Source organism: Actinoplanes awajinensis subsp. mycoplanecinus (genome assembly GCF_001509495.1).
In the GTDB taxonomy this organism is placed as follows: Bacteria; Actinomycetota; Actinomycetes; order Mycobacteriales; family Micromonosporaceae; genus Actinoplanes; species Actinoplanes palleronii.
Window position 1 is genome coordinate 1 of sequence record NZ_LLZH01000283.1, and the last position, 57,671, is coordinate 57,671.

48 protein-coding genes (1 of these 48 running past the window's edge) are annotated in these 57,671 nt (G+C 72.5%); 26 read left to right on the forward strand and 22 right to left on the reverse strand.

Annotated elements, in window-relative coordinates; all coding sequences use genetic code 11:
* The first annotated feature begins 326 nt into the window (after window positions 1-326).
* Window positions 327-1,751, forward strand: a complete 1,425-nt coding sequence (locus ADL15_RS29995; RefSeq protein ID WP_067698195.1) for a YibE/F family protein — start codon at window positions 327-329, stop codon at window positions 1,749-1,751.
* A gap of 4 nt (window positions 1,752-1,755) precedes the next feature.
* On the opposite strand, the gene ADL15_RS30000 is transcribed toward ADL15_RS29995, so the two are convergent.
* Window positions 1,756-2,391, reverse strand: a complete 636-nt coding sequence (locus tag ADL15_RS30000; protein ID WP_067698197.1) for a DUF4360 domain-containing protein — start codon at window positions 2,389-2,391, stop codon at window positions 1,756-1,758.
* A 228-nt stretch (window positions 2,392-2,619) separates the two neighbouring features.
* Window positions 2,620-4,821 (reverse strand): SF1B family DNA helicase RecD2, encoded by a 2,202-nt coding sequence (recD2, locus tag ADL15_RS30005; RefSeq protein ID WP_067698199.1) that lies wholly within the window; start codon window positions 4,819-4,821, stop codon window positions 2,620-2,622.
* A 50-nt stretch (window positions 4,822-4,871) separates the two neighbouring features.
* Between recD2 and ADL15_RS30010 the strand changes: the two genes are divergently transcribed.
* The 3 genes from ADL15_RS30010 to ADL15_RS30020 all read left to right on the forward strand — a co-directional run bounded on the left by ADL15_RS30010 (window position 4,872) and on the right by ADL15_RS30020 (window position 7,255).
* Window positions 4,872-5,849, forward strand: a complete 978-nt coding sequence (locus ADL15_RS30010; RefSeq protein ID WP_067698201.1) for an acetylxylan esterase — start codon at window positions 4,872-4,874, stop codon at window positions 5,847-5,849.
* A 278-nt stretch (window positions 5,850-6,127) separates the two neighbouring features.
* On the forward strand, window positions 6,128-6,460 hold the full coding sequence (locus ADL15_RS30015; protein WP_198171076.1) for a PadR family transcriptional regulator: 333 nt from the start codon (window positions 6,128-6,130) through the stop codon (window positions 6,458-6,460).
* A gap of 141 nt (window positions 6,461-6,601) precedes the next feature.
* Window positions 6,602-7,255, forward strand: coding sequence for a hypothetical protein (locus ADL15_RS30020; protein ID WP_067698203.1), 654 nt, complete (start codon window positions 6,602-6,604; stop codon window positions 7,253-7,255).
* 297 nt (window positions 7,256-7,552) lie between these two features.
* On the opposite strand, the gene ADL15_RS30025 is transcribed toward ADL15_RS30020, so the two are convergent.
* The 4 genes from ADL15_RS30025 to ADL15_RS30040 form a co-directional block, all read right to left on the reverse strand.
* Window positions 7,553-7,933, reverse strand: a complete 381-nt coding sequence (locus ADL15_RS30025; RefSeq protein ID WP_067698205.1) for a nuclear transport factor 2 family protein — start codon at window positions 7,931-7,933, stop codon at window positions 7,553-7,555.
* 154 nt (window positions 7,934-8,087) lie between these two features.
* A complete protein-coding gene (locus ADL15_RS30030) occupies window positions 8,088-8,360 on the reverse strand; it encodes a YggT family protein (RefSeq protein WP_067698206.1) in 273 nt (90 codons plus the stop codon).
* Window positions 8,361-8,867: 507 nt separating this feature from the next.
* Window positions 8,868-9,692: an aldo/keto reductase gene (locus ADL15_RS30035; protein WP_067698207.1), complete on the reverse strand. Its 825-nt coding sequence runs from the start codon at window positions 9,690-9,692 to the stop codon at window positions 8,868-8,870.
* Window positions 9,693-10,395: 703 nt separating this feature from the next.
* Window positions 10,396-11,856: an aldehyde dehydrogenase family protein gene (locus ADL15_RS30040; RefSeq protein WP_067698208.1), complete on the reverse strand. Its 1,461-nt coding sequence runs from the start codon at window positions 11,854-11,856 to the stop codon at window positions 10,396-10,398.
* 153 nt (window positions 11,857-12,009) lie between these two features.
* Between ADL15_RS30040 and ADL15_RS30045 the strand changes: the two genes are divergently transcribed.
* Complete coding sequence (locus ADL15_RS30045; protein WP_067698209.1) at window positions 12,010-12,990, forward strand: DUF2804 domain-containing protein; 981 nt, start codon at window positions 12,010-12,012, stop codon at window positions 12,988-12,990.
* Here the strand turns inward: ADL15_RS30045 and ADL15_RS30050 are convergent, their stop codons facing one another.
* Window positions 12,991-13,596 carry an RraA family protein gene (locus tag ADL15_RS30050; RefSeq protein WP_067698210.1) on the reverse strand — a complete coding sequence of 202 codons (606 nt, stop codon included), beginning with the start codon at window positions 13,594-13,596 and terminating at the stop codon, window positions 12,991-12,993. It lies immediately after the preceding gene.
* A 10-nt stretch (window positions 13,597-13,606) separates the two neighbouring features.
* The gene (locus tag ADL15_RS30055; RefSeq protein WP_067698211.1) at window positions 13,607-14,197 is read right to left on the reverse strand and encodes an HAD family hydrolase; all 591 of its coding nucleotides are present in this window, start codon (window positions 14,195-14,197) and stop codon (window positions 13,607-13,609) included.
* Window positions 14,198-14,267: 70 nt separating this feature from the next.
* Here ADL15_RS30055 and ADL15_RS30060 point away from each other — a divergent pair, with 70 nt between their 5' ends.
* A complete protein-coding gene (locus tag ADL15_RS30060) occupies window positions 14,268-14,849 on the forward strand; it encodes a maleylpyruvate isomerase family mycothiol-dependent enzyme (protein WP_067698213.1) in 582 nt (193 codons plus the stop codon).
* Between the two features lie 80 nt (window positions 14,850-14,929).
* On the opposite strand, the gene ADL15_RS30065 is transcribed toward ADL15_RS30060, so the two are convergent.
* Entirely contained in the window at window positions 14,930-18,283 is a 3,354-nt protein-coding gene (locus ADL15_RS30065; RefSeq protein WP_067698215.1) for a bifunctional proline dehydrogenase/L-glutamate gamma-semialdehyde dehydrogenase, read from the reverse strand.
* 102 nt (window positions 18,284-18,385) lie between these two features.
* Here ADL15_RS30065 and ADL15_RS30070 point away from each other — a divergent pair, with 102 nt between their 5' ends.
* Together ADL15_RS30070 and ADL15_RS51860 are read left to right on the forward strand one after the other, a co-directional pair.
* Window positions 18,386-19,300 (forward strand): LysR family transcriptional regulator, encoded by a 915-nt coding sequence (locus ADL15_RS30070; protein WP_067698217.1) that lies wholly within the window; start codon window positions 18,386-18,388, stop codon window positions 19,298-19,300.
* A 172-nt stretch (window positions 19,301-19,472) separates the two neighbouring features.
* Window positions 19,473-19,601 carry a DUF397 domain-containing protein gene (locus tag ADL15_RS51860; protein ID WP_232344492.1) on the forward strand — a complete coding sequence of 43 codons (129 nt, stop codon included), beginning with the start codon at window positions 19,473-19,475 and terminating at the stop codon, window positions 19,599-19,601.
* On the opposite strand, the gene ADL15_RS30075 is transcribed toward ADL15_RS51860, so the two are convergent.
* The 3 genes from ADL15_RS30075 to ADL15_RS30085 all read right to left on the reverse strand — a co-directional run bounded on the left by ADL15_RS30075 (window position 19,579) and on the right by ADL15_RS30085 (window position 24,003).
* Entirely contained in the window at window positions 19,579-20,223 is a 645-nt protein-coding gene (locus ADL15_RS30075; protein WP_067698219.1) for a DUF6082 family protein, read from the reverse strand. The genes ADL15_RS51860 and ADL15_RS30075 overlap by 23 nt on opposite strands.
* 412 nt (window positions 20,224-20,635) lie before the next feature.
* Window positions 20,636-22,075 (reverse strand): alpha/beta hydrolase family protein, encoded by a 1,440-nt coding sequence (locus tag ADL15_RS30080; RefSeq protein WP_067698221.1) that lies wholly within the window; start codon window positions 22,073-22,075, stop codon window positions 20,636-20,638.
* Between the two features lie 83 nt (window positions 22,076-22,158).
* Complete coding sequence (locus ADL15_RS30085) at window positions 22,159-24,003, reverse strand: phosphatase PAP2 family protein (RefSeq protein ID WP_067698223.1); 1,845 nt, start codon at window positions 24,001-24,003, stop codon at window positions 22,159-22,161.
* A gap of 160 nt (window positions 24,004-24,163) precedes the next feature.
* Between ADL15_RS30085 and ADL15_RS30090 the strand changes: the two genes are divergently transcribed.
* Window positions 24,164-25,462: a jacalin-like lectin gene (locus ADL15_RS30090; RefSeq protein ID WP_232344501.1), complete on the forward strand. Its 1,299-nt coding sequence runs from the start codon at window positions 24,164-24,166 to the stop codon at window positions 25,460-25,462.
* Window positions 25,463-25,538: 76 nt separating this feature from the next.
* Window positions 25,539-26,609, forward strand: coding sequence for a putative PEP-binding protein (locus ADL15_RS30095; RefSeq protein ID WP_067698226.1), 1,071 nt, complete (start codon window positions 25,539-25,541; stop codon window positions 26,607-26,609).
* A 15-nt stretch (window positions 26,610-26,624) separates the two neighbouring features.
* On the opposite strand, the gene ADL15_RS30100 is transcribed toward ADL15_RS30095, so the two are convergent.
* Window positions 26,625-27,329: a GAF and ANTAR domain-containing protein gene (locus ADL15_RS30100; RefSeq protein WP_067698227.1), complete on the reverse strand. Its 705-nt coding sequence runs from the start codon at window positions 27,327-27,329 to the stop codon at window positions 26,625-26,627.
* Between the two features lie 98 nt (window positions 27,330-27,427).
* Window positions 27,428-27,817 carry a hypothetical protein gene (locus ADL15_RS30105; RefSeq protein ID WP_067698229.1) on the reverse strand — a complete coding sequence of 130 codons (390 nt, stop codon included), beginning with the start codon at window positions 27,815-27,817 and terminating at the stop codon, window positions 27,428-27,430.
* 137 nt (window positions 27,818-27,954) lie between these two features.
* Between ADL15_RS30105 and ADL15_RS30110 the strand changes: the two genes are divergently transcribed.
* The 4 genes from ADL15_RS30110 (at window position 27,955) to ADL15_RS30125 (ending at window position 30,976) form a co-directional block, all read left to right on the forward strand.
* Window positions 27,955-28,665: a dienelactone hydrolase family protein gene (locus ADL15_RS30110; protein WP_067698310.1), complete on the forward strand. Its 711-nt coding sequence runs from the start codon at window positions 27,955-27,957 to the stop codon at window positions 28,663-28,665.
* Between the two features lie 99 nt (window positions 28,666-28,764).
* Window positions 28,765-29,487, forward strand: coding sequence for an ABC transporter ATP-binding protein (locus tag ADL15_RS30115; protein ID WP_067698231.1), 723 nt, complete (start codon window positions 28,765-28,767; stop codon window positions 29,485-29,487).
* A gap of 85 nt (window positions 29,488-29,572) precedes the next feature.
* On the forward strand, window positions 29,573-30,301 hold the full coding sequence (locus tag ADL15_RS30120; protein WP_067698233.1) for an ABC transporter permease: 729 nt from the start codon (window positions 29,573-29,575) through the stop codon (window positions 30,299-30,301).
* Window positions 30,302-30,349: 48 nt separating this feature from the next.
* Window positions 30,350-30,976 (forward strand): TetR/AcrR family transcriptional regulator, encoded by a 627-nt coding sequence (locus tag ADL15_RS30125; protein ID WP_067698235.1) that lies wholly within the window; start codon window positions 30,350-30,352, stop codon window positions 30,974-30,976.
* On the opposite strand, the gene ADL15_RS30130 is transcribed toward ADL15_RS30125, so the two are convergent.
* Window positions 30,943-32,121, reverse strand: a complete 1,179-nt coding sequence (locus ADL15_RS30130) for a methyl-accepting chemotaxis protein (protein WP_232344505.1) — start codon at window positions 32,119-32,121, stop codon at window positions 30,943-30,945. The two genes, ADL15_RS30125 and ADL15_RS30130, sit on opposite strands and share 34 nt — an antisense overlap.
* A 205-nt stretch (window positions 32,122-32,326) precedes the next feature.
* On the opposite strand from ADL15_RS30130, the gene ADL15_RS30135 reads away from it, so the two are divergent.
* The gene (locus ADL15_RS30135) at window positions 32,327-32,539 is read left to right on the forward strand and encodes a hypothetical protein (RefSeq protein WP_067698239.1); all 213 of its coding nucleotides are present in this window, start codon (window positions 32,327-32,329) and stop codon (window positions 32,537-32,539) included.
* Here ADL15_RS30135 and ADL15_RS30140 read toward each other — a convergent pair.
* The 4 genes from ADL15_RS30140 to ADL15_RS56565 are packed head-to-tail and all read right to left on the reverse strand — an operon-like array spanning window position 32,509 to window position 36,480.
* Entirely contained in the window at window positions 32,509-34,542 is a 2,034-nt protein-coding gene (locus ADL15_RS30140) for an ATP-binding protein (RefSeq protein WP_067698241.1), read from the reverse strand. The genes ADL15_RS30135 and ADL15_RS30140 overlap by 31 nt on opposite strands.
* Before the next feature lie 49 nt (window positions 34,543-34,591).
* On the reverse strand, window positions 34,592-35,098 hold the full coding sequence (locus tag ADL15_RS30145) for a molybdenum cofactor biosysynthesis protein (RefSeq protein ID WP_067698243.1): 507 nt from the start codon (window positions 35,096-35,098) through the stop codon (window positions 34,592-34,594).
* Window positions 35,099-35,124: 26 nt separating this feature from the next.
* Window positions 35,125-35,838, reverse strand: a complete 714-nt coding sequence (locus ADL15_RS30150) for an NADPH-dependent F420 reductase (RefSeq protein ID WP_067698245.1) — start codon at window positions 35,836-35,838, stop codon at window positions 35,125-35,127.
* Window positions 35,839-35,859: 21 nt separating this feature from the next.
* A complete protein-coding gene (locus ADL15_RS56565; protein WP_067698312.1) occupies window positions 35,860-36,480 on the reverse strand; it encodes a TetR/AcrR family transcriptional regulator in 621 nt (206 codons plus the stop codon).
* A gap of 96 nt (window positions 36,481-36,576) precedes the next feature.
* On the opposite strand from ADL15_RS56565, the gene ADL15_RS30160 reads away from it, so the two are divergent.
* From ADL15_RS30160 to ADL15_RS53335, 9 genes are all read left to right on the forward strand, one after another.
* Window positions 36,577-37,578 carry an NADP-dependent oxidoreductase gene (locus tag ADL15_RS30160; RefSeq protein ID WP_067698314.1) on the forward strand — a complete coding sequence of 334 codons (1,002 nt, stop codon included), beginning with the start codon at window positions 36,577-36,579 and terminating at the stop codon, window positions 37,576-37,578.
* Between the two features lie 11 nt (window positions 37,579-37,589).
* The gene (locus tag ADL15_RS56570) at window positions 37,590-39,545 is read left to right on the forward strand and encodes an AfsR/SARP family transcriptional regulator (protein ID WP_067698247.1); all 1,956 of its coding nucleotides are present in this window, start codon (window positions 37,590-37,592) and stop codon (window positions 39,543-39,545) included.
* 84 nt (window positions 39,546-39,629) lie between these two features.
* The gene (locus ADL15_RS30170) at window positions 39,630-41,531 is read left to right on the forward strand and encodes a hypothetical protein (protein ID WP_067698248.1); all 1,902 of its coding nucleotides are present in this window, start codon (window positions 39,630-39,632) and stop codon (window positions 41,529-41,531) included.
* Window positions 41,532-41,642: 111 nt separating this feature from the next.
* Window positions 41,643-48,809, forward strand: coding sequence for a DUF4011 domain-containing protein (locus ADL15_RS30175; protein ID WP_067698250.1), 7,167 nt, complete (start codon window positions 41,643-41,645; stop codon window positions 48,807-48,809).
* 152 nt (window positions 48,810-48,961) lie between these two features.
* Window positions 48,962-49,756 (forward strand): MBL fold metallo-hydrolase, encoded by a 795-nt coding sequence (locus tag ADL15_RS30180; protein ID WP_067698252.1) that lies wholly within the window; start codon window positions 48,962-48,964, stop codon window positions 49,754-49,756.
* A gap of 83 nt (window positions 49,757-49,839) precedes the next feature.
* A complete protein-coding gene (locus ADL15_RS30185) occupies window positions 49,840-51,108 on the forward strand; it encodes a hypothetical protein (protein WP_157441689.1) in 1,269 nt (422 codons plus the stop codon).
* Window positions 51,109-51,171: 63 nt separating this feature from the next.
* On the forward strand, window positions 51,172-52,215 hold the full coding sequence (gene pstS / locus ADL15_RS30190; RefSeq protein WP_232344507.1) for a phosphate ABC transporter substrate-binding protein PstS: 1,044 nt from the start codon (window positions 51,172-51,174) through the stop codon (window positions 52,213-52,215).
* 90 nt (window positions 52,216-52,305) lie between these two features.
* Complete coding sequence (araD, locus tag ADL15_RS30195) at window positions 52,306-53,019, forward strand: L-ribulose-5-phosphate 4-epimerase AraD (protein WP_083971924.1); 714 nt, start codon at window positions 52,306-52,308, stop codon at window positions 53,017-53,019.
* Between the two features lie 119 nt (window positions 53,020-53,138).
* Complete coding sequence (locus ADL15_RS53335; RefSeq protein ID WP_157441690.1) at window positions 53,139-53,606, forward strand: hypothetical protein; 468 nt, start codon at window positions 53,139-53,141, stop codon at window positions 53,604-53,606.
* A 12-nt stretch (window positions 53,607-53,618) separates the two neighbouring features.
* Here ADL15_RS53335 and ADL15_RS30205 read toward each other — a convergent pair whose 3' ends face one another.
* From ADL15_RS30205 to ADL15_RS30215, 3 genes are all read right to left on the reverse strand, one after another.
* On the reverse strand, window positions 53,619-54,161 hold the full coding sequence (locus tag ADL15_RS30205) for a hypothetical protein (RefSeq protein ID WP_067698262.1): 543 nt from the start codon (window positions 54,159-54,161) through the stop codon (window positions 53,619-53,621).
* Window positions 54,162-54,242: 81 nt separating this feature from the next.
* Window positions 54,243-54,752, reverse strand: a complete 510-nt coding sequence (locus ADL15_RS30210; RefSeq protein ID WP_067698264.1) for a DUF3592 domain-containing protein — start codon at window positions 54,750-54,752, stop codon at window positions 54,243-54,245.
* Window positions 54,753-55,281: 529 nt separating this feature from the next.
* Window positions 55,282-56,280, reverse strand: a complete 999-nt coding sequence (locus ADL15_RS30215; RefSeq protein ID WP_157441691.1) for a LacI family DNA-binding transcriptional regulator — start codon at window positions 56,278-56,280, stop codon at window positions 55,282-55,284.
* A gap of 322 nt (window positions 56,281-56,602) precedes the next feature.
* Between ADL15_RS30215 and ADL15_RS30220 the strand changes: the two genes are divergently transcribed.
* Window positions 56,603-57,586, forward strand: coding sequence for an ABC transporter substrate-binding protein (locus tag ADL15_RS30220; RefSeq protein ID WP_067698266.1), 984 nt, complete (start codon window positions 56,603-56,605; stop codon window positions 57,584-57,586).
* Between the two features lie 65 nt (window positions 57,587-57,651).
* Window positions 57,652-57,671, forward strand: partial view of a sugar ABC transporter ATP-binding protein gene (locus ADL15_RS30225; RefSeq protein WP_067698268.1) — the 5' end (the start) only. 1,528 nt of this gene lie beyond the right edge of the window; 20 of the gene's 1,548 nt are visible here — the first part of the coding sequence; the start codon lies at window positions 57,652-57,654; its stop codon lies off the right edge, out of view.

A 57,671-nucleotide genomic window follows, 5' to 3' on the forward strand; every position in this document is an offset into this window, starting at 1 on the left:
GCTACCGGTAGGTTCGGCGGGTCCGCACTGCCGTACTCGAGGAGCCCCCAACCATTGCCGGGCATCACCCCCACAGCCACCACGCCCCCGGCCCTGACCTGCTGCCCCAAGCCCCCCGCCCCGTCCCGCCCCGCCAAGATCGTTCCGCGAGAAAAATAGCCCGCCCTCCCAGGGGGCTCCCCCTGAGACAGTGTGGTGGAGGGGGAGGTGTGGGGAGGGGTGGGGTGTGGATGAGTTGGTTCTGTGGATGACGCCGAGGTGGTGGCCGGCGTCGCTACCGGTAGGTTCGGCGGGTCCGCAGTGCCGTACTCGAGGAGCCAGCACCCATGGCCGGTCATCACCACCACAGCCACGACGCCCCCGGCCGTGACCTGCTGCCCAAGGCCCGTCGCCTCACCCTGACCCTCCTGGTCCCGGCGGTGCTGCTGACCCTGATCGGCATGCTGCTGCTCTGGCCCCGGGACACCCCGCAGGCCGAGACGCCCGCGGACGGCGGCCCGGTGCAGGTGCAGGGCGACGTACGGTCGGTGACCCCGGCGGAGTGCCCCCCGGTTCCCCAGGGCGAGACGCAGCCGACCGGGTGTGGCACCGCCGTGGTGGAGCTGGCGGGCGGTGAGGTGGTCAGCACCGAGCTGCCGTACGGGCCGGGCGCGCCGACGATCAAGGCCGGCGACCGGGTGATCATGATGGGGCTGGAGGACGAGGCCGGCGCGCTGCGCTACTCGATCGCAGATCATCAGCGGTCCCGGGAGCTGTGGCTGATGGCCGCGGCGTTTGCGCTCGCGGTGATCGCTTTCGGCCGGTGGCGGGGGCTGACCGCGCTGGCCGGGCTGGCGGTGACGTTCGGGGTGTTGCTGTTCTTCATCGTCCCGGCGATCCTGGACGGCCGGTCGCCGATGCTGGTCGCCGTGGTCGGCTCGGCCGCGATCATGCTGACCGTGCTGTACCTGACGCACGGGTTGACCATCACCACGACGATCGCGGTGGCCGGCACCCTGGCCAGCCTGATCATCACCACCGTGCTGGCCGAGGTCGCGGTCGGTGCGGTGCACCTGACCGGGGTCGCCGACGACACCTCGAACTTCTTGTCGATCACCCAGGGCGAGGTCAACATGCAGGGGCTGCTGCTGGCCAGCATCGTGATCGGCTCGCTCGGTGTGCTGGACGACGTCACGGTCACCCAGTCGGCCACGGTCACCGAGCTGGCTCTGGCCAATCCGGCGTACGGTTTCCGCAGCCTCTACGGCGCCGCCACCCGGATCGGCCGCGCGCACATCGCGTCGGTGATCAACACGATCGTGCTGGCCTACGCGGGCGCCTCGCTGCCGCTGCTGCTGCTCTTCTCGACCGGCGGCACCCCGGTCGGCGAGCTCCTCACCGGTCAGCTGGTCGCCCAGGAGCTGGTCCGCAGCGCGGTCGGCACGATCGGCCTGATCGCCGCGGTGCCGATCACGACAGCCCTGGCCGCCCTGTTCGCCTCCCGGATGCACGCCGGAGCAGCCGGAGCGCACGGCGGCGCGCCAGAAAAGAGCAGCAGCGCGCTGGGAAGGCACAGCGGCGCGCCAGAAAAGGACGGCAGCGAGCTGGGAAAGCACAGCGGCGCGCCAGAAAAGAGCAGCAGCGCGCTGGGAAAGCACGGCATCGAGCCAGGAAAGACGGAAAAGGACAGGCCGGCCGTCGGAGCGACAGAGGCGGAGACGGCCGGCCGGCGTCCACCCACCGAGAGCCCATGGGCGGCGTTCGAGAAGTAGCTCGTCAGCACTTCTTCCAGGCGACCCGGTACAGCGTGTTGATCGCGGCGTCGGTGGAGTCCATCGAGATGAAGCTGGTGTACTTGTGCGCGTCGGACGTGCCCCGGTTGACCCGCAGATCGGTGTTGATGTTCAGGTAGCGCCGCTCACCGCACGGCAGGAAGCTCAGTGAGGCGATTCCCACCTGGTCGGTCTTCTGCCAGTTGTCGTCGAGCGGGCCCTTGAAGTTGTGTTCGATCCGGGTCGTCTGGGAATGGCCCTGGAAGTAGTAGTTGGCGGCTTCCTGCGCCCAGGCGCCCTTGGCCAGGCTGGCGTATCCGCGGTAATCCGCGCTGGCGATCGCGAACGTGAATCCGGACGGCACCTTGATGTCCAGGGCGATCTGGCAATTCTTTCGGAAATCGAGCGGCGTGGACTTCGGGCCGACCTGCGCGGTGTAATCCGAGTAGGTGACCGTGAAAGCGGTGTTGTCCGGCGAGACCACGATCTTCGCGGACTTGTCCGGGCAGCCCGAGCCGTTCGCGTTCACCACGTCGATGATCATCATGTTGTCCGGCGTGGGCATCGGCGAGGCCTGTGCCGGCGTGGCCACGGCGAGTGAGGCGAGCATGGTCGCGGCGGCGGTCAGTTGGCGGAACATGGTGGAACCCCCGTTGGTTCGATCGGAACTGCGTTGGGGAAAGACTATTTGTGGCGCCGCCCTTTTCGATTCATTTCGGCCTCACCGTGTTTAGCAGTTTCTGTTGTCCGGGTGTCCGGCCGCGAACGCCATTCGGCCGGGATCCCGCAATTACCGCACGGCCTGCCGATAATGGTGCTACTCCACTCCCGTGGTGATGAATTAGCGACCCAAAGGTATGAAAAAAGGTCAGCCGAGCCGTGACGTCAGCGCGGTGTGCCGCCGCCCGGCGCTGACCGTCCGGATCGCGGCCGCCAGGGCCTTGCGCGACCCGACCAGCACGACGAGGCGTTTCGCCCGGGTGATCGCGGTGTAGAGCAGGTTCCGCTGCAGCATCATCCAGGCGCTGGTGGTCAGCGGGATCACCACGGCCGGGTACTCCGAGCCCTGCGACCGGTGGATGGTGATCGCGTACGCGTGGGCCAGCTCGTCCAGCTCGTCGAAGTCGTAGTCGATCAGCTCGTCCTCGTCCGTCCGTACGGTGAGGGTCTGCTCCTCGGGGGACAGCGCGGTGACGATGCCGACCGTGCCGTTGAAGACCCCGGCCGCGCCCTTGTCGTAGTTGTTCCGGATCTGGGTGACCTTGTCGCCGACCCGGAACACCCGGCCGCCGAGCCGGCGCTCCGGCAGCCCCTCGCGGCCCGGGGTGAGCTCCTGCTGCAGCAGGGTGTTGAGCGCGCCCGCGCCGGCCGGCCCGCGGTGCATCGGGGTGAGGATCTGCACGTCGCGGCGCGCGTCCAGGCCGAACTTGCGGGGGATCCGCGTGCACGCGACGTCGACGGTGAGCGCCGCGGTGGCCTCGGTGTCGTCGCAGGGGAACAGGAAGAAGTCGCGCATCCCGTCGAGCTGCACCGGCCGGCCCTGGTTCACCCGGTGCGCGTTGGTGACCACGCCGCTCTCCGCGGCCTGGCGGAAGATCTGGGTGAGCCGGACCCGCGGGATGACGTCCGCGCCGAGCAGGTCGCGCAGCACCTCGCCGGCGCCGACCGAGGGCAGCTGGTCGACGTCGCCGACCAGCAGCAGGTGCGCGCCCGGCGGGATCGCCTTGACCAGTTTGTTGGCCAGGATCAGGTCCAGCATCGAGGACTCGTCGACGACCAGCAGGTCGGCGTCGAGGGGGTTGTCGCGGTCGAAGGTCGCGTCGCCGCCGGGTTGCAGCTTGAGCAGGCGGTGCACGGTCGCGGCCGGGTGGCCGGTCAGCTCGGCGAGGCGCTTGGCGGCCCGGCCGGTGGGCGCGACGAGCTGGATCTTGGCCTGTTTGGCGACGGCGAGTTCGACGATCGATCGTACGGTGAAGCTCTTGCCGCAGCCGGGCCCGCCGGTGAGCACCGCGACCTTCGAGGTCAGCGCGAGTTTCACCGCCTCCTCCTGCTCGGGGGCGAGCGTGGAGCCGGTGCGTTTGTGCAGCCAGGAGAGCGCGCGTGGCCAGTCGACGTCGCCGAAATGCGGCATGCGGTCGGACTTTTCGCGCAACAAACGGATCAGTGATGAGGCGAGGGATACCTCCGCCCGGTGGAACGGTACGAGGTACACGTTGTCCTCCTCGCGGACCACGCCCTCCTCCTCGACGAGTTCCGCCAGGCAGGACGGGATCAGGCCGATCGGGACGTCGAGGATCTTCGCGGCGTCACCGACGAGATCCGCAAAAGGCAGGAAGCAGTGACCGTTATCGGTCGCCTGGGACAACGTGTACTGCAAGCCGGCCTTCACCCGTTCGGGGCTGTCGTGCGGGATGCCGACCGCCTGCGCGATGGTGTCCGCGGTCTTGAACCCGATGCCCCACACGTCCGACGCCAGCTTGTACGGGCTGTTCTTGACCACCGAGATCGACGTGTCGCCGTACTTCTTGAAGATCCGCACGGCGATCGAGGTGGAGACGCCGACGCCCTGGAGGAAGAGCATCACCTCCTTGATCGCCTTCTGCTCGGCCCACGCTGAGGTGATCTTGGCAGTCCGTTTCGGACCGAGACCGGTCACCTCGATCAGCCGGTTCGGCGACTCCTCGATGATCTCCAGGGTGTCCAGGCCGAAGTGGTCCACGATCCGCTCGGCGAAGACCGGCCCGATGCCCTTGACCAGGCCGGATCCCAGATAACGGCGGATGCCCTGGATGGTCGCCGGCAGCACCGTGGTGTACGAGATCACCTCGAACTGGCGGCCGTACTGCGGGTGCGAACTCCACCAGCCGGACAGCCGCAGACTCTCACCGGGCTGCGCGCCGAGCAGCGCCCCGACGACGGTGAGCAGGTCGGAGCCGCTCTTCGAGGTCGCCACCCGGGCCACCGTGTAGCCGGTGTCCTCGTTCACGTAGGTCAGCCGCTCCAGCACGGCCTCGAGCACGTGCGGAGCCGGTCGGGACGTCTGCTGCGTGCTGCCGGACACGTCGCCCATCGTGCCAACACCTTTCGTTCCGCGTACAGCACCCCCTAGCGTGTGCTTACATGGCGCATTTTGATCTCCCGCTGCCCGAGTTGCGCACGTATCGCTCCGGGACCGCGGAACCTGACGGATTCGGTGACTTCTGGACGCGCACGCTCGGCGAGGCGCGGGCCGCGGCGAAACCGGTCGAGCTCACCGAGGTGGCCACCCCGTTGCGCGGCGTCACCACGTATGACGTGACGTTCACCGGCTACGCCGGCCAGCCGATCAAGGCGTGGCTCAACGTCCCGGCCGGCGCGTCCGGCCCGCTGCCGATCGCTGTCGAGTTCATCGGGTACGGAGGTGGCCGCGGCCGTCCGCTCGAGTGGCTGCTCTGGAACGCCGCCGGCTACGCGCACCTGGTGATGGACACTCGCGGTCAGGGCGGGAACTGGCGCGGCGGGGACACCCCCGACCCGGACGCGGACGGCGCCGGCCCGTCCTCGCCGGGTTTCCTCACCCGTGGCGTCCGCTCCCCGGAGACGCACTACTACCGGCGGCTGTTCACCGACGCGGCCCGGGCCGTCGAGACCGTCGCCGAGCTGCCCGGCGTGGACACGTCGAAGGTGGTCACCACCGGGAAGAGTCAGGGCGGCGCGCTGTCGATCGCGGCCGCCGGCCTCGTACCGGACCGGGTCGCCGCGGTGATCGCCGGGGTGCCGTTCCTCTGCGACATCCGCCGCGCGGTGACCGTCACGGACAGCTTCCCGTTCCAGGAGATCGTCACGTTCCTGCGGGCCAACGCGGACCGGGCCGAGCAGACGTTCGCCACCCTCGACCACTTCGACGTGGTCAACCTGGCCCGGCGGATCACCGCGCCGGCCCTGCTCTCCACCGCGCTGATGGACACGGTGTGCCCGCCGTCCGGGGTGTTCGCCGCGTTCAACGAGATCACCAGCTCGAAGGAGATCGACGTCTACGACTGGGACGGGCACGAGGGCGGCCGTGCGTTCTTCGACACGAAGACCCTGGAGTTCGCCGCCGCGCACCTGCTGAGCTGACCGCGCCCCCGCGCCCCCGCGCCCCCGCGGCCCGTGAGGTCCCGCCCCGCGACGCCGCTGCCCGCGAGACGCAGCCGCGGCTGGCGGACTCGGGCTGGCGCCCAGGGGTGTCTCCGCGACGCGGAGACACCCCTGGGGCCCAGCCGGGAACCGGGAGACGCGTCACGGTCCGGCGTGGGCGCCGCGTCGCGCGAGACCATCCCGGGACGCGGCTTGTAGCCTGCGGACGGGACTCGGTATGCGTACCGAAAAATTTCTCCGGAGGAAAGGCGGTCGGCATGGTCAGGCCGATCCGGGCCACCACCGCGGTGACCAGGGTGCTGGCCGCGTTCCTCGAGGACCCGGCGGCGGACCGGTACGGGCTCGACCTGATGCGGGACAGCGGATATCCGAGCGGCACGGTCTACCCGATCCTGATGCGCCTGGAGAAGGCCGGTTGGATCGTGGCGAACTGGGAGCATCTCGACCCGGTGGCGGCCGGGCGGCCGGCCCGCAAGTACTACCGGCTGACCGCGGACGGCGCGGTGGCCGCCCGGGCCGAGCTGGCCGAGCTGCGGCGGCAGCTGAGCCGGGGCCTCGGCCTCACCCTGCCCGAGCCCGGCGCCACCTGAATCCTTCCGGGCCGGGCGCTGCCTGAATCGTCCGGAGTATGAGCGTTGCCGGAATCCTCCGGGGCCGGGTTTCTCAAGACGAGGCTTTCGGGACCGACGGGACTCTTCGCCAACCGTCGTCGTTCCCGGAGGAACCCCTTGATGCAGCCGACCCCCCGTCGTGCCCTGCGGTCGTCCGCGGTCGTGATCTCGGTGTGCGCTCTGGCCGGGTGCGCCACGCTCACCTCGACCACCACCACGACGTCACCCACGTCGACCGCCATCCCCGGTCCGGCCAGCACGTTCGTCCAGACCCCGGTGGCGGCCACGGTGGCCGCGCCCGGCCTGTCGCTCACCGGCACGAACCTCCCGGTGATCGTCGCCTCCCTGATCAAATACGGCCAGTGGCTGATCACCAATCCGGATCCGGCGCTGGTCACGAACATCGCCGAGCCCGGCTGTGCCGCGGCGAACCAGTTGATCGCCGAGACCCAGTCGCTGATCGACCAGGGCGCCTACGTGACGACCACCGCCCCGACCGTCACCGCGGTGCGCTGGCCGTCACCGGCGCCGTCGGCGAGCGCGGCGTCCTTCGGTGACCAGGCCAGTCTGGACCTTCAGGTGAGCCGGCCGGCCGAGGCGGTCACCATGCGGTCGAGCGGGAAGCAGACCCAGGTGCTGTCCTACCTGCCGGAGCTGAGGTCGACGACGGTCCGCATCTCGCTGTTCCGCGCCGCCGACAAGAAGTGGCGCTTCTGCGAGGTGTCCACCCCGCTGGACGGCAGCCGTGCGGATTCCATCGCCGTCCTGCTCTGACACAAACCTCCCGGTCCGCGCGACCGCCGCCTCTGACCCGTGCCACGCACCGCGCGACCTCCGCTGTCAGCCCGGATCGCCGGGCTGGTCCTGGTCCCGGCTGGTACTCAGGGGTGCCTCCCGGCCCGGGAGGCACCCCTGAGCACCAGCCGGGAACCGCGAGACGCGCCGCGGCCCGGACCCGGCAACAGACGACGCGCGGCGACAGAAACGCGGCGGCCGACGACGCGGATGGCGTGGCGGCAAACGACGCGGATGATGCGGCGCTGGGTGACGCGGCGGCGGGCTGCGGCGTGGTTACTTCGGGGGTGGGAAGTAGTCGCGGAGGTGGGCGATCCGGCCGTCGCGGAGCCGGAAGATCTGGACCAGGGCGAACGGGGTGCCGCCGGCCACCACGTCGATCTCGGCGATGAAGACGTCCGGGTCGGTGGTGTCGTGCAGGACGAAGCCGGAGCGGGCCGGGTCGACCGGGCCGGGGTCGTCCTGCTGGAACGCGCTGATACCGGCCCGGATCGCCTCGCGGCCGGCCAGCCGGGTCGGCAGCGGGCCGTCCGGCGGGAGCAGCGGGGCCTCGTAGACGCCGTCCTCGGTGAACAGGCCGGCGACCGCGTCCGGGTCGCGGGTGAGCGCGCCGGCGTAGAGATAACGTTCGAAGATTTCCCGATGTGCGTCGGTCACCCGGCGACTGTAGACACGTAACGGCCGCGCGCCCCAGGGGCACGCGGCCGATGTCGTCAACCGGTCAGATCACGCGACGCGAGGCCACCGGACGACCGGATCGAGCGGCGGGAAGAGGCGGGACCGAGCATGGGGACAGCCTGAAGGCGCCGGATCAGATCAGGCTGCGCAGGATGGTGATGGCGATGAAGACGATGATGAAGGCCAGGTCGATCGAGACGCCGCCGGCGCGCAGCGGCGGGACCAGCCGGCGGACCGGGGCCAGGATCGGCTCGGTGACGACGAAGACGCCGTGCGAGACCCGGGAGCGGATCGAGCCGGGCATCGCCGGGCCGGCCAGGGCCACGCTCCAGTCGAGCACCGCGCGGGCGATCAGCAGGAACTGCACGAGCAGCAGGGCCAGGCTGACGATGCCTAACAGACCCATCACTTACCTCCATGAACTGGGGGACGTGCCCCTACTGTGACGCGCGTGGTTGTGAGGTTGCTGAGCGATGGCTGTGGGCTTGCCTGCGATGGGTGACGGATCACTTGCTGTTAGTCGTCTGCGCGGCGCCGCCCTTGAGACGAATCGGTGAGCTGTTCGATCTCATGAGAGCCGCCCGGTGGGCTGTCACGGTCGCGGTCGGCCTGCTGCACGAGTTCCTGGCCGGTGACGTCCCGATCGCCGCGGCCGTGCAGGTCAAGCCGGCACTCGCGGCGCACCCCCGCCTTCGCCGGGCACCGGGAGTTGCCGCGCGCCGCCGGGGTGCGTCTCACCGACCCGGCGGCGCCGTTCAGCGGGGAGCCGGTGCTGGCCCCCGTGGAGGCCGGCCGACACTAAGAAGGCCGCTGACCAAGAGGCCGCTGATCAAGAGGCCGCTGACCAAGAGGCCGCTGACAAAGCTGACAAAGCCGACAAAGCGGCAGCTGACAAAGCGGCCGCTGGAGAGCACTAGTTGAAATTGTCCGGGTGCGGCCCGGTCCGCCCGTCGTTCTCCAGTGCGTCGATGATCGCGGCCTGCTCGGCGGTCAGCGCGAAGTCGAACAGGTCCAGGTTCTCCCGGATCCGCGACGGCGTCACCGACTTCGGGATGATCACCCGGCCCTGCTGGACGTGCCAGCGCAGCACCACCTGCGCCGGGGTCCGCCCGTGCGCCTCGGCGATCGCGGTCACCGCCGGGTCCTCCAGGACACCGGCCTGGGCGAGCGGGCTCCACGCCTCGGTCACCACGCCCTGCTCGCTGTTCGCCTGCTGGGCGTCGCGCTGCTGGAGCGCCGGGTGCACCTCGATCTGGTTCACCGCCGGCACCGTGCCGCCCAGCTCCACGACCGCGCGCAGGTGCGCCGGCAGGAAGTTGGACACGCCGATCGCCCGGACCCGGCCCTCCGCGTAGATCTTCTCGAAGGCCTTCCAGGTGTCCAGGTAGAGCTCGTTCTTCGGCGTCGGCCAGTGGATCAGGTACAGGTCGAGGTGGTCGAGCCCGAGCCGGTCCAGGCTGGTGTCGAACGCGCGCAGCGTGCTGTCGTAGCCCTGGTCGCTGTTCCACAGCTTGGTGGTGACGAACAGCTCGTCGCGCGGGATCCCGGAGGCCTTCAGTGCGGCGCCGACCCCGGCCTCGTTGCCGTACGCGGCGGCCGTGTCGATGCTGCGGTAACCGGCCTCCAGCGCGGCGGTCACCGCGGTCGCGGTGTCGTCCTCCGGGATCTGGAACACGCCATAACCGACCTGCGGCATGGTGATCCCGTTGTTGAGCTCGATCGTGGGTACTGCGGGCATGCGAACGCTCCTGAGGAAGTCGGCAGGTGCCCTCGGCATACCCGCCCGAGCCCGCTTCCCAACCACCGGGCCGAGGGTGGTGGGCGCGCGAGGTGGTCGATCAGCGCGGCGGGTGCGTCACTTGCGGTTCGAGGTCCGATTTTTTCGGTACGGACGCAGCTCACTCGCGGTCCCGCCGGCGGGTGGCCGGGGGTCGACGCGAGGACGGTGTGCTCCGATGCCGGGGCGCGCGCGGGGGTTACCCGGGCCGGGGCAGGAGTCGGGTGCTCCCGCGGCGGGGCGGATGTCGCCGGGCCGGACGGGGTGGCGAGGGTCAGCTGGTCGTACCGGAAAGGGGTTGATCTGATCGTGCGCCGGCGGCCTGGTGGCCGGTTCTGACCGTGCCGGGCAGCGGGCCGGGACGAAGGAGCGGGCCGGGACGAAGGAGCGGGCCGGGACGAGGACGCGGCCCGGCCGCGGGATGGAGCCGCTGGAGCGGCCACCGGGCTCATGGCACCACCGGCCTCATCGGCGTTCGCCGGGCCGGTGGTGACGGGTGGATGGCATCGGGTGGGCGGGGTCGAGCCGCGGGATGAGAATCCGTGCCGCGGTGCTCGACAGCCCCTGTTTCGGCCTTTCTCATGGCGTCATTATTGATGAGGATGCATGAAAGGCAAGCATCCCGGGCGGATGGTAACGAGCCCGAAACCAGTTGCCCGGATGCTCAGAACGGATAGGACGGCGGCTGATCGCGGACCGTCACCCAGCGGGTCTCGGTGAACGCCTCGACGTTGGCGGCCGCGCCGCCGAACCGCGCGCCGGTGCCGGACGCCGCCACCCCGCCGAACGGGCTGTTCGCCTCGTCGCTGACGGTCTGGTCGTTGATGTGCACGATGCCGGTCGGCACCCGGTCGGCCAGGGCCAGGCCCGCCAGGACGTCCCGGGTGATGATGCCCAGGGACAGCCCGTACTCCCCGGCGGTGGCCAGCCGGATCGCCTCGGCCGGGTCGCGGAAGCGGATCACCGGCGCGACCGGCCCGAAGATCTCCTCGGTGAAGGCCGGCGTGGTCTCGGTGACGTCGGCCAGCACGGTGGGGGAGTAGAACAGATTCTCGTACGTCCCGCCGGCCGCGATCCGGGCGCCCGCCGTGGCCGAGCCGGTCACCAGCGAGTGGATCTTGTCACGCTGGGCGGCGTCGATGATCGGGCCGAGCACCACCTGCGCCCGGGCCGGGTCGCCGACCGGGAGCGCCGCGGCCTTCGCGGCGAGGCGCTCCACGAAGTCGTCGTAGAGCCGCTCGTGCACCAGGTGCCGCCCGGTGGTCATGCAGATCTGACCCTGGTGGAAGTACGACCCGAAGGACGCGGCGGCCACCGCCTGGTCGACGTCCGCGTCGTCGAGGACGATCATCGCGGAGTTGCCGCCCAGCTCCAGGTGGGCGCGTTTGAGATGCTCCCCGGCGAGCGCGCCGACCCGGCGGCCGGCCCGGGTCGAGCCGGTGAACGAGATCACCCGGACCAGCGGGTGGGTGACCAGGGCCTCGCCGACGTCGGCGCCGCCGGGCAGCACCTGTAGCAGCCCCTCCGGCAGGCCGGCCTCCTCGAAGATCCGGGCCAGGGTGACGCCGCCGGTGACCGCGGTGCGCGGATCCGGTTTGAGCAGCACCGCGTTGCCGAGCGCCAGGGCCGGCGCGACCGAGCGGATGGCCAGGATGATCGGCACGTTGAACGGTGCGATCACCGCGACCACGCCGGCCGGCACCCGCCGGGACATCGACAGCCGCGGTTCCTCGCTGGGGAGCAGCTCGCCGTACGGGCGGCTGGGCAGCGACGCCGCCTCGTAGCACTCCTGCTCGGCGACGTGCAGGGCGAAACCGGCCATCGCCGGGATGGCGCCCACCTCGCGCACGTTCCACCAGGCGATCTCCTCGCCGTGCTCGGCCCAGAGCGCGGCGGCGCGGCGCAGCACGGCGGCCCGGCGCGGGTGCGGGGTGGTGGCCCAGGCCCGCTGCGCCTCGGCGGCCTTCTCCGCGGCCTCGGCCACGTCGGCGGGGGTGGCCCGGCCGATCCGGCCGAGGACGTCGCCGGTGGCGGGCTCGACGACGTCGTACGCCTCCGCACGGCCGGGGCGCCACTCACCGCCGATGAGGATGTTGCCGGTCCAGGTCTTCTCGTCGAGGAACACGCTGATCGCCTCCTTCGCCTCCGGTGCCGGGCGGCGGCCGGTGCACCCACCTTATGACCGTCGCCGGGTGGCTAAAGCCGCAAAGCGGACGCGTGCTGGTCAGTTGACCATCCACCGCGCGACGCCGGGTTGACTCGGCGGTAACCTGCGCCGGTGACGCACGAGATCCAGATCACCGAGCCGGTCGACCTGTGCCTGCCGGACGGCCGTCTGAACCCGGCCGCCGTCGGCTGGAGCCGCAAGCCGCTGCACCGGTCGAACCTGCGGGGCTGGGGCCGCAACAAGCGCTGGGAGTACTGGGGCGTGGTCACCCCGGCGCACATCCTCGGTGTGGTCGCGTCCTCGCTGGACTACGCCGGCGTCAACAGCCTCTACCTGCTCGACCGGGTCAGCGGCAAGGAGATCGCGGTGGACGCGACGGTCCCGCTCGCCCGCGGCGCGGTCCTTCCGGACCGCAGCGGAACCGGGCGGGTGTCGGTGTCCGGCGGCGGCGTCACGATCGACATCGATCAAAATCCCGAGGGTACGACGGTCCGCGCGCACGGCGGCGGCCTGGAGGTCGACCTGTCCATGCCGTCCGTCGAGGGCCGGGACTCGCTGGGCGTGGTGGTCGCCTGGAGCCGCAGCCGGTTCCAGTACACGGTCAAGGACGTCGGCCGCCCGGTGCACGGCCGCCTGGTCGTCAACGGCGTCGAGCACGTCATCCCGGAGCGGGGCGCGTACGCGACGCTCGACCACGGCCGGGGCCGGTGGCCGTACTCGGCGACCTGGAACTGGGCGGCCGGCGCGGACGGCGACCGGGCCGTGCAGCTGGGCGGCAAGTGGACCGACGGCACCGGCAACACCGAGAACGGCGTCTTCGAGGAGGGCCGCCTCCACAAGATCGGTGCCGACCTGCACTGGGAGTACGACCGCGGCGACTGGCTGAAGCCCTGGCGGATCACCGGCCAGGGCGTCGACGTGACGTTCGAGCCGTTCCACGAGCGGGTGTCCCGGACCAGCCTCGGCGTGGTGGCCGGCGAGACCCACCAGTGCTTCGGCCGCTTCTCCGGCTGGGCCCGGGCCTCCGACGGCCGCAAGATCGACCTGGACGGCCTCACCGGCTGGGCCGAGGAGTCGCACAACCGCTGGTGATCAGCCCTGGTTGAGGGCCTTCTCGATCCGGGCGCGGTGGGCCGTCGCCCAGTCGTCGAGGGACTCGGTGGCCTCCTTGGCGAGTTTCGCCCGGGACGCGGCGAGCACCTCGTCGCGCCGGTCGGACGGGACGACCACGATGCCCTCCTCGTCGGCCACCACGGTGTCGCCCGGGCGCACCGTGATGCCGCCGCACCGGACCGGCTCGCCGTGCGCACCGAGTGTGTCCTTGGTGCCGGGGATCGGGATGACACCGCGGGCGAAGACCGGGAAGCCGAGCTCGCGCACCTCGCCGAGGTCGCGGATCAGCCCGTCCAGGACGAACGCGGCCACGCCGTTGCGGTGGGCGACCGCGCAGACGTTGCCACCGGCCAGCGCGTAGTCCAGGTCACCGGACTCGACGACGATCACCGAGCCGGGCGCGGCCCGGTAGATCGCGGCGTGCAGCATCAGGTTGTCGCCGGGCGGGCAGCGGACCGTGAACGCCGGACCGGCGACCCGGGGCACCGGCGTCCAGAGCGGCCGGATGCCGATGTCCATCACCTGGTCGCGGCCGAGCACGTCGGCGAGAGTGGTCGGCGGGATCTCCTGGAACGCATCGATCATCTGGATGACCTTAACGTTCCCAGGGGGCCGGAACCTTGACACACGCCATCCCGGCCGCCTCGGCCGCCTGCACGCCGAGCTCGGTGTCCTCGAAGACCAGGCATTTCTCCGGGTCGACGCCGACGAGGCGGGCCGCGGTGAGATATCCCTCCGGGTCCGGCTTCGGCCGGGCGTAGTCCTCGGCGCAGACCAGCACCGGGAACCGGTCCAGCAGGCCGAGCGCGGTCAGCGAGGTGGTCACCGAGTCCCGGGTGCTGCCGGAGACCACCGCGAACGGCACCCTGCGGTACGCCTCCTCGATGTGCTCGAGCACCCCGGGCACCGCACGGACCGTGCCGAGCCCGGCCTGGAACACCGCTTCCCGCTGGTCGGCGACCGCGGCCACCGGCATGGCCAGCCCGTACCGCGCGTTCAGGTCGGCGACGATGTCGACGGCGGGCCGCCCGCCCCACGCGTAGAACAGGTCCTCCGGGAACTCGCACCCCCACTGCGCGAGGGTCGTGGTCCACGCCTGGTAGTGCAGCGGCATCGAGTCGGTGATGGTGCCGTCGCAGTCGAACAGGTACGCCTGGAAATTGCCCGGGGGCAGCGGGAGAAGCACGCGCGGAGGCTACCCAGGTTCGGGGCAGAACGCTGTTAGCGAGATCGCTCCGGTCTGGCAGATTGGAGCGATGGACTACCGACGGACTTTCCGCTCCGCCGCGATCGCGTATGCCGGGCTGGTCGCGAACCTCCCGCCGGAGCGCCTGGACGAGCCGGGCCTGGGCGACTGGACGCTGCGTGAGCTGCTCGGCCACACGGCCGGCTCGGCGCTGCGTCAGGTGCCCGACGTGCTCGCCACCCGGGCGCCGCAGGTGGACGTGGAGACCACCGAGGGCTTCTTCGCGTACGCCCGGGAGGCCGAGCAGGTGATCGCCGCCGAGGAGCTGGGCGAGCAGCCGGCCGAGCAGATCAGCACGCTGATCGGGCGGGCCACCGTGGCGCTGTCCCAGGTCAACGACGACGACCTGGTGCTCACCGCGGCGGGTGGCATGCGGGTCCGGGACTGGATCCCGACGCGCACGTTCGAGCTGGTGGTGCACGGGCTGGACGCGGCCGCCGCGACCGGCCTCGACCTGGACCTGCCGGTGGAGACGGTCGCCGAGTCGGTCCGGCTCGCCTACCGCTCCGCCCTCGCCCTCGGCGCCGGCGTCCCCTTGCTGCGCGCCCTCACCGGCCGCGAACCCCTCCCACCCGGCTTCACGATCGTCTGACGCCCGCAGACGAAGGCTGGCTCCCGGGGGTGTCTCGGGGGTGCTGAGGCACCCCCGAGGGCCAGCCGGGGGATCGGGAGTTACAGGACTTCGGCGGCCAGGGGGAGGGGGTTGCCGAAGCGGTGGGCGGTGATGCTGACCGCCTGCTCGCGCAGGAACGGCAGCAGCTCCACCCGGCCGGCCTCGACCACCGGGCCGGACCAGATCGCCAGGTCGGGGCGCCCGCCGGTGGCGACGGCCAGCGAGGTGACCGAGCCGCCGATCAGGCGGACCCGGCCGGCGCCGGTGAGCCCGGCCGCGAACGCGGCGTCCGGCTCCACGACCGCGTCCGGGGCGAGCGCCGCGGGCACCGGCTGGGCACTGGACACCCGGACCGGCGCGCCGGCCAGCAGCCCGGCCGCGAGCACCCGGACCAGGTCGGCGAGCGACCCGTCGGCCGACAGCCGCACCGTGACCGGTGTGGGCAGGTAGCGCAGCACGTTGCGTTCGACGCCGAGCGCCGACACGTCCTCGGCCCGCCCGAACGCCGCCGCCCACGCGGCCGCGTCACTGCCGGCCGCCCGTGTCACCGAGGCCAGCTGGTCCTCGGTCAGGGCGGGTGCCGCGGCGGCGAGCAATGTCCGTACCGAAGGATGTGCAATGTCGGTCTGGACCGTCGCCGGAGCCGGCGCCCAACCGCTCAGCCCGACCAGGTAGTTCGGACCGCCGGCCTTGGTGCCGGGGCCGACCGCGGAGCGCTTCCAGCCGCCGAACGGCTGCCGGCGCACGATCGCGCCGGTGATGCTCCGGTTCACGTAGAGGTTGCCGGCCTGGACCCGGTCCAGCCAGGTACGCACCTCGCCCGCGTCCAGCGAGTGCAGCCCCGAGGTCAGCCCGTAGTCCACCTCGTCGACCAGGTCGATCGCCTCGTCCAGGGTGTCCGCCGTCATGATCCCGAGGATCGGCCCGAAGTACTCGGTCAGGTGGTACGCCGACCCGCGCCGCACCCCGTCCCGGATGCCCGGGCTCCACAGCTTGCCGGACTCGTCCAGTTTCGCCGGCGCCAGCAGCCAGCTCTCGCCGGTGCCGAGCGTGGTCAGCCCGTCCAGGAGCTTCCCGGCGGCCGGCTCGACCAGCGGGCCGACCTGGGTGCGCATCTCCCACGGCCAGCCGACCTCGAGCGACGACACCGCGTCCATCAGCTGGGTGCGGAACCGCTGCGACCGGGCCACCGACCCGACCAGGACGACCAGCGACGCGGCCGAGCACTTCTGCCCGGCGTGCCCGAACGCGGACGCCACCACGTCCTTCACGGCCAGGTCGAGGTCGGCGCTCGGGGTCACGATGATCGCGTTCTTGCCGCTGGTCTCGGCGAGCAGCGGCAGCTCCGGGCGGAACGACCGGAACAGCGCGGCGGTCTCGTACGCGCCGGTCAGGATCACCCGGTCGACCAGTGCGTGCGAGATCAGCTCCCGGCCCAGCCCGGCCTCGTCCACCTGCAGCAGCGTGACCAGGTCCGGGTCGGCGCCGGCCGCGGCGAGCGCGTCCCGGACGATCCCGGCGAGCACCGTCCCGCAGCGCTCGGCCGGACCGGCCGGCTTGAGCACCACTGCCGAACCGGCGGCCAGCGCGGCCAGCATGGAACCGGCCGGGATCGCCACCGGGAAGTTCCACGGCGGCGTGACCAGGGTGACCCGGGCCGGCACCGGGGTGGCGCCGTCGACCTCGGCGGCGGACAGCTCCGCGTAGTAGTGCGCGAAGTCGATCGCCTCGGAGACCTCCGGGTCGGCCTGGTCGATGGTCTTGCCGGCCTCGGCGACCATCACCTCGAGCAGGACGTCGCGGTTCTTCTCCAGCGCGACGCCGACCTGGTGCAGCACCGCGCGGCGGTCCGCGCCGCCCCAATTGGCGGCGGCGGCCTTGCCGAGAAGCTCGTCGAGCACCCCGGCCTTGTCGACCCGCACCAGGTCCAGCCCGAGCGTGGAGGACGGCACCCGGGCCAGCAGAGCGCGCATCCGATCACGGTGCGAAGCGATGGCCGGGTCGGTGTCCGGGGTGTTCTCGAAGTGGCCGGGCGAGGAGACCGGGACGGCCGCGTAGCGGTCCGCGACCCGGTTCGGGGTCGGCGCGACCGCGGAGCCGAGGTCGCTCAGGGACGCGAGGAAGCGCTCCTTCTCCCGCTCGAACAGCGCCTGGTCGGCGTGCAGCTCGAAGACCGCGGACATGAAGTTGTCCGAGCTGGCGCCCTCCTCGAGGCGGCGGATCAGGTACGCGATCGCCACGTCGAACTGCTTCGGGTGCACCACCGGCGTGTAGAGCAGCAGCCCGCCGACCTCCCGGCGGACCGCCTCGGCCTGGCCTTCGGCCATCCCGAGGAGCATCTCGAACTCGATGCCGTCCCGCACGTCCCGGTGGCCGGCCAGAGTCCAGGCGTACGCCACGTCGAACAGGTTGTGCCCGGCCACGCCCAGCCGTACGTTGCGGATCCGGTCCGGGTGCAGCGCGTAGTCGAGGACCCGCTTGTAGTTGGTGTCGGTGGCCTGCTTGCTGTCACAGGTCGCCACCGGCCAGCCGTGCACGGCCGCCTCGACCCGCTCCATCGGCAGGTTGGCGCCCTTGACCAGGCGCACCTTGATCCCGGCGCCACCGCGCCCGCGCCGCGCCGCGGACCACTCCTGCAGCCGGGTCATCGCGCCCAGCGCGTCCGGCAGGTAGGCCTGCAGCACGATGCCGGCCTCCAGCCCGAGCAGGTCGGGACGGTCCAGCAGGCGGGTGAAGACCGCGATGGTCAGGTCGAGGTCCTTGTACTCCTCCATGTCCAGGTTCACGAACTTGCCGGTCCGGGCGGCCGTGGTGAACAGGGGGAGCAGCTTCGCCGTGATGTCGTCGACGGCCTCGTCGAACGCCCACGCGTTGTGCGGGGAGACGGTCGCCGACACCTTGATCGACACGTAGTCGACGTCGGCGCGGGCCAGCAGCCGCTCGGTGTCGCCGAGCCGCCGGGACGCCTCACCGCGGCCCAGGACCGCCTCGCCGAGCAGGTTGACGTTCAGGCGTACGCCGCGTTTCTTGATCTTTTTGATCGCCCGGCCGAGGCGGGCGTCGGACGCGTCGACGATCAGGTGACCGACCATCTGGCGCAGCGCGCGGCGGGCGATCGGGACGACCACCCCCGGCATGATCGGGGCGAGCGCGCCGCCGAGCTTCACCGCGGCGCGCAGGTGCGCGGGCAGGAACGCGGGCACGTCGGCGGCCAGGGCGTGCAGGGTGCGGGCGCTGACCCGGCGGTCCTCCGGCCGGACCACCCCGTCGACGAAACCGACCGCGAACGCCAGCCCCTTCGGGTCGCGCAGCAGGCCGGCCAGCTGGGCAGCGGAGCCACCGACCGGCACGGTCGACGCTTCACGCAGCCAGCGACGCACGAGGGTGATCGTCTCTTCGGCGATCTCAGGCATCGGGATGCTCCTTTCGGTTTCGCCGTCAGTCTGCGTCCGGCATCCGGTTAGGAAAAGCGACCATTCATGATGGGTAATCTTCAGTTGAGCTAATGTGTCGTCGTGCTGGAGATCCGCCGTCTGATCCTGCTCCGCGAGCTCGCCATCCGTGGCACCCTGGCCGCCGTCGCCGAGGCGCTCAACTTCACCCCGTCCGCGGTCTCCCAGCAGCTCAGCCAGCTGGAGAAGGAGACCGGCACGGTGCTGCTGCGCAAGGCCGGCCGCCGGGTCCAGCTCACCCCGCAGGCCGAGGTGCTGGTCGCCTCGGTCGCCGAGGTGCTCGACACCCTGGAGCGCGCCGAGGCGCGACTGCAGGCCGCGGCCACCCGGGTCACCGGCCGGGTCCGGGTAGCCGTCTTCCAATCCGCGGCGCTCGCGTTCATGCCGGCCGCTCTGCGCGCCACGGCCGCGCGTTTTCCCGACGTACGGGTGGAGATGGTCCAGCGCGAGCCCGAGGAGGCGCTGCGCGAGACCTGGGCCCGCGACTTCGACATGGTTATCGCCGAGCAGTACCCGGCACACGCTGCTCCACACCACCCCGGCCTGGACCGCCGCGACCTGTGCACCGACGCGATCCGCCTGGCGCTCCCGGCCGAGTCGGAGTCCCTGCACCCGGTCGACTCCCTCGACGCCGCCCGCCGGATGCCCTGGGTGATGGAACCCCGGGGCGCGGCCTCCCGCCACTTCGCCGAACAGCTGTGCCGCCGAGCCGGCTTCGAACCGGACGTCCGCTACGAAACCGCCGACCTGCAGGCCCACATGCGCCTGGTCGAGTCGGGCAACGCCGTCGCCCTGATCCCCGACCTGGTCTGGGCGGGCCGGGACACGTCCTGCCGCCTGCTGGAGCTGACGGACACCCCGCGTCGGACGATCTTCACGTCCCAGCGGCTCGCGGGTGCGGAGTCGCCGGCGGCCCGCACGTTCCGGCAGATTCTGGAGGAGACGGTCGCGCACGCCCCTGCCGGTCGCCCAGAGTGAACGGCGACGCTACGATGACGACCACCCGGTAGCGCGACTACTCCCCGGTTTACCTGTTCCCGCGGAAGATCATCGGATACTGTTTCCGAGTTTGTCCCTTCCGCTAGGAAAACGGAAAATGCCGGATATCAGGTGGTTCAAAGCATCACGCTGCGTTAGCGATCATCACTGTGTGGAGGTCGCCGATCTGGACGCCGAGGTGGGCGTGCGGAACTCGCAGCGCCCGGAGGACGTTCTGATCGTCCCCAAGGGCGTCTGGCGCGATCTGATCGCCGGGGTCAAGGCCGGGGAATTCGGCTGATCTGTTCTTGGTGGGCGACGCCAGTTCCGCTCGGCGGAGGTTCGTAGGGCCGGGACGGCGGGCCGGCCTTCTCGGCGCGTCGGTATTCCTCGTTGACGATCATGAGGAAGTGTGCGCGGCGGTTGGTGAGCTTGACCCGCATTTGCCAGTCCCCGTGCATCCGCCAGAAAGCGCGCGGGACCTCACTGTCGAAGAAACTCGCCAGGTACTCGCGGGCTTGCGCCTCGGAGAGAACGTCGATCGCCCAGGCCTGTTTCCAGGCTGTCATCAGCCGGTTGCAGTAGAGGAAGGGTCGTTCATCCATGCCCTCCGGTGCGACGCGAGCGCCCCAGCATTGCTGGTAGAAAGGTTCTTCCATGGCCAGCCGGACGAGTTCCGCAGTGGCCTCCTCGACCCTTCGCTGGCGGTCGCCGGTGTACTGCCGGTACTGGACCACGAGGCCGACCAGCACGCCGCCCAGGGCCAGGGTCGAGATTACGGCGGAGGCGGCGCCGTAGGCCTGGCCGATGTCGCTGACTCGGGAGAAGTCGGTGTCGCCCGGGTAGAGCCGGGCCAGGACGAACGGCGCCAGGAACGTGCTGATCATCGTGGCGGCGACGATCAGCACGACGGCGGCCGGCATCAGACGGCGGAAAACGTCTCCGGTGCGATTCCTTGATCTCGGAGAATCGTCGGCTGTCATGGGCACCCCCGGGGCATCTGTTTCTATTGTGCCCAACCGGAGCCGGTGACGGTACATTCATTCATTTGGCCGGATAATTGCGCGATGGCAATCTGCCAGGTGGCATTCTGGCGTATTTCAGATATGCAGCTATCTGATCGAAATGCCCGCCGGTCGCGATTTCTCGCCCGGTCCTGGAACTCGGCTGGTGCTCAGGGGTGCCTCAAGGGCCTTGAGGCACCCCTGAGCACCAGCCGGGAACGGGGAGGCGCGTGGCGGTCCGGTAGTGGTGGGGGCGTCGCGCGGGATCGGCCCGGGGCTTGGCTCGTGGCCTGCGGCGGGGTGCTTCGTACTCGTGCCGGGAAGCGGTCCGTCAGGGGCGGGGCGGGGTGGTGGGGCAGGCCGGGGCGGTGAAGACGGTGTGGGTGCCGTTGGTGAAGCGGCAGCCGAAGGCGGCGGAGGCTACCGTGCGGCGGTCCAGGATGGCGTCGCCGGCCGGGCGGTGGCCGGTGCGGATCCAGGTCGTCAGGTCGTCGAAGCCCTTGGCGAGTTCCGGCTCGGTGAAGTCGCAGTGGCCGACGCCACGGATGGCGCGGGAGACGAACAGGCCGGCGCGGCCGTTGCGGGCGGCGCGCTGGGCGTATTCCTGCTCCATCGAGAACGGGACGAACAGGTCGCCGACGTCGTGCAGGGAGAGGACCGGGACGGACGGGCGGCCTTCGACGCGCGGGATGCCGGCCAGGCCCGGGTCGGCGGTCGCGGTGTGCTGGACCCGCAGCACCTCGGCGTTGAGCCGGAACTCGGGGAAGCTCGGCAGGATGGTGTCGGTGAGCCGGTACACGGTGCGGCGGTTGTCGGTGACGTTGCCGGGGGCGATGCCGCCGGTGCCGCCGGACAGGCCGGGGTAGAGGCCGAACAGGAACGGCAGGTCGTTGAGCGGGGCGAGGGAGGTCGCGGCGTTCCAGTACGCGAACGCCGAGTCGAACCCGGGCCGGTCCCCGCCGCTGCGCCGTTCCACCGCGTCCGACCAGGTGCGCCCGGCCGGGGTGAGCACCGGCGGCGCGCCCACTTTCACGCCGAGCGCGGGCAGGATCTGGCCGACCTTGGCGCGCCACTGCGCCGGATAGTCCGCGGGCGGGGTGAGCGGGAAGTCGATCGGCACCTTGGCGAGCGCGGCCGCGGTGACGTTCGCGTCCAGGAAGTAGTCGTAGAGCTTGGTGTCGCCGAGCACCCCGCAGTACGGCATGGCCGCGTCGAACGCCCGCGGGAACCGCTCGATCGCCACCGCGGTGACCTGCCCGCCCATCGACGCGCCACTCATGATCACCGAGCGGGCGCGCCGGCCGGTGGCCTGACGGAACGTGTCGATCATCGCGTACGAGTCACGGACACCCTGGCCCACGTCGTACCCGTTGGTGGCGTAACTCGAAGCGGCCCAGGCGAACCCGGAATTGATGTAGTGCGCGCGCAGCGCGGGGTTGTCGACGTAGACCACCGTGCCGGTGCCGCGGTAGCCGTGCGCGTAGACGACGAGTTGCCCGTTCCAGCGCAGCGGCACCTCGATGCGGTACGCCGCGCCGTCCCGGATACCGGTGAGCACCCGGGACAGCGGCTTGCCGGCCGTGTCGGCGAGCGGCGTGAACGGCGCGCCGGAGAGGTCGCAGGCCGGATCGAAGACCAGGTATCCGGGCTGGGTGGTGCTGGGCGCGGGCGCGGCACACGCCACGGGTGCAGCGGAGGCCGGCGCGCTCAGAGCGGTGACCAGGGCCAGTGCGGTGGTGAGAACGGCGAGCCACTTCCGGCGCATGGTCATCGTGTTACCTCCCGGACACATCCAATGGCCGGGCATCGATGTTTGTCAAGGACGCCGCGGCTTTGTGGACAGTGCCGGCCCGGTCAGACGGCCCGGATCCGCACCGCGATCGTGTCGCCGTAGGTGACCGGTTCGGCCCGGAACCCGGGGGTGGTCACGACGATCGAGGCGAATCTCCCGCGCAGGCGGCGAGCCTTGATCACCGGTACCGGTCCACGGAACGAGCCCCGGCCCACGGTGATCGACAGCGTGACGTGCGCGCCGAGCACGGCGTCGTCCTCGACGGTCAGCGCGGTCTTGCCGTGCGGATCGAGGGTCACCGCGAGGGTGCCGCCGCTCTGCCGGAACCCGCCGCGCACCCGCACGCCGTCGTCCGCCAGCCGCAGTGTGCCGCCGGTGACGGTCACGTCGCCGGCGCCCAGCGCGGTCCGCGACTCCGCGGTCAGCGTGCCCTGGGCCAGGGTGACGCCGCCCCGGAAGTCGTTGTCGCCGGCGAGCGTGAGCGCGCCCGAGCCGAGCTTGACCAGCCCGCCCCGGCCGCCGATGTCGTTGCGCCAGGTGTCGGCGGCGTGGAAGCCGCCGAGCGCGGCGTCCAGGGTCACCGCGACGCCTGCGTCGAACGCGCCGTAGCCGTCGGCGGCCGCGAACAGGTTCAGCCGGCCCCACTGCTCCGGGCCGTCCAGGATCGGGTGGCCGGAGGTCAGGCCGGTGGTCCGGAGCACCTCGCGGCGCTGCCCGGCGTCCAGGTACGGCAGCCGGGTCTCGAGCAGCACCTCGGCACCGGTGGGCACGGTGACCGGGACGCGCTTGCCGTGCGCCGGCAGGTCGTACGTGTGCTTGTGCCTGACGTTCTTGACGTTGATCTTGCGCTCGGCCTCGGTGGAGCGTGCGTAGCCGAGGACGTCCGGGCCGACCTGGGCCTGGAAGTAGGCGAGGGCCTGCGCCCGCGCGTCCGCCTTGACCGTGGCGTTCGCCGGGTCGCGCAGGATCGCGGCGGCCAGCGCGGTGGCCAGGATCCGGCCGCCGATCACGTCGGCGGGGGAGTGCATGCCGGCCACGATCCGGGTGTGCGCCAGGTCGTACGCGGTGGCCACCAGCTCCTGGAAGCGCTCCGGCACGGCGTACGCGTAGGCGAGCGCGGCCAGGAAGAGCGCGTTGGTGTGGCCGCTGACGTACCCGCCGTCCTCGGCCGGGTTGGTCCCGCGCTGACGCAGCAGCGCCGGCACCACGACCACGTCGGACGCGTAGACCGGGAAGCCGAACGCGTCCACCGCGCCGGTGTCGACGACCTGGCTGTCCTCGGTGACCCGCCACGGGCGCGGGTACTGGAACGCGAACTTCGCCGGGTTGCCCGACGAGAAGTTGCCGCGCAACGTGTTGACCAGCGTGGCCACCTTGCCGAGCGCGGAGGTGGTGGAGCCCGCGCCGAGCGCCGAGCCGGCCGGGGCGCCGGCCGGTACGGCGTCGCTGACCGTGGTCGCCGGCGTGCCGGCGGGCGCCGTGGTGATGCCGGTGACGGCGAGCGCGCCGGCCCGGTAGAGCGGGGCCAGCGGGCCGAGCCCGGCGATCGTCGAGTAGCTCTGGTGCTGGCGGTCGACGACGAACGCCGTGGCCGCCTCGGCGTCGGTGCGGTGCGTGGTGACCTGCACGACGTACCGGATGTTGGCGCGCAGGAACGCGCGGTCCAGGACGGTGCCGGTGTTCCAGGTGGCGCCGGTGGCCCAGACCCGCCGGACGCCGGAGAGGATCCGCACGGCGGCGTTGGTCTCGACGGTCAGGTTCGCCGTGAGGTTGGTCTGGTAGCTGTCCACAAAAGCCGCGGGGGCGACGGCGGCGGAGGCGGCGGACCCGCGAAGTACGGGGCCGGCGAGAAGGCCGGCGGCGGAGGCGCGCAGGACGGTCCGGCGGCTCACGGAGATCGGAGGCATGGGGAAACTCCACGAGGCGGTAGCGGGGCAAGATCGCGGCCCAGCTTTCGTGCGGGTTTCCAACTCGCGGGTAACAACCGCGGATGTGAGCGTGAACATCGATGAACGTACCGATGCTGGGGTCTTCCTATCGGGCGGTTCGGGCCCTAGCGTCCGGATCGTGCTCACCACACGCATCCCCGTCGCGATCGTGGCGCTGACCGCCACCCTGATCGCCGTCCCCACCGCCCCCGCGTCCGCCGCACCCACCGGCGGAACTCTGAAGGTTCTTTCCTACAACATTGCCGGACTACCCGACATCCTGTCCAGTGCGGAAACGGATCGGCAGTCCGCGACGACCGCGATCGGCTCCCGGATCTCCGGGTACGACGTGATCCACGTGCAGGAGGACTTCAACTACCACGCCTATCTGTACGCCACCGACACGCACGCCTACCGCACCCCGACCAGCGGCGGCGCCGGCATCGGCTCCGGGCTGAACAGCCTGTCCTCCTACGCGTACGACACCGACGACTTCGAGCGCGCCGGATGGAACTCCTGCCAGTACGACTCCGGTGACTGCCTGACCCCCAAGGGCTTCACGTTCAGTCGTACCCGGCTGGCCGAGGGCGTCTACGTCGACTTCTACAACCTGCACACCAACGCCGGCACGAACGCCGGTGACCTCGCCTCCCGGGCCGACAACCTGAGCCAGCTCACCACGTTCATCGCCGGTCACTCGGCCGGCAACGCGGTCGTGGTGATGGGCGACACGAACACCCGGTACACCCGGACCGGCGACACCATCGCGGAGTTCACCGGCGCCAACGGCCTGACCGACGCGTGGGTGCAGCTGGAGCGCGGCGGGGTGGCCCCGGCCAAGGGCGCCGACCCGCTGCTCTGCCCCGAGGACACCTGCGAGGTGGTCGACAAGATCCTGTACCGGGGCAGCCGGCTGGTCACGCTGACCGCGACCTCGTACCACAACGAGCACGCGTCGTTCCTCACCGCGGACGGGCTGATGCTCTCCGACCACGACCCGATCAGCGCCGGCTTCTCCTGGACGGTGAACCCGGCGTACCAGTTCAGCGAGCAGTTCGGCGGCCCGCACGGCGACTACTTCAACGACGTCGAGCGCGCCGCGGCGGCCACCACCGTGGGGCTGCGGGCCGGTTCCCGGGTCGACGCGGTGTCGCTGGGCGCGCTCAGCCACGGCGGGACCGGCGGCACGGCCACCGCGCTGACCCTCGGCAGCGGCGAGTACGTGACCGGCCTCTACCTGTGCCGGGGTGTCTACAACTCACGGACCCGGATCTTCTACGCCCGGTTCACCACCAGCCTGGGCCGCACCCTGGCCGGCGGGAGCACCACATCGGACTGCGTGACGCGTACCGCGCCGGCCGGCTGGCAGATCGCCGGGTTCCACGGCCGGGCCGGCGCCGAACTCGACAAGGTGGGTGTCATCTATACGAAGCGGTGAGCCCGACTGCCCGAAGCGCGGGCAGCGGTGACGTCCGGTCGCGGCTACTGTCGGCCTCAACGAGGCGAGGTGGCGGATGAGTGACCGGACCGGCGACGAGCCAGGTATCGCGTACGGCTACGGCCGGCACCGCGGCCTCCTGGTGGACCGCACCGGCATCGAGGAGATCGTCTTCGGTCAGGTCCTGCTCTACCTGGAGAAACCCGACGCCGACCTGATCCGCGCGATGGCGCCCCGGCTCTCCGGGGTGATCGTCGAGGAGGCGGTCACCCCGTACGCGCCGGAGGCCCGCGCGCTGTGGTCGCTGCCGGTCCCGGTGCTGACCGGGGTGACCGTCGACGACAGCTGGCTCGGCCACGACGTGGTGGTCGACTTCGACGCCGGGACCACCGCGCCGCCGGTGCCGGCCGGCGCCACCACCCTGCGCGTGCACGCCGAGGTGACCGGTCCCGCCGAGGCCCGGGCGGCCGCTCACCTGGCCGACGGCTGGGCGCCGCTGCGCGCCGAGGACCTGCGCGCGCTGACCGCGACCGATCGCGCCGAGCTGTGGCGGCTGCTGGCCGGGTCGGACCGCTCGCTGCCGGCTGTCCGGTGGTTCGACGAGCAGGCCGGCGGTCCGCCGGCGGCGTCATTCGGCCGGCGCGGCGTCCGCTCGTTGCTCCCGGATGCCGTCGATTCCTTTCGTACGATCATCGAGGCGTTCCCGGGCGGTGACCCGCTCGTCGTGCTCCCGATGGTCTCGGACCGGCGGGAGATCTCCGCGTTCACCGCGGTCACCGACGCCCGCTGGCGCCTGGGCCTGGACATCGCCACCCCGGCCGCCGCGCTGACCGTCGCCGATCTGGTCGACGACTGTCACCTGCTCACCGTCGCGACCGCCGACCTGGCCCAGCACACCCTGGTCTGGGACCGGAGCATCCGCAACGACGTGCTGCTGCCGGTGGACCGGCTCCCGGCGATCGTGGCCCAGCTGGTCGAGTGGTCCGCCTCGATCGCCACGTCCCGGTCCGTGCCGTGCCTGGTCGCCGTCGACCTGCGGCCCAGCGTCCGGCTGCACGACCAGCTGCGGGCCGCCGGGGTGCACGACATCTCCTGCCCGGCGCCGCTGGTCCGGCACTGGCGCAACCTGCTCGACCGCACCCTCTGATCATCTCCGGCCGGGTCAGCCCCGCTGGGCGCGGTCGACCAGACCGGTGGCGACGTCGCGGAGTTTGCGGTTGGACTCCTGGGACGCCCTCGCCAGGATCGCGAACGCCTCGTCGGCGGTGCAGTGCCGCTGGCCCATGATGATGCCCTTGGCCTGCTCGATCACCGCGCGGTTCTCCATCGCGGTCTGCAGGTTCCGGGTCAGGGCCAGCGTGGTGTTGTAGAGGTGCGCGTTGGCCAGGGCGATCGCGGCGTACCCGGCGAACGTCTCGGCCAGCACCACCGCGTCGGGGTCGAACGCCCGTGCCGAGGTGGCGTAGATGTTGAGCGCACCGGACACCCGCTCGTGGATCTGCAGGCCGACGCTGAGCGCGCTGTGCACGCCGACGACGTCGGTGTTCTCCTCCCAGCCGGGCCAGCGACGCTCCGCGCCGACGTCGTCGACGAGCAGCGTGGTCCGGTCCCGGCAGGCGTCCAGGCAGGGGCCGGAGCCGCGCTCGTACTGCCACTTGTCGATCCGGTCGGCGGCCTCGCCGGTGCTCGCGACGGTGTGCGGGCCGCGGTCGCGGATCAGGGTCACCGAGACCTCGTACGCGCCGGGCACCGCCCGCTTGGCCAGCTCGGCGACGGTGGCCAGAACCCCGTCCAGGTCGGTCTCGCCCAGATTGATCCGGGCGAGCTCACGGAAGGCAGCGGTGGGGTCCATCGGATCCTGCGTCATGGTCACCCTCCTTACCCCGTTTCGCCGGGCGGGCAGCGCCGAACCGCCCGGCGGCCCGCGCGGGTGATTCCACGCCGCCGGCCGGGACGGGCAGGGGGTCAGGCGGTGACGTCGAGGCGGCCGTCGCCGCGCTGGGAGAGGTAGCGCAGGGCCGGCTCGAGGTAGCCGGCGACCGGGTTGCGGCCCGGCGTGGCCTGGTCGTAGCGGCGGGACAGGTCCTTCAGGTACGCCGGGGTCACCTCCTGCCCCGGAGCGAGCCGGCCCGCCGTGCGGTCCGCGGCGATCGCACCGGCCAGCGAGTTGATCCAGCCGGAACTGCGCTGGCCGGGGTCGATGCGCTGGCCGGTGGCCTGGTAGATCAGCTCGCGGTCGCGGTCGGAGAGGGCGTCCGCGTCGTCGTGGGCGTTCTGGTGGCGTTCCCTGGCGGACGGCCGGACCGGTGGCACCGAGGACGTCTGCGGGGTGCGGTTCAACCGGGAAACGGACATCGGGGATGGACCTCCTGAGGCACTCGTCATCCTCCAGATCGGCCACCCTCCGGAGCACCTGAGGGAGCAACGGAGGACGCGTACGGTGAGAGCCGTCCCCCCGGATGCGCGCCACGGACGTGGCCGAGCAGAAAGGGATGGACGTGACCAGCTGGACCATCACGGAACGGATCGACCTCGGCGGGGTGAGGCCGGAGGGCGACCTGACCATCGCCGAGCACGCCACGGGCGTGGTCCTCTTCGCGCACCGCGGCGGCGGTTCCCGGCAGAGCCCGCGCCGGCAGGCGATGGCCCGGGAGCTGAACCGCCGCGGGTTCGCCACCCTGCTGGCCGACCTGCTCGCGCCGGAGGAGGACACCGGGGCGGGCGGCCTCGAGATCGGACTGCTCGCCGACCGGCTGGTCACCATGATCGACTGGGTGCGCCTGCACCCGGCCACCGCGGGCCTGCCGCTCGGGCTCTTCGGCGCCGGCGCGGGCACGGCGGCGGCGCTGGTCGCGGCGGTGACCCGGCCGGACGCGGTCCGTGCGGTGGTGTCCCGCAGCGGCCGCCCCGACCTGGCCGGACCAGCGCTGATCGAGGTGGAGGCGCCGACCCTGCTGATCGTCGGTGAGCGGGACGAGGCGGTGCTCGCGCTCAACGAGGAGGCCCGCAACACCATGCGGGTGCACGCCGAGCTGCGGATCATCCCGGGCGCGACCCGCCGGTTCGAGGAGCCGGGCGCGCTGGACTCGGTGGCCGAGGAGGCCGCGGAGTGGTTCGGGTCGTTCCTCACCCCGGCGATGCGCCGGCCGGCGGGCCGGCATCCGGCGCTGCAGCACCTGGCCGTGGCCCGCCGGTGGGATTGAGACCGCCGGATTTCATCATGCGTTGAAATACACTCTCGACCGCTCTCCAGAATTCATCTAGCGTTGAGTTCAACACTTGATGAGTTCCGGGGAGGAACCATGGACACCGCGATCGAGGTCTCCGGCCTGGTCGTCAGACGCGGGAAGCGAGCCGTGCTCGACGGCTTCTCCTGCTCCGTCCCGCGGGGCAGCGTCACCGGGCTGCTCGGCCCCAGTGGCAGCGGCAAGACCACCCTGATGCGCACGGTGGTCGGCGTGCAGAAGGTCGCGGCCGGCGAGGTGACCGTGCTCGGCGTCCCGGCCGGCGCGCCGGCGCTGCGCAGCAAGATCGGATACCTGACCCAGGCGCCCAGCGTCTACGCCGACCTCACCGTCCGGGAGAACGCGCGCTATTTCGCCTCGCTGCACCGCCTCGGCAAGGACGCCGCCGATCAGGCACTGGAGACCGTCGGGCTGACCGGCGCCGCCGGCCAGCTGGTCGCCGACCTGTCCGGCGGCCAGCGCAGCCGGGCGTCGCTGGCCTGCGCCATCGTGAGCCGGCCCGAGCTGCTGGTGCTCGACGAGCCCACCGTCGGGCAGGACCCGGTGCTGCGCGACGAGCTGTGGGCGCATTTCCGGCGGATGGCCGCCGACGGCGCCACCGTGCTGGTCTCCAGCCACGTGATGGACGAGGCGAACCGCTGCGACCGGCTGCTGCTGATCCGCGAGGGCGTGCTGATCGCCGACGACACCCCGGCCGCGGTGAAGAAGTCGGCCGGCACCGACGACCTGGACCAGGCGTTCCTCAACCTGATCCGCGCGCACGAGGCGGTGGCGGCATGAACGACTGCACCGAGCGGCACCTCGCCGCGCCGGGGAGCGACCTCGCGGGCGCGGGCCAGCAGAGCATGCCGAAGGAGGGCACATCATGATCATGCTGAGCACGATCCGGCGGATCCTCACCCAGCTGCGGCACGACCCGCGCACCATCGCGCTGATCGTCGTGGTGCCCACCCTGCTGATCACCCTGATCTACTTCATGTACGACGGCCAGCCCCGGGTCTTCGACCGGATCGCGTTGACCATGCTGGGCATCTTCCCGTTCATCACGATGTTCCTGATCACCTCGATCGCCATGCTCCGGGAACGCACCAGCGGCACGCTGGAGCGGCTGTTCACCACCCCGGTCGGCAAACTCGACCTGCTCTTCGGGTACGGGATCGCGTTCGGCGGCGCGGCCGCCGTGCAGGCGGCGGTCGCGGCCGGTTTCGCCTACGGGGTGCTGGGCATGCGCGCAGCCGGCGGCCTCGGCCTGGTCGTGCTGATCGCGGTCGCCAACGCCGTGCTCGGCGTCGCGCTCGGCCTGCTGTGCAGCGCGTTCGCCCGCACCGAGTTCCAGGCGGTGCAGTTCATGCCGCTGGTGGTGGCGCCCCAGCTGCTGCTGTGCGGGCTCTTCGTGCCCCGTGAGGCGATGACCGGGTGGTTGCAGGCGATCAGCGACGTGCTGCCGATGTCCTATTCGGTGCAGGCGCTCACCGAGGTCGGCCGGCACGCCGATCCGACCGGCACGATGTGGCGTGACCTGGGCGTCGTGCTGGGCGCGATCATCGTGGCGCTCGCGGTGGGCGCCGCGACGTTACGACGCAGGACAGAATGATCGCGTACGACCGGTAGCGGCCGCGTCGTACCGGAAGGGGTTGGTGAGATGGCACGACGGACCGGGCGGCGGCCCGGCAACCAGGACACCCGGGAGGTGATCCTGACCGCCGCGCGGGCGGCGTTCGCCGACAAGGGGTTCGACGGCGCCTCGATCCGTGCCATCGCCACCGCCGCCGAGGTCGACCCGGCCCTGGTGCACCACTACTTCGGCACCAAGGACAAGCTGTTCCTGGCCGCGATGCAGGCGCCGATGGACCCGGCCGAGCTGCTCGACGCGGTCGCCGAGGGAGACCTGGACCAGGTCGGCGAGCGCTTCGTCCGGCTGTTCCTGACGATCTGGGACGGGCCGGGCGGCGCGGCCGGGGTGGCCCTGCTGCGCTCCGCGGTCGGCAACGAGTGGACCACCAGGCTGTTCCGCGAGTTCGTGGTGACCCAGATCCTCCGGCGGGCGGTGCCCAAGCTCGGCCTCGACGACGAGCAGGGCCCGTTGCGGATCACCCTGGCCGCCAGCCACATGGTCGGCGTCGCGATGGCGCGGTACGTGATCAAGGTGGAGCCGCTGGCGTCCGTGCCGTCCGAGACGATCGTGGCGATCGTCGGGCCGACCGTGCAGCGTTACCTGATGGACCCGCTGCCGGATCAGTCGACGTCGCCGCCGAGCGTGGTCAGGTAACTGTCGATCGCGTTGCGGGTGGTCGTCGGCAGGTCCTGGAACTGCAGACCGATCTCGATCAGACCGTCCCGCGGTGTCCGGCGCATCACCTTGGCCTCGGCCGAGCCGCCCAGGCCGTCCATGGTGAACTCGGTGCGGACGACGTCGCCGATCGCCACCCGGACGTCGGCCGGGACGGTGCAGCCCAGCCCGTCCGAGCTCAGGTCGACCACCTGCGCGTCGACCGGCGTGGGCCGCGACGACACCCGCAACCGGACCGTGCCCTCGGCGTTGAGCCGGTCGTGCCGGCGGCGTTCCAGGCGTTCGGCCACGTCGGACAGGTCGCCGATCTGCGCCATCGTGGCGTCCACGCTGCGGTGCAGCTGCTGCACGATGGCGTGCTGCTGATCGGCGATCCCGCCGAGCTGGCGCATGGTGTCCTCGATGTCGCCGACGTCGTGGATGATCGCGCTGAGCGTCTGGCCCATCTGCGCCACGTCCGACTCCAGCGCGGCGATCGTCCGGGTGATCTCCTCGGTCGAGGTCGCGGTCGTGTCGGCCAGGCTCTTCACCTCGTCGGCCACCACCGCGAAACCGCTTCCCGCGTCGCCGGCCCGGACCGCCTCGATCGTCGCGTTCAGGGCGAGCAGCCGGGTCTGCGACGCGATCCCGGAGATCACGCTGGCGATCCCGGCGACCTGCCGCAGGCTGGCGTTCAGCGCGGTGGCCGCCTCGTCGGCGCTGAGCGCCCGGCGGCCCAGCGCCTCGGCCGCGTCGTTGGTGACGGTGACCCGCTCGTGGGTGGCCGCCGCGGCGTCCCGGGCCGCGCCGACCTGCACGACCACGTCCTCCAGCTTGGTGCCGATCACCGCGGCGGTGCCGTCGATCGCCTCCTTGGCCCGGCGCCGCAGCCGCTGGTTGTTCTGCTTCTGCGCCAGCGCGGTGGCCTGCGCCTGCTCGGCCCGGTCGGCCAGCATCCGCTCGATCTCGGCGTCGCGCTGCCGGAGCGCCTCGCCGAGCTCGGCGATCATCAGGCGCGCGCTGGCCAGGGTGTCCGGCCCGGCGCTCGCGTCGCCCGAGCCGGCCTCCCGGCGCAGGCTGTTGCGGCGGACCAGCACGGCGCCGGCGGCCAGGGCGAGCAGGACCGCGGTCAGGACGAGCCACACCGGCGTCACGCCAGGGCGTCAGCGGCGGACCGGGCGGTGTGCGTCGACAGGATCACGATCTCTCCCCGCCAGGCTCGGTGTGCGGCAGACGTTCCGACGCTACCTGACCGGAAGAAGCGGGTGGGGAAAACCTCAGTTCCGCCGATGGCGGCCGATGGTCGGGCCCTCGACAGAGCGACCCCTCGAAGTGATCAAGGAGCCTCCCATGAGCATCAGCATCGGCACGTCCACCCCGTCCACGGCCTGGGAGACGCACGCCGCGTGGCTCCGCCTGCGCGGTGACTGCCAGCAGCTCTTCGACCACGTGCTGCAGGGCGCGGGCCGGCCGGAGCTCGACGACGACAAGGTCGCGGTGCTGGCGAGCCGGGACGCGATCGCGCGGATGGATCAGGGCAGTGCGGTCAACATCCTGGTGTGAGCGGACGTCGGCGAGCCGGTGACGGCCGGGAGGGTGAACTCGAAGCAGGAGCCGCCGCCCGGGTGGTTCGCGGCGCTGATCACGCCGCCGTGGCGCTCCACGATCCGTTTGCAGATGGCCAGGCCGAGGCCGGTGCCGAGGTAGTCGCCGGTCAGGTGGGCCCGGTGGAAGTTGCCGAAGATCGCCTCGTGCTGCCCGTCCGGGATGCCGATGCCGTTGTCGGCGATCCGCACCGTCACCAGCGGGTCGGCCGGTGACGAGACGGCGCTGATCTCCAGGGCCGGCACCACCCCGGGCCCGGTGTACTTGATCGCGTTGCCGACCAGGTTGTCCATCAGCTGCCGGACCAGCACCGGATCGGCTCGCACGGCGGGCAGTGGCCCGATGCTGAACCGGGGCTCCGGCTTGCCGGCCGCCACCGCCGCGTCCGCGCGGGCCACCACGATGTCCGCGACCACGTCGGCCAGCTCCACCACGACCGGTGCGACGGTGGCCTCCCGCGCCGTCGCGTACGAGAGTAGGCCGTCGATCAGCCCGCGCATCCGCGCCGAGGCCCGGATCAGCCGGGCCAGGTCGTCCTGGGCCTGCTGGAGACCGGGGTGCTCCGGTACGCCGTCCAGCGCCTCCAGCGCCGCCACGGTCCAGCCGTCCACGCTGGCCAGCGGGTTGAGCAGGTCGTGCGCCACCACCCCGGCGAAGTTGGTCAGCTCGTCGCGGTGCCGCCGTTCCGCGGTCACGTCGTGGAAGAGCACCACCGCGCTGCGGGTGCCGTCCGGGTGCGGCAGGGAGGTGGCGGTCACCCGTACCACCCGGCCCTCGGGCACCCCCGGGCTGCGCACCGGCATGTCCACCCCGCGGACGTCCTCGCCGGCCAGGGCCCGCAGGTGGGCGGTCTCGTCGTCACCGAGCAGCTCGGTCACGGCGGGGTTGCGCAGGGTCACCCGGCTGTCCGGGCCGATCACCGCGAGCCCGTCGGCCATCGAGTCGATGATCGCCGTGAGCAGGTCGGCGTGGTGCGAGGCCTGCTCCTGCTGGGTGGCCAGCTCGGCCTGCCGGGCGTGCAGCTCGGCCTTCTCCTCGGCCAGCGCGGTGAGCAGGGTGCGCCGCTCGTCCCGGCCGAGGGACAGGGCCAGGCCGACCAGGGTGACCAGCACGCAGAACAGCTGGACCAGCACGGTGCGCTGGTCGATGTCGCCGACCTGCGCGAACGGGCCGGAGCCGAGCAGCGTGTACTGCACCGCGATGCCGCTGATCACCGAGTTGTGCACCAGCACCCACGGGGTGGGCAGCCGGGTGCCGACCAGGACGGTGAAGCCGAGGAGGGCGAACGACAACGGGAGGCGGTGATCGTACGCGAAAGCACTGATCTGGCCGGCGACGCTGACCGCGAGAAGACCGGCGACCTCGACCGACCGCCAGAAGGAGGGACGCCGCCGGATCTTCCGGCCGGCGCGCAGTGCCGCGCCGACCCAGATCCCGGCCGCCCCGATGATCAGGATGCCGGTCAGGTGCCGGGCCGTCGACATGACCGAGGACGCGATCGGCATCGAGCCGGTGACCAGCCAGCGGCCCAGCATGCCGCTGACGCCGGCCGCGCAACTGGCGGCGAGCGCGGCGCCGAACAGGCCCCACAGGTCGCGCGGTGAGCGCAGGGTCTCGCCGCCGCCGGCGCCCCACAGATCCGGTCGCCAGTGGCGCAGCGCGCGGAGGAAGACGCCCACCTCGATCAGCCCGACCATCCCGGCGACCACACCGACCGCGGGGGAGGCGCCGGTGAGCCAGTTCCCGGTGCCGAGGATCCCCGCGAGCAGCAGCAGGTCGAGGCGGCGGGTGGGCGCGGCGCGCTGGGCGCAGAGCCAGACCGCCGCGACGCCGGCGGCCGGCCAGACCAGGCTGACCCCGTCGGCGACCATCGCGGTGCGCCGGCCCGCGTAGACGGCGGCGGCGTACAGGAGGGCGAACAGCACGGTCCGAGCCAGCGAGCGCCGATAGCCAGTCGTCACCCGCCACCTCCTGCCGGACGTCTGACGTAGAACTATCGACCGGTTGCGGTCATCGCTGAGGCGCTGGCGGCAAGTCCTCCAGAGTGGCCCGGATCGGTCCCACGCGCAGGATCCCGTCGTCGAGCGGCACGCAGCGGACCCCGCCCCGGCCGCGCAGCGCCTTCCACGCGCCTGGGCCGATGCTGACGTCCATCCACGCGCACGGGTTGGCGGCCCGGCGCACCGCGAGCCGGACCGGCCCGTCGCCGGAGTCCAGCGCGAGCACCGCGCCAACCAGGTCGTCGAGGGTCTTCTCGCCGAAGCGCAGCCCGGCGACCAGGATGTTGCGCCGCGCCTGGGCCAGGCCGGCACCGTCCGGAAGCGACTCCCGGGCGATCACGGTGATCGCCGCGTCGCGGTGCGCGGCGTGGTTGAAGTAGCGGTCGCCGACGATGCCGAGACCGGCCCGGACCCTGATCTCCGGGACCAGTTCGCCGTCCGGGGCCGGCGCCGGGCCGTCGGCCGGGCGGCCCTCGAAACGGTGCGCGGGTGAGGCCAGCAGCTCGACTATCTCCACCGGCCGGAGTCTATGCCCGGCGGCGCTCAGCGCACGTGGCTCAGCGCCTCCGCGAGCACGTCCTTGGCGTCCTGCACGTCCACCTCGAGGCGCTGCAGCGGCCCGCCGGTCTCGGTCAGCCGGGCGGCCTCGGCGCCACCGGCGAAGAACGGCGCGAACCCCAGCTCCTGGATGATCCGGCAGGCGGCCAGCCGGGCGTCGCGCTGGTCGGTGCAGAGGAACTCGGCGAGCAGCGGGTCGTGGCCGCGCCGCCGGCCCAGCACGTCGGTGCTGATGGTGTTGAACGCCTTCACCCAGTGCGCTTCCGGCGCCCACTCGATCAGGGTCTCCAGGCCGCTCTTGCCGTACGGGCCGTCCGGCACGGTCAGCACCGACGGGATGTCCAGCGTGGACGGGAAGCCCGGCGCGAAGGAACCGAGACCACCCGGGCCGGTCTCCCCGGGGACGGTGCCGGTGGCCACCGGGTTGGTGGCGTCGATGACCACCTTGCCGGCCAGCGCGTGGTGCGCGAGGTCGACCGCTTCCTTGGCCGACTCCCAGTTCGGGGCGAAGAACACCACCTCGCCGTACGACGCCGCCTCCGGGATCGTCATCGCCCGGATGTGCCCGTCACCGTGCTCGACCAGGTCGGTCAGCCGGTCCGGGTGCCGGGAGGTGACCGCGACCTCGTGACCGCTCTCGGCGCACCACGTGGCGAGCGTGCCGCCGAGCTGACCTGCGCCAATGACACCGATTCGCATGGTCCCAGGGTGCCTGCCGGATCATCCTTCCGCGTGGTGAACCGGGAAAACCCCGTAGATCATCCGCAGCTCGACCACGACCAGGTCGTCGACGAGTCCCTCCGGGTCGCTCGCGGCGGCGAACGCCGCGGTGCGCAGGTCGTCGATCATCTCGGCGAGGACCCGCGGGGCGGGACCGTGCGGCGCCACCCCGGCGGCCCGGTCCCGGGCGATCCGGGCGGCGAGCCGCTCCACGTGCGCCTCGCGCAGCCAGGCCCGCCACCGGGCGATCGGCGGGCAGCCGGGCGCGGCGGCCAGCGCGCCGGTCAGCAGCCGGCCCTGGTCGCGCCAGAGCGCGGCGAGCGCGGCGAGCGAACGGCGCAGCGCCGGCTCGTCCGGCCCGGCGCCGTCCAGCCACGGCCCGGCGTCCCGGCCCACCTCGCCGGCCAGGCCGTGCAGCAGCGCGACCACCACGGCGAGCTTGGAGTCGAAGTAGAAGTAGAAGCTGGACCGGGAGATCTCCGCGCCGGCGGCCAGCTCGTCGATGGTGATGGCGTCGAGCGGCTTGCGGCTGAGCAGGTCCCGGGCGGTGGCCAGGATCGCCTGCTCGCGCAGGTCACCCTTGCTGGGACCGCGGCGTCGGCCGGCGGGGGCGGTGCTCATGCCGATCACGGTAACGCGGCTGTCCGGCTGGAGTCGACACGGTGTCGAGTTTTTCGACATACTGTCGAGGAGTAACGACGACGTGTGGAGGAACTGATGCAGGAGATCCGTCTCGCCAGCCGGCCCAGCGGGTGGCCGACCGCCGACAACTTCGAGCTGGTCGAGCTGCCCACCCCGGAGCCGGGCGAGGGCCAGGTGCTGATCCGCAACCAGTTCATGTCGGTCGACCCGTACATGCGGGGGCGGATGAACGACGTGAAGTCCTACGTCCCGCCGTTCCCGCTCGGCGCGGCCCTCGACGGCGGGGCGATCGGCCAGGTCGTCGCGTCGCACTCGCCGGGTGTGCCGGTCGGCGCGACAGTGGTGCACGGGCTCGGCTGGCGTGACTTCGCGGTGACCGACGCCGCCAAGGTACGGGTGATCGACCCGGCGGCCGCGCCCACGCTCTCCGCGTACCTCGGGCTGCTCGGGATGACCGGGCTCACCGCGTACGTCGGCCTGCTGGACATCGCCCAGTTCCGCGAGGGCGACACGGTCTTCGTCTCCGGTGCGGCCGGCGCCGTCGGCAGCGTGGTCGGGCAGATCGCCAAGCTGCGCGGCGCGAAGCGCGTGATCGGCAGCGCCGGTTCCGCCGGGAAGGTCGGCCACCTGGTCGACGACCTCGGCTTCGACGCCGCGTTCAACTACAAGGACGCCCCGGTCCGCGAGCAGCTGCGCGCGGCCGCGCCGGACGGCATCGACGTGTACTTCGACAACGTCGGCGGCGAGCACCTGGAAGCCGCGATCGGCTCGCTGAACAAGTTCGGCCGGGTCGCGCTCTGCGGCGCGATCTCGCAGTACAACGAGACGTCCGCGCCGGCCGCGCCGCGCAACCTGGCCCTCGCCATCGGCAAGGAGCTCAACCTGCGCGGCTTCATCGTCGGCAACCACGGCAAGCGGATGCCGGAGTTCGTCGAGGAGGTCGGTGGCTGGCTGCGAGCCGGGCAGATCTCGGCGCCGGAGACGGTGGTGGACGGGCTGGCCAACGCGCCGGAGGCGTTCCTCGGGCTGATGCGGGGCGAGAACACCGGCAAGATGGTCATCAAGATCAGCGAGTAGGAGGGTCGCGGGTGACCGACTTCGCGGTGCTCGGGCCGGTGGCCGCGACCGGGGCCGACGGCGCGCCGATCGCCCTCAAGGGCCCGATGCACCGCGCGGTCCTGGCCCGCCTGCTGGTCGCCCGCGGCCGGGTGGTCCCGGTCGGCGTCCTGGTCGCCGATCTCTGGGTGGCGCCGCCGGACGGCGCGATCGCCGCGGTGCGGACGTTCGTCGCTGCCCTGCGGCGGGCGGTGGAGCCGGACCGGATCCGCCGGGCGCCGGGCACGCTGCTGGTCACCGAGGCTTCCGGGTACGCCCTGCGCCCCGCCCCGGGCACCGTCGACGCCTGGCGCTTCGAGGAGATCGTCCACGCCGCCGCTCCGCCGCTCGCCCACCTGGACGAGGCGCTGAGCTGGTGGCGTGGCCCCGCCTACGCGGACTTCCCGGACGCCCCGTGGGCCGCCGCCGACCGCGCCCGCCTCGCCGAGTTGCGCCTGCGCGCCCTGGAACGCCAGGCCACCGCCCGCCTCGAACGGGGCCGTGCCGCCGAGGCGGTCCCCGACCTGGACGCCTACGTCACCGAGCACCCGTGGCGGGAGGAGGGCTGGCGGCTGCTGGCCCTGGCGCTCTACCGGACCGGGCGGCAGGGCGACGCGCTCGCCGTGCTGCGCCGGGCCCGCGCCCTGCTGGTCGGCCAGCTCGGCGTCGACCCGGGCCCGGCCCTGCGCCGTCTGGAACAGGACGTCCTGCGCCAGTCCCCGGCCCTCGACCTGGTCACGGGCCCGGCGCGCGGCCCCGGCCCGGCAGCGGAGGTGCCGCCCGGCCCCGACCTGGCCGCCGGCGTGCTGGCCCGGGCGGCGGAGGCGTATGACCGGGTGGCGGGCACCCGGGTCCGGCTGGAGTCGGCGGTCGGACTGCTGCGGAACCTGGCGGTGACCGGCGCCGGTGGCCTGTCCGCGGCCCGGGAACAGCGCAGCGCGGCCGTCGCGGCGGCCGAACAGCTCGGCGATCCGGAACTGGCCGCCCGGGTGATCGGCGCCTACGACGTGCCGGCCGTCTGGACCCGTGCCGACGACCCGGAGCAGGCGGCCGGGATCGTGGCGGCCGCCGCCCGGACCCTCGCCGCGCTGCCGGCCGGCCACCACGCGGCCCGGGCCCGGCTGCTGGCCACCGTCGCGTGCGAGTCGCGCGGCACCACCGACCCGTGGCCGCGGGAGTGCGCCCGGGAGGCCGAGCGGATCGCCCGCGGGCTGGACGACCCCGGCCTGCTGGCGTTCGCGCTGAACGCGGTCTACCTGCAGAGCTGTCACCGGACCGGGCTGGCGCCGGACCGGGACGCGATCGGCGAGGAGCTGATCGGGCTGGCCGCCCGGCACGGCCTGGTCACCGCCGAGGTGCTCGGCCACCTGATCCGGATTCAGGGGCGGGCCGCGCTCGGCGACCTGGCCGGCGCGGACCGGCACGCGGCGGCGGCCGGTGCGCTCGGCGCGCGCTACGAGTTGCCGCTGGTCGGCGTGTTCACCGAGGGGTACGCGGCGCTGCGGCTGGACATGACCGGCGCCCCGCCGGCCGACGTCGAGCGGGCCTACCGGGAGCTGGCGCCGCGGCTGGACGGCGCCGGGATGCCCGGGCTCAGTGCGGGGCTCGTGCCGCTGGCGCTGCTCGGGATGCGGGTGCGGCGGGGGCTGCCGCTGGGGGAGCGGGGCGACGACTTCGGGCCGTACCGGAGATGGGTCCTGCCGCTCTGGGACCACCGGGAGTTGCGGGACCTCCCGGACCCGCCGCCGGATCTGCTCGCCGAGGCGCTCTGGAGCCTGGTGGCGACGGCGGCGCTGGCGGCCGGTGACCGTGCGGCGATGCTGCGGGCACGCACCGCGCTGGCCCCCGCCACGGCCGAATGGGCCGGTTCCGGTAGCGGACTGCTCACCCTCGGCCAGATCGGCGGGCAACTCGCTGACCTGGACCGCGCGCTGGCAGCGGAGAGTTGATCTTTTAGATACGGTCCGTCCGGCTGAGCGTAGTCATCCGTATGGACGACGCTGCTGACGGAAAGCAGACACTAGCGTTCGCGTGTGGCAAATCGGTTCCAACTCTGGGGACAAGCGGGCTGGGCAAGTGCCGAGGTCGTCGGCGAGACTCACTACGCCAAGGCGATACGAGCGCTGTTCAACGGCGACTTCAACCCACAGGGAACCGACCTGACCGTACCGGTCCAGCTGATACCCGACCGCAGCAATCGCCACGATCGCAACGCCGTCGGTGTCTGGTCCGGTAACGCGCTGCTCGGCCACCTGCCGCGCCCCGAGGCCGCCCGGTACGTGCACGTCCTCACCGCGCTGACCAAGCGCAACCTGGTCCCCGAGGTGAACGCCCAGATCCACGGCCGGGAGTGGGGCGAGTACGACGGCCGCCCGCCCGCCTTCGTCGGCACCATCCGCCTCGACCTGGCCGAGCCGCACATGATCGTGCCGGCCAACGACCCGCCCCGCCAGGAGCACCGGCTGCTGCCGACCGGCTCCGCCCTGCAGGTCAACGGGTACGAGCGGCACGCCGACGCGCTGGCCCCGTTCCAGCGGCCGGAGGGCGAGTGCTGGGCGTACGTGACCCTGCACGAGATGGCCGACCACCTGGTCGAGGTGCGCCTCGGTGACATCCGGGTCGGTGACCTGAGCCCGAAGATGAGCGTCGAGCTGACCCCGGTGCTGCGGTACCAGTCCGAGCGGGGCCTGGTCGTCGCGGCCCGCGCCATCGTCAAGAGCAACGTCAACAAGACCGAGGTGCTGCTCTACGTCGCCCGGGTCCAGGACCTGCCGGAGAGCGTGGCCGGCCCGGCCGCCCGGCTCGCCACCAGCGGGCGGGTCGCACCGGTCTCGCCGCCGGCCACCACCACCCCGGTCCTCGCCACGTCGACCGGCCCGGACCTGCCGGCCGCCGGCACCTCCGCGGTGCCGAGCTGGATGGCCACCAGCGACGCCGTGCCGACCTGGGCGTCCGCGCCCAGCGACGCGCAGCCCACCTGGATGGACCGCAGTGAGCTGGTGCCGAGCTGGGTGCAGGCCAGCGGCCCGGTGCCGAGCTGGGCGGCCTCGGTCAGCGGCCCGGTGCCGACGATCGCCGGCAAGACCCCGGCGCCCGAGGAGCAGGTCGTCCCCGGCGTCCCGGCCCACCCGATCCCGGGCGTGCCGACCTCGCCGATGCCCGGCGGCACCATGCCGGCCAGCCCGGCCGGTGGATCGTCCGGCCAGCTCGGCGGATCGCCGGGGCAGTTCGGTGGGAGCGCTCCGAGTGGGCAGCCCACCGGCCTGTTCGACAGCAGCCGCCAGGTCGGCCCGGGCAGCGGGCTGTCGTCCGGCCCGAGCAGCGGGCAACTGGCCGGCCCGAGCGGCGGGCAACCGGTCGGCCCGAGCGGCGGGCAACCGGTCGGGCTGTTCGACGGCAGCGTGCCGGTCAGCCCGTCCGGTGGGTCGTCGTTCGACGGCAACCGCCCGACCAGCCCGTCCGGTGGGCAGTCGTTCGACGGCAACCGCCCGACCAGCCCGTCCGGTGGGCCGTCGTTCGACGGCAACCGCCCGGTCAGCCCGGCCGGTGGGCAGCTGTTCGACGGCAATCGCCCGGTGAGCCCGGCCGGTGGCCAGTTCGGTGGCAACGCGCCGGTGAGTCCGGCCGGCGGCGGGCAGCCGACCGGCCTGTTCGGCGGCTCCGGCGAGATCGCCGAGACCACGGTGATCCCGGCGCTCAGCGCCGTGATGAAGCAGCACGCCGCCACGGTCACCGGCTCCGCGCCGGTGTCGCCCGCGCCCGACCCGAACCGGCACCCGCCGATCCCGGTCGCGCCCACCGGCGTCAAGTTCCAGGTGCCGCCGGGCTGGCCGACCCCGCCGGACGGGTGGTACCCGCCGGAGGGCTGGCGACCGGAGGCCGCGTGGCCGCTCGCACCCTCCGGCTGGCAGTGGTGGGTCCCGACCTGGGACTGATTTGGGGCGGGTGGGGCGGGTGTGTCGCCAAGTTGGTCCGATCCGAGCGAAACGTCGGATTAACCCGAAAAAACGCCACCATGCGGCCCGTCGCCTTGCTGGAATGGAAAAATGCGGTGGGATCAATCGGACGGGTTGACCGGGCGGCCTGATGCCCGGGTACGGGCGACACTCGAACAGTGGCGGGATGGGCTGCTGGATCTGACCGGCGCGAATCCGCTGATCGACGTGCGGACTACGGCGCCTGGTGTGGTGGAGATCGTCAGCCCCTCGCCGCGCAGTATCGTCGAGGCGCTCCAGCAGGGTCGCGAGTGCGGCTTCCTGGGGGTCGAGGAACAGGCGGAAGGTCCGCGGCCACGGGCCGCGCACGTCTTCCAGACCGCGATGGCCGACGCGGAGATGGACACCACGCTGCGGGAGCTCCGGCGCTCCGCACGTCGTGACCTGCTGGAACAGGGCGTAGCCACGCTCTATCTGGGCCTGGGCACGGTCAGCTGGCGGGACGGCGGGAACGAGCACGTCAGCCCGATCCTGCTGATCCCGGTCGACCTGGTGACCCCGGATCCGCAGGACTATCCCCGGCTGCGGGCCCGCGCCGAGGATCCGATCGTGAACCCGGCGCTGGACATCTGCCTGCGCCGGCACCACATCGAGCTGCCCGCGGTGGACAGCCTGGCGGCGCTGGACGTCACGGTGTTCTGGGCCCGGCTGGACGCCGCTCTCGGCGACCACCCGGACTGGCACTCCGACGAGGCGGTGCTGCTCACCCGGTTCAACGTGCACCGCGAGGTGATGTACACCGACCTGCTCGACCACGAGCGGCAGATCCTCGCCCACCCGGTGATCCGGGCGCTGGCCAGCACCCCCGAGGCGCAGCCGGACGCGTTCAAGTTCGAGGTGGTCGCCGGTCGCCGGATCGACGAGGTGGCCCCCCCGGACGACGTGCCGCTGGTGCTCGACGCCGACGCCGCGCAGCGGGCCTGTGTCAGTGCCGCGCTGCAGGGCCGCACCTTCGTGATGCGGGGCGCGCCCGGCACCGGCAAGTCGCAGACGATCGCCAACATGATCGCCGGGCTGATGCACGCCGGCCGGCGGGTGCTGTTCGTCGCCGAGAAGGCCGCCGCCCTGGACACCGTCCGGGACCGGCTCACCCCGCTCGGGCTCGACGACTACCTGCTCGAGCTGCACAGCGGCCGGACCGGCCGGGACCACGTGGCGGCCGCCCTGGCCGCGGCGCTGGACTTCATCCCGCTGCCGCCGCCGGACCTGTCCACCGACGAACGCGCGGCGCTGCGCGACCACCGGCAGCGGCTCAACGCCTACGCCGAGGCGATGAACGAGGTCCGCGAACCGCTCGGCCACCGCCTGCACGACGTGCTCGGCATGTGCGCGCAGATGACCGACGTGCCGCAGGCGCCGGCCCCGGCGGAGCTGCTGATCCCGCTCACCACCCAGTCGTTGCAGCGGGTCCGGGACGCCGCCGAACGCCTCGGCCGGGCCTGGCGCCCGGCCCGGGAGGGCGAGGACTTCCTCTGGCGCGACGTGATCGATCACAACCGCCTGGACGCCCGGCTGCACCAGGCGCAGGCCGCCCTGGACCACTTGGCCGAGGCGATCGAGCGGGACCCGCTGGCCGAGGCGTTCCTGATCGGCACGATCGCTGAGGCGATCACCCTGACCACGCTGGTCGGGCACGCCGCCCGGCGGCCGGCCGAGGCCGCCGACGAGTGGCTCACCATGCCCAGCCTGGAGCCGGTGGCCCGGGCCGCCGAAGGGCTGCTGCGGCACCTGAAGACGCTGAACCAGGCCGAGGAGGCGGTCCGTACCCGGACCGGGGTCACCTGGAGCACGCTGCCGGCACCCGGCAAGCTGCCGATGATCCCCAGCCTGGCCCAGCTCAAGCCGCCGGCGGTCGAGTTGCTGCCGCTCACCGCCGCGCAGGCGCGGGGCCTGGCCCGGCGCTTCGCCGACGAGGCCGACCGGATCGAGCAGCACCAGCACAGCCTGGACCGGGTCACCGCCCGGCTCGGGCTGCCCAACGTGGTCGCGTTCACCGACCTGGCCCGGCTGGCCGCCATCGTCGACCTGCTGGCCCGGCCGGACAAGCCGGAACCGGCCTGGTTCGACAACCTGGGCACGACCGCCGCGCACGCCGCGGCGCGGAACCTGCGGCGCGTGGTCAACGTGGTGAAGGCCGCCGAGACCCGGGCCCGCGAGCACTTCAGCGAGGAGGCCCTGGCCGAGCCGGTGGACGAGCTGGCCGAGCGGTTCGCCCACGAGCACAAGGGCATCCGCAAGCTCGGGGCGCACTACCGGCGGGACAAGAAGGCGGCCGCGGAGATCGCCCGGCCGGACGTCAAACGCTCCCAGGCGGTCGCCAACCTGAACGCGGCCGCGGCCTGGAAGCGCGCCCTGCAGGAGCTGGACGAGGCCGAGGCCGAGCAGGCCGGCATCCTCGGCCGGCACTGGCAGCGGCAGGACACCGACTTCGAGGCGCTGGAGCGGGCGCTGGCCACCGCCGAGGAGACCCTGAAGGTCACCCCGCCGGAGGCGCTGCCCTCGATCATCGAGCGGATCTGCGCGCCGACCCCGAACAGCGCGATCATCCGGATCGTCGGCGAGGCAGGCAAGGAGTTCGACAGGTGGACGGCCGCGCTGCGTCCGGCCCCCGAGCCCGCGCCCCGGCCCCAGCTCGGCGCCGGCCCGATCCACGACGCGGTCACCTGGCTGCGCGCCCACGTCGAGCCGTTCACCGCGGTGGCCGAGCTGGTCCAGGCGTACAGCGCGGCGGCCAGCCGGGACTTCACCCTCGCCGAGGCGGCCTCGATCGGCCTGCTGCGGGAGAGCGCGTCGGAGGCGGCCGCGGCGCTGACGGCCAACGCCAAGGAGTACGCCACCGTGCTCGGCGCCGCGTACCGCGGCCACCAGACCGACGTGGAGGCGCTCGCCGCCGCGATGGCCTGGACGTCCGAGGCCCGCCGGGTCCGCAACGGCGCGGACATCGCGTTCACCGCCGAGCAGGCTGCGGCGCTCGGCCGGAGCCGGCCCAGCGACAGCCTGCCGGCCCGGGTCACCGAGTGGCAGGCCACCCGGGACTGGATCCTGCGGGCCTTCGCGCCGAGCCGGCATCCCGGTCTCGGCGCCGCCCTGGACGAGCGGGAGTCCGCCCGCGAGCTGATCCGCGAGCTCCTCGAGGACAGTCGCGGCCAGCAGGAGTGGTTCGACCACCAGTCGGCCCGCGCGGTGCTCGCCGAGCACGGCCTGGACGCGGTCGTCGACTTCTGCGCCCGCGAGGACCTGGCCGTCGAGCAGATCCTGCCGGTGCTCGGCCGGTCGCTCTTCCAGGCCTGGGCCGACACGATCATCCGGGACGACGACCGGTTGTCCCCGCTCGACGCAGTGGCCCGGGACCGGCTGGTCGAGGAGTTCCGGCACTGGGACGCGCTGCTGCAGCGCGCCGCCGCGGCCGAGGTGATGAACGCCGTCGACGCGCTCCAGCCGGCCGAGTCGGCGGCCGGCGAGGCCGCCCTGCTCCGGGCGTCCGCCGCCCATCAGGGCCGGCGCCTGCCGGTCCGGGAGCTGCTGGCCCGGACCACGCACGCCACCATGGCGGTCAAGCCGTGCCTGGTGATGTCGCCGGCCGACGTGAGCCGGCTGCTCCCGATCAACCTGGCCTTCGACGTCGTGATCATCGACGAGGCCTCCCGGGTGCCGGTGCCGGACGCGATCACCTGCGTCTACCGGGGCAACGCCCTGGTGGTCTGCGGCGACGACCGGCAGCTCACCGCCACCCCGATCCCCGGCGGCGACCCGCGCTCGATCCTGGAGCTGGCCCTGAGCTGCGGGGCGTTCCGTACGATCGACCTGACCACGCACTACCGCAGCCGCGACGAGTCGCTGATCGCCTTCGCCAACCACGCGTTCTACCAGGGGCGGCTCAACACGTTCCCGGCCTGGGCGCCGTCCGGCCCGGACCGCGGCGTGCAGTTGTACCCGGCCACCGGTGACCAGTCGATGGCCGATCTGGTCGCCACCCGGATCGCGCACCACCTGGTGACCCGGCCGGACCTGAGCCTCGGCGTGGTGGTGTGCACGCCGGAGGACGCCTACGAGATCGAGAACGCGGTCGCGGACATGGTCGTCCCGCCCGAGGACGACCGGCTGCGCGGCTTCTTCATCAAGGACCTGGACGTCGTCCAGGGCGACGAGCGCGACGTGGTGATCTTCGCGATCGGCAGCGAGCTGGGCGGCCTGCGCGGCCCGGACGGCTGGCGCCGGCTCAACGTGGCGATCACCCGCGCCCGCCGGCGCATCGAGGTGGTCTCCGCGGTCCGGGCCCGTGACCTGGCGGACGGCGACGACAGCCTGCGGCGCCTGGGCGAGTACTTGGACTACGCCGCCCGGGGGATCCCGGCGCTCGGCCTGGAGGAGCAACCGCAGTCCGAGGAGTCGCAGACCCCGTTCGAGGACTCGGTGCGCGACGTCATCCGCGGCTGGGGATACCGGGTGAACTCCCGGGTCGGCGCCGGCGCGTTCCGGATCGACCTGGCGGTGCCCCGCTCGTCGCGGCGCAACGCCCCGTACGCGCTGGGCATCGAGTGCGACGGCACGTCCTACGACTCGGCGCCGACCGCCCGGGACCGGGATCGGCTGCGCGAGCAGCTGCTCGACGGGCTCGGCTGGACGCTGCACCGGGTCTGGGGGACCGCCTGGTACCTGGACCGGGCCGGCGAGGAGACCCGCCTGCGGGTGGCGATCGAGGCCGCGTTCGCGGCACTGCCGGACGAGGAGGCGCCGGAGCTGACGGTCGCCACCGCCGATGCGGCGGAGGAGATCGCGCCGGTGTCGCCGGCGCCCGAGGGCGCCGCGGAGTACCCGGTCGCGGAGGCCGCGGAGGGCTACGCCGCCGGTTACGGCGATCGGGCTGCCGAGACCGTCACCGCTTTCACCTACGACATGAGCGCGGCCGCCTTCGCCCCCGCCCGGGGCTCGGCCGAGCAGGGGTCCGGGGCCGGTTTCGCCCCGGCCCAGGGCTCGAGCGGGCCGGAGCCCGAGCGGGTCGAGCGGGAGCCGATCTCCGTCGAGGAGCTGGCCGCCGCGGTCTCCGGAGTCTCGGCGGCGCCCGCAGCGGCCCCGCCCGGCGACCTCCCGGAGATCGTCGAGCCCGCGCACCTCCACGCCTGGACCGACGCCGACGACGTCGGGCTGGCCGAGGCCGAGGCGTCCGCCGAGGCCGACCTGGCCGCCGCCCACGCCACCGACGGTCCCCGGATCACGGACCCGTCGCCGACCGTCGCCGGCGGGTTCTCCACCGAGATCCACGACGCCGATCTGGTGGCCGATTCCGATCACGACGAGCCGCCGCTCGTTCGCGCTGCGGCCGTTCCGACCGAGGATCCGTGGGCATCGCACGCCGAACCGGTCCGCACCGAGATCCTCGAGGAGGACACTGTCCCGGCCGGGCACGACCGGCTGGTCCGGCTCTCGGCGCAGTTCGCCGCGGCCCAGGCCGGCGCGGAGGAGCTCGCGGCCGCCGAGGCCTACCTGGGCGCGAACCTGGAGACCGCGGTCGCCCAGCTCCGCACCGACCAGGGCGAGAGCCCCGGCTGGCCCGCCTCCACCACAGTCCGTGCCGAGGACCCGGACCGCTTCGTGTGGCCCACCGCCGCCCCGAGGAACGCCGACGAGCGGCAGCCCGCCGCCGTGACCCGCGACCAGGAACCCGAACCCACCGCACACCAGCCGACGGTCTCCACCGTCACCTGGCCCACGGCGAACCGCACCGAGCCCGCGGCCGACGACACCTGGGCCACCGTCAACCAGGCCGCCGACGCGCCGCCCGTCTCCACGGTGACCTGGCCCTCCGCGACCGCCGAGCGGCCCGCCGGCCGGCACGCCGCGTCGATCGAGTGGCCCACGGCCGCCCGCGACGAGCCCGCCGAGACCGTCGGCCGGCACGCGTCGCCGATCGAGTGGCCCTCGGCCGCCCGCGACGAGCCAGCCGGGACCGGCCGGCGGCGGGTCTCGCCGGTCGCGTGGCCGTCGGCCACCCGGCCCGAGTCGGAGACGTCCCTGCAATGGCCCTCCACCCTGCGCTCCGACGCACCCGCCGCCCAGGAAGAACCGACCGGCCGCCACGAGGAGCGGGAGCAACCGATCGGCCGTCACGAGGAGCGGGAAGGATCGGCGGGCCGTCACGAGGAGCGTGAGGCGCCGGCCGAGCCGGAGAGCATCCCCACCCTGATCGAGTGGCCCACCGCCACTCCCGCCGATCAGACCGCCGCCAGCCGGGAGGACCTCACCGAGGTCGCCGCCCGGTTCGGCGTCAGCACCGAGGAGCTGGCCGCGGCCGCCGCGCAGTTCCTGGCCGGGCTGCACGAGACCGCCGAACCGGTCGACCGGCTCGGGGCCATCTCGCAGATCCGCGCCGAGCTGGCCGAGTCGGCCAACCTCGACCCGGATCTGGCCGACGCCGCGGCGACGGTGGCCGAGCAGACGCTGCGCGCCGGCGAGGACCTCCACCGGCAGGCGTGGTACCAGGCACTGGAAGGGCAGCCGGACATCGCGGTTGCGGTCGCCGAGTTCGAGGAGACGATGGCCGCCCCGCCCGGCTGGACGCATCACGAGCCGGAGACGACCGCGGAACCGCGGTCGTCGCACGCCGACGAGTGGGCCCAGCCCTACCGGAAGGCGGACCTGGCGCCGCTGCCGCCGGATGCGGTCCTCACCGACCCGGCCCTGCGGCCCGAGCTGATCGCCGCGGTGCGGCGGCTGGCCGAGATCGAGGGGCCGGTGCACATCAGCGTCGCCCTGCAACGGATGCGGGAGGAGTGGAGCCTGGCCCGGATCACCCGCCCGGCCCGGGTCGCGATCGAGGCCGCGATCGAGGAGGCCGGGGTGGCCTGGGACGGCACCTTCGTCGGCGACCCCGACCAGGCCTTCCCGGTGGTCCGGCAGCGGGCCGACGGCGTGGCCCGCAAGGCCGACCAGGTCTCCGACGCCGAGCTCGTCGTCGCCTGCGAGAACCTGGTGATCGACGGCGGGATGCTGCCGGTCGACGACCTGCTGGCCGCGGTCACCCGGCTCTACGGCTGGTCGGCCCGGCGGTCCACCGACCTCGACGCCCGCCTGACCGGCCTGCTGGCCGACCTGGTCGCCGAGGGACACCTGCTGCAGCAGCCGGACGGCCTCTCGGCCGCACACGGCCTGCCCGACCCGACGCAGCTGCGGCGGCACGACGCCGCCCGCCGCCCGGCGCACCACCCCACCCACCACTGACCCCACCCGCTCCCACCGTCACCCGGCCGCCCTGCGAGAGAGCAGGGCGGCCGGCCCGTTCGAGGACCCGGAACCAGGCTGAACCTTGCCCCTGGGGCAGGGTCAAGCGAGGATGACCCGGAAACCAGGCCCACCGGGAGAGCGAGAACGACGTGCGGGTCCATCACCTCAACTGCGGCACCATGCGCGTCCCCGGCGGTGATCTGGTCTGCCACGTGCTGCTGGCCGAGAGCGACGCCGGCCTGGTGCTCGTCGACACCGGGTTCGGGCGGGCCGACCTCGCCGACCCGGCCACCCGTCTCGGCCCGCCCCGGCACCTGCTGCGCCCGGTGCTGGCCCCGGCGGAGACCGCGGCCGCCCAGGTCGAGCGGCTGGGGTTCCGGATCGAGGACGTCCGGCACATCGTGGTCACCCACTTCGACTTCGACCACATCGGTGGCCTGGCCGACTTCCCGCACGCCAAGGTGCACGTCACCGCGGCCGAGGTGCAGGGCGCGCTGCGTCCCTCGACCGCTCAGGAGCGCCGCCGGTTCCGCGCGGTGCAGTGGGCGCACGGCCCCGACCTGGTCGAGCACACCCCGGCCGGGGAGAGGTGGCGCGGGTTCGCGGCCGCGAAGGAGCTGACCGGGATCGCTCCGGGTTTCGTCCTGGTCGCGCTGCCCGGCCACACCCGGGGACACGCCGCGGTGGCCGTCGACACCGGTTCCCGCTGGTTGCTGCACTGCGGTGACGCCTTCTACCACCGGGGCACGCTGACCGGCGACCGCGTACCGCTGGGTCTGCGCCTGGCCGAGACCGGGGTCGCCTTCGACCGGGCCATGGTCCGGGCCAACCACGCCCGGCTGGCCGACCTTCATCAGCGCGCCGAGCCGGACCTGACCCTGCTCTCCGCCCACGATCCGGTGATCTATGCGGCTCTCGCCGGTTCCGGAAATACAAAGGATTAAGCGAAGAATGACACGCGAGAAACGTGAGATGAACGCGAGAACGTGATTTCGGAGAATTGCGGTAGTGGATTACCGTGACCCGCGTGTCAGCGCTCCGGGAAGCGACAAGGAACGAAACCCCCGCCCGTCTGCGCCTCTGGTCGGCGCTCGTGGTGACCGCGGCCGCCGCCCTGCTCGCCGCGACCGGTCTGGTGATGGCCCGGGTGCAGGACCAGGTCCGGATCATCGGCCGGGAGGCGGCGCCCCAGGCGGCCACCGCGGCCGACCTCTACTTCGCGCTCAGCGACATGGACGCGCAGGTCACCCGGCTGTTGCTGACCGGCGACGCGGACGCGCTGGCCGGGACCCGGGTGGACGCCCTGGGCGCCTACCGGTCCCGGTCCCGGCAGGTCGACGCCGACCTGCGACTGCTGATGAGCAGCGCGGCGCCGGTCGATCTCCTGGACGGACTGGCCGTTTATCACCAGCGCATCGGTCAGACCCTCGCCGCCGGGGAAAAGGGCGCCGCGGGTGCATTGCCGCCGGACGCCCTCGGCTATTTCACCCAGGCCACCAATATCCTTCACCTTCGCCTGCTCCCGGCCGCCCAGCAACTCCGGGACACCGCCACCACCCGCCTCGACGAGGCGTATTCCGCCAAACGGGTCACCGAATCCGTCGGCCTGACCCTGGCGGTGCTGCTCGGCGGCACGCTGCTCGCCCTCCTGGTCGTGCTGCAGGTCTGGCTGGCCCGCCGGTTCCGCCGGTCCTGGAACCCGGCGCTGCTCGCCGCGACCGGGCTCAGCCTGCTGATCACGGTCGCCCCGGTCGTCGTGCTGTCCGCGCAGGCCACCCGGATGACCGACGGCCGCGCCGCTGACCTGAACCCCTATCTGGAGCTGTCCCGGTTGCGCGCCGTCGGGTACGACGCCGCCGCGGACACCAGCCGGTACCTGGTCAGCGGCAACCTGGCGCTCTACCGGGACGGGTTCGCCGGCAAGTCCGGCTGCGTGACCGGCGAGGGCTGCGACGGGCCGGGCGTCGGCGCGCTGGCCGGGGACGAGGCGCTGCGCCGCTGGCAGGCCTACCGGCGCGATCACGAGAAGGTGCTGCAGCTGACTGATTCTGGTCGCACCGGCGAGGCGGTGGAGGCGCTGACCGGCATCCGCCGGGGCGACGCGGCGTTCGACTTCGCGTACTTCGACGCGGAGGTGGGCGCGGTCACCGACGTACGGAAGCAGGGTTTTGACCGGGCGTTGCGCGGCGCGGAACGCACGCTGCGCGGCTGGACCGGCATCCCCCTGGTGGTTCTCGGTCTGGTGATCCTGCTGGTCCCGCTCGGCGTCCGCCGACGCCTCGCGGAATATCGCTGAGACGGACGCGGAACGCTTGCGGTGCGCCGACGGTCGATGCCGACAACCGCTGAGAGGTACGACGTGAGAAAGCTCCCGGTGGCCGCCCTGGCCACCTTCCTCCTGCTGCTGACCGGTTGTGACGAGCCCGCCGAGTCCGCCGCCCCGGTACCGTGCGCGACGGGTGCGGCGAGCGGCCAGGGCTCCTCGGCCCAGGCCAACGCGATCAACGAGTGGATCCGCCAGTACCAGATCGCCTGCGCGGAGGCGGCCGTCGGGTACGACAGCACCGGCTCCGGCGCGGGCGTGCGCGCGTTCCTGGCCGGCACCGGTGACTTCGCCGGCACCGACGCCCCGCTGACCGAAACCGAACAGACCACCGCCACCACCCGCTGCGGCGGCGCCCCGGCCGCGCACCTGCCCCTGGTGATCGGCCCGATCGCGCTCGCCTACAACGTCGCCGGCGTCGCCGATCTGCGGCTGACCCCGGCCACCATCGCGAAGATCTTCAACGGCAAGGTCACCACCTGGAGCGACAAGGCGATCGCCGCCGACAACCCGGGCCTGGTGCTGCCGGCCACCCCGATCCGCCCGGTGCACCGCGAGGACAGCTCGGGGACCACCGCGAACTTCACCCGTTTCCTGGCCGGCGCGGCCCGGGCGGACTGGCCCTATCCGCCGGGCAGCGCCTGGCCGGCCCCGGGCGGTCTGGCCCGGTCCGGCAGCGACCGGCTGGCCGCGGCGATCGCCCGCACCGACGGCGCGATCGGCTACGCCGAGGCCTCCTACGCCCGGGTGAACGAGCTGGCCATGGCCCTGGTCGGCGACGCGCGGGGCGACTTCGCCGCGCCCACCGACCAGGCCGCGGCGACCGCCGTCGCGTCCGCGAGAAGCACCGGCGATCTACGGCTCGAGGTGAACTACCCGGATCTGTACGGTGGTGCCTACCCGCTCGTGCAGGTGACGTACGAGGTGGTGTGCCGCACCGGCGCCTCGGCGGTGGCCCGCGGTTTCCTGGCCCACGCGGCGAGTCCGGCGGGTCAGGCTGCCGCGTCGAGGGCCGGATACGCACCGCTGCCGGATACGCTGCGTGAGCGGGTCGCCGCAGAGGTCGCCACCCTGCGGTAACCCTCGGTGTTCACGCTCACAAGCCAGTTCACCACGAGCCCGTGATCACCTATAGTTAGCGCTAACAACCGGGTGGAAGGAAGCGGCATCGTGACGATCGGATCGCAAGCCCTGCGCCAGGACGTGTGGCTGGCCAACCAGATCATCCCGAAGGCCGGACTGGCCCAGCTCACCTGGGGCAACGTCAGCGGCGTCGACCGTGAGGCCGGGCTCTTCCTGATCAAGCCGTCCGGGGTGTCGTACGACGATCTCACCCCCGACATGCTCGTCCCGATCGACCTGGCGACCGGCAAGGTGCTCGGTGGTGACCTGCGGCCCTCGGTCGACACCGAGTCACACCGCGCGTTCTACCTGGCCTGGCCCTCGATCGGCGGCATCACCCACACGCACTCGGCCAACGCGGTCGCGTTCGCGCAGGCCGACCGGGACATCCCGCTGCTCGGCACCACGCACGCCGACACGTTCAACGGCCCGGTGCCGGTGACCCGGGGGCTCACCCCCGAGGAGTGCGCGAACGACTACGAGTTCAACACCGGTCAGGTGATCATCGAGCTGATCGGTGACGACGAGGCCGCGGCCGCCATGCCCGCGGCGCTGGTCGCCAACCACGGCCCGTTCACCTGGGGCGTCAGCCCGAAGAAGTCGGTCGAGCACGCGATCATCGTCGAGGCGGTCGCCGACATGGCGATCAAGACGCTGGCGCTCAACCCGGCCGCGTTCACGCCGCAGCACCTGCAGGAACGGCACTTCAAACGCAAGCACGGCCCGGGCGCCTATTACGGCAACCCGGGCGTCAAGTCCTGATCCACCCGGGGACGCATCCGTAACCGGCCGTCGCGGCAGCGAGCGGCCGGTGCCGAACAGAACGTGATGCGCCCTCTCGGGTTGCCGCTTTCCCCCGCCTTTGAGAGCGGGTCAGGGGGATGGCGCGGCCCGCCGGCCCGGGCGTGGCTGGGAGCATCGCCCGGGCCGGCAATAACTTCCGGTCAAGGGGCTTTCGTCGTACGCCGTACCGCGTACGCCGGAAGCCCCTTCTCCAGCACGTCGAACGCGGCCCCGGCCATCCGCCGGGCCTCCGGGAGTCGAGCCTGGCCGCGGCCGGCCTCCCGGCGACGCTGCCGCTGCACATCACCGAGCACGGCTGGGGGACCGGGCCGGGCCGGAGCGCGGAACGTCAGGTGGAGGTGCTGGAGCTGGTGGTCGGGATCGTCGCCGGGCTCGCCGAGCGGCTGGCCATCGAGGTGTATGAGTACCACGCGCTGCGGGACGCGGATTCCGGCGGTGTCGAGCCGGTCTTCCAGCTCGGGTTGCTGCGCGACGACTACACGCCGAAGCCCGCGTTCGAGGCGTATCGGCGGCTGATCGCCGCCCGGTCCCTCAGCGGCCGCTGATCGTCCGTTCGCTCAGCGGCCGGTGATCTCGCGGACCATCGCCCGGACCCGCCGGCGGAGCCCGACCGGCGCCGGTCGGGCGTTGCCGGCCCGCGGGAACGGGGCGCGGGTGTTGCGATTCGCCCCCGGCTCGTGGCCCGCTGCCGGAGCGCCGTTGCCGGTGCGCGGCCGGGGGATCGCGGCGGCGGGCGGGACCGGCGTCTCACCGGTGGCCGGGCGGTTCCAGGTGAACCTGGTCCCGGCCAGGGTGATGGTCGCGCCGGGTGGGCAGAGCCCGGTCTGCCGGTCGGCCGGATCGTCGGTGCGACCGTAACTGATCATCAGGCTGACCGCGGTGGCCTGCGGGTCGGTGTGCACCGCCCAGACGTCGCCGTGGCCGGGCAGCCCGGAACCGTTGCGGGTGAGAACGGCGGCCCGGCTGCGCAACGGGATCGTCACGTCGTGGCCGAGCGGGCCGCGGACACGCAGCGTGCCGGACAGTCGCGGGTGCCGCCGGCGGCGTAGCCAGCCGGGGACGCCTCCGCGGGACGGGGGTTCGCTGTCGCCGTCGACCACCCCTCGGACTGTAATCGGCGTGAGCGGTGCGGAGCGGGTTCATTCACCGCTGCGGGTGAGCTGAATCCTCCTCGCGACGACTCAGGGGAAGGTGCCGGGGAAGTCGCCGAACGTGCCGTCGTCGAAGACCGGGCTGTCCGGCGACAGGAAGATCAGGCTGGTCATGAAGAACGCGACACCCGCGAAGAGCAGGAAGATCGCCCCCACGATCACCGCTCCGGCCATACCGGCGCCCTGCCCGTCGATCGGCACGGCCCGCTCCGGCTGCTCCGGGTCGAAGGCCACCGTGTGCTGCGTGCCGGGCACGTGCGACAGGTTGCTGCGCTTCTCGGCGATCACCGTGCGTACCTCACGGCCGAGCTGAGTGCGGAACGTGACCACCGGGAGGAAGCTCATCCGGCCGTGACTGTGCGACTCGACCGCGTTGTCGAGCACGACGGCCACCGCCCGCTCCCCGGTCGCGATCAGCCGCCGCGCCCGGTTCCAGTGCCGCAGCCCCCGGTAGATCATGAAGAGGCCCACCCCGGCCGGCACCAGCACCAGAAACGCCGACACCAGCAGCCCGAACGCCGGAATCCCGTCCTCGATCATGGCGCGCACTGTACCCACCGGTAGCCACCACCGGACCGCTGTCCCGCCCAGGTCCGCGCCCCTGCGGTCCGCCCTTTCACGGTACGAACATGGAGCGCCCGTCCGTAGGCTACGAGCCACGTCCCGCCCGTGAGGCCACGCGAGACCGCAGCCACCCCGGACCGCCCCGCGCCTCCCCACCCCGGCTGGTCGTGAGGGGTGTCTCGCTGCCCGCGAGGCACCCCTGAGAGCCAGCCACCCCCGGGGTCCGCTCGTCGGCGCAAGACCCGGGCTGGTGCTTGCGGTCCCTTCGAGGCGCTCGAGGCAGCCGTGAGTGCCAGCCGACGGACTTCGGCTGGTGCTGGCGGTCCCCTCGAGAGCGTTGAGGCAGCCCTGAGCGCCAGCCGGGGGCGGAGGCGCGGGGCGGTCCGGGGTGGCTGCGGCCTCGCGTGGCCTCACGGGCGGGACGTGGCTCGTAGCCTGCGGGCGGGACTGCGTATTCGTACCGTGAAAAAGCGGCCTGAGGGATCGCGGTCCGGAGGGGAAGAGGTCAGTCGAAGCGGGGGGCGGTGCTGGCTCGGAGGACCAGGTCCGGGGCGACCAGGACGTTCGGCGGGGGGTCGGCGCCGTCGGCGCGGGCCATGTGGTGCAGCAGCAGGGCCAGGGCGCGGCGGCCCATCTCGGCGAAGTCCTGGTGCACGGTGGTGAGCGGCGGCATGAAGTAGCCGGAGTCGGGCATGTCGTCGAAACCGACGACGCTCACGTCGTCCGGGACGCGGCGGCCGGACTCGTGCAGGGCGCGCAGCACGCCCAGCGCTATCCGGTCGTTGGCCGCGAAGATCGCGGTGACCGAGGGGTCGGCGGCCAGGCGGCGGCCCTGCTCGTAGCCGGCGGCGGCGTCCCACCAGCCGGGGGAGATCGCCGGGACGACCGCGCCGGCCGCGTAGAGCGTCTCGCGCCAGCCGTCGACCCGGGCCTGTGCCTCCGGCCAGTCGGGCGGGCCGGCCGCGTGGTGCACGGTGGCGTGGCCCAGGTCGAGCAGGTGCTGGGTGGCGAGGCGGGCGCCGGTCACGTTGTCCACCCGTACGGTCGGGAAGGGCTCGACGCCGGAACCGGAACCGCCCACCGCGACACACGCCAGGCCGGCCGGCGCGTGGGTGAGCGCGGTGGTCACGGCGGGTTTCGGGGCGATCGCGATGATGCCGTCGACGTCGTGCTGGGCGAGGCGGTCGACCGCCTCGAGGACCGGGTGGTGCGCGAGCTCGCGCACGGTCGCGACGCTGACCAGGTATCCGGCGGCGCGGGCGGCGCTCTCGATGCCGTAGAGCATCGACTCGGGACCGAACAACGTGGTCTCGAAGCCGATGATGCCGAGCGTCCGGGACTCCCGGGTGGCCAGGGTGCGCGCCGCGAGGTTGCGCCGGTAGTTCAGCGAGCGCATCGCGGCGAGCACACGCTCGCGGGTCTCCGTCCGCACGTTGGGATGATCGTTGATCACCCGGGAGACGGTCTGGTGGGACACGCCGGCCAGCTTCGCGACGTCGCGCATGACGCTTCCCCGCTCCTTGCCGGATCGCGGCCGAAGGACGGGTGAGGGCATCTGGGCAGCCGGTTCGACGTCCGGCGCCGGGTCTGAGGTCGGCATTGGACGATTCCTAGCAGGTAGTCGTTCGATGACCTGGGGTGAAACCGGCGTTCTTGCAATCTGCCTGAAACAACGATGCTGATCTCTTGACGATCACGTTGAGAACGGTAACACTCACGAAACGCACGCTGTGACCCCGGTCGCAGCATCGAGGGAGATCTTCGCGGCCAGGGCACCCGTGTGCCCTCCGCTGCTCTTTTGTTAACGGTAACAGTCTCAGGAGGTTATGGTGCGCGTGAAGATGATGGCGGCAGCAGCGATGACGGGCCTGCTGGCCGTGTCCGCGCTGGCCGGTTGTGGTGACAAGGACGCCGCCGGCGGCAGCGACGACGGCAAGCTCGTCATGGGATTCTCCCAGGTGGGTGCGGAGAGCGGCTGGCGCACCGCGAACACCAACGACATCAAGGCGGCGGCCCCGGCCGCCGGTATCGAGCTGAAGTTCTCCGACGCCCAGGGCAAGCAGGAGAACCAGATCTCGGCGATCCGTGGCTTCATCACCCAGAAGGTCGACGTCATCGCGTTCTCGCCGGTGGTCACGTCCGGCTGGGACGCGGTGCTCAAGGAGGCCAAGGACGCCGACATCCCGGTGATCCTGACCGACCGCGCGGTGGACTCGCAGGACACCTCGCTGTACAAGACCTTCCTCGGCTCGGACTTCGTCAAGGAGGGCAAGGAGGCCGGCGACTGGCTGGTCAAGGACTCCGCGGGCAAGACCGGCCCGATCAACGTGGTCGAGCTGCAGGGCACCACGGGCGCGGCGCCGGCCATCGACCGGCAGAAGGGCTTCGCCGAGGCGATCGCGGCCAACCCGAACATCAAGATCGTGAAGTCGCAGACCGGTGACTTCAAGCGCGCCGACGGCAAGACGGTCATGGAGCAGTTCCTCCAGTCCACCCCGAAGATCGACGTGCTCTACGCGCACAACGACGACATGGGTCTGGGCGCCATCGAGGCGATCGAGGCGGCCGGCAAGGTGCCCGGCAAGGACATCAAGATCATCACGGTCGACGCGGTCAAGGACGGCATGACCGCCCTCGCCGCCGGCAAGATCAACTACATCGTGGAGTGCAGCCCGCTCCTCGGCACCCAGCTGATGGAGCTGGCCAAGAAGGTCCACGCCGGCGAGTCGGTCGAGCAGCGGATCCTCACCCAGGAGACCACCTTCACCCAGGAGCAGGCCAAGGCCGCCCTCCCGGACCGCAAGTACTGAGTCATGGCAGGTGCGGACCACCCCGGGCTCCGGGGTGGTCCGCACGCCGCGGAACGGAGTGCACGATGGGCGAACCCACCACAAA

Coding starts and splice junctions, on each gene's coding strand:
- ADL15_RS29995 (WP_067698195.1), top strand. CDS start 327: ATGGCCGGTCATCACCACCACAGCCACGACGCCCCCGGCCGTGACCTG.
- ADL15_RS30175 (WP_067698250.1), top strand. CDS start 41,643: ATGCGGTGGGATCAATCGGACGGGTTGACCGGGCGGCCTGATGCCCGG.
- ADL15_RS30095 (WP_067698226.1), top strand. CDS start 25,539: ATGAGTGACCGGACCGGCGACGAGCCAGGTATCGCGTACGGCTACGGC.
- ADL15_RS30000 (WP_067698197.1), bottom strand. CDS start 2,391: ATGTTCCGCCAACTGACCGCCGCCGCGACCATGCTCGCCTCACTCGCC.
- ADL15_RS30215 (WP_157441691.1), bottom strand. CDS start 56,280: ATGCGCGACGTCGCGAAGCTGGCCGGCGTGTCCCACCAGACCGTCTCC.
- ADL15_RS30010 (WP_067698201.1), top strand. CDS start 4,872: ATGGCGCATTTTGATCTCCCGCTGCCCGAGTTGCGCACGTATCGCTCC.
- ADL15_RS30060 (WP_067698213.1), top strand. CDS start 14,268: ATGGACTACCGACGGACTTTCCGCTCCGCCGCGATCGCGTATGCCGGG.
- ADL15_RS30085 (WP_067698223.1), bottom strand. CDS start 24,003: ATGCCTCCGATCTCCGTGAGCCGCCGGACCGTCCTGCGCGCCTCCGCC.
- ADL15_RS30075 (WP_067698219.1), bottom strand. CDS start 20,223: ATGCCGGCCGCCGTCGTGCTGATCGTCGCCGCCACGATGATCAGCACG.
- ADL15_RS30125 (WP_067698235.1), top strand. CDS start 30,350: ATGGCACGACGGACCGGGCGGCGGCCCGGCAACCAGGACACCCGGGAG.
- ADL15_RS30110 (WP_067698310.1), top strand. CDS start 27,955: ATGGACGTGACCAGCTGGACCATCACGGAACGGATCGACCTCGGCGGG.
- ADL15_RS30020 (WP_067698203.1), top strand. CDS start 6,602: ATGCAGCCGACCCCCCGTCGTGCCCTGCGGTCGTCCGCGGTCGTGATC.
- ADL15_RS30100 (WP_067698227.1), bottom strand. CDS start 27,329: ATGACGCAGGATCCGATGGACCCCACCGCTGCCTTCCGTGAGCTCGCC.
- ADL15_RS30065 (WP_067698215.1), bottom strand. CDS start 18,283: ATGCCTGAGATCGCCGAAGAGACGATCACCCTCGTGCGTCGCTGGCTG.
- ADL15_RS30015 (WP_198171076.1), top strand. CDS start 6,128: ATGGTCAGGCCGATCCGGGCCACCACCGCGGTGACCAGGGTGCTGGCC.
- recD2 (WP_067698199.1), bottom strand. CDS start 4,821: ATGGGCGACGTGTCCGGCAGCACGCAGCAGACGTCCCGACCGGCTCCG.
- ADL15_RS30210 (WP_067698264.1), bottom strand. CDS start 54,752: ATGATCGAGGACGGGATTCCGGCGTTCGGGCTGCTGGTGTCGGCGTTT.
- ADL15_RS30135 (WP_067698239.1), top strand. CDS start 32,327: ATGAGCATCAGCATCGGCACGTCCACCCCGTCCACGGCCTGGGAGACG.
- ADL15_RS30080 (WP_067698221.1), bottom strand. CDS start 22,075: ATGACCATGCGCCGGAAGTGGCTCGCCGTTCTCACCACCGCACTGGCC.
- ADL15_RS30035 (WP_067698207.1), bottom strand. CDS start 9,692: ATGCCCGCAGTACCCACGATCGAGCTCAACAACGGGATCACCATGCCG.
- ADL15_RS30220 (WP_067698266.1), top strand. CDS start 56,603: ATGGTGCGCGTGAAGATGATGGCGGCAGCAGCGATGACGGGCCTGCTG.
- ADL15_RS30050 (WP_067698210.1), bottom strand. CDS start 13,596: ATGATCGATGCGTTCCAGGAGATCCCGCCGACCACTCTCGCCGACGTG.
- ADL15_RS30105 (WP_067698229.1), bottom strand. CDS start 27,817: ATGTCCGTTTCCCGGTTGAACCGCACCCCGCAGACGTCCTCGGTGCCA.
- ADL15_RS30150 (WP_067698245.1), bottom strand. CDS start 35,838: ATGCGAATCGGTGTCATTGGCGCAGGTCAGCTCGGCGGCACGCTCGCC.
- ADL15_RS30115 (WP_067698231.1), top strand. CDS start 28,765: ATGGACACCGCGATCGAGGTCTCCGGCCTGGTCGTCAGACGCGGGAAG.
- ADL15_RS53335 (WP_157441690.1), top strand. CDS start 53,139: ATGGCGCGGCCCGCCGGCCCGGGCGTGGCTGGGAGCATCGCCCGGGCC.
- ADL15_RS56565 (WP_067698312.1), bottom strand. CDS start 36,480: ATGAGCACCGCCCCCGCCGGCCGACGCCGCGGTCCCAGCAAGGGTGAC.
- ADL15_RS30120 (WP_067698233.1), top strand. CDS start 29,573: ATGATCATGCTGAGCACGATCCGGCGGATCCTCACCCAGCTGCGGCAC.
- ADL15_RS30030 (WP_067698206.1), bottom strand. CDS start 8,360: ATGGGTCTGTTAGGCATCGTCAGCCTGGCCCTGCTGCTCGTGCAGTTC.
- ADL15_RS30160 (WP_067698314.1), top strand. CDS start 36,577: ATGCAGGAGATCCGTCTCGCCAGCCGGCCCAGCGGGTGGCCGACCGCC.